Here is a 55,920-nt window from a genome sequence, read left to right as displayed (position 1 = left end):
CGAGGGCTGTGTGCAGGCCGGCTGCGCGCTGCTGGGCGGGGAGACCGCCGAGCATCCCGGACTGATGGAACCCGATCACTACGACATCTCCGCGACCGGTATCGGCGTGGTGGAGGCGGACGACGTGCTCGGCCCCGAACGGGTCCGTCCCGGCGACGTACTGATCGCCATGGGTTCCTCAGGCCTGCATTCCAACGGCTATTCACTGGCCCGTGCCGTGCTGCTGGACATCGACCGGATGAACCTGGCCGGCCATGTCGAGGAATTCGGCCGCACCCTGGGCGAGGAACTGCTGGAACCGACCCGCATCTACGCCAAGGACTGCCTGGCGCTGGCCGCCGAGACTCAGGTGCGGACCTTCTGCCACGTGACCGGCGGCGGATTGGCCGGCAACCTGGCCCGCGTCATCCCCGACGGGCTGATCGCCGAGGTGGACCGTGGCACTTGGACGCCGGCCCCGGTGTTCGCCATGATCGCCCAGCGTGGACGGGTGAGTCGCGCGGAGATGGAGAAGACGTTCAACCTGGGCGTCGGCATGGTTGCCGTCGTCGCGCCGGAGGACACCGACCGCGCGCTGGCAATCCTGACTGCCCGCCACGTCGACTGCTGGCCGCTCGGCACAGTGGCCAAGCCGGGGAAGAACGCGGAACCGGGAGACGGGGCGAGGCTGGTCGGGGAGCACCCGAGGTTCTAGGCCCTATCGGGTCTGCCGAGCCCCATCAGGTCCGGTCAGGACCGGCGTTACGCCTGGGCGCTCAACGGCGCCAGTCGTCGTCGCCGTTCCAGGAGTCGTCACCCTCGGAGTCGTTGACCTCAGACCCGGCCAGCTCACGCTGAAGCCGACTGAAATCGGTCGACGGTGAGCTGTACTTCAGATCCCGAGCAACCTTGGTCTGTTTCGCCTTAGCCCGGCCGCGGCCCATGGGGGACCCCCTCGCGCAATAACGGAGCGGCCCCACGTGCAGGCGGCTCCGATCTGAATGTGTTTATTGTCCTGCCGACAGCTTACCGTGCCGATCGCGGAGGTGCCGACCTGCCCTGCGCCGGTGTGACCACTATCAAAGCCGGCCCCGTAGCCGGTCGACGGCGAGCCGCCCCGCGCCCCGCTCATCCGGCGGCGGCATCGATTCCGGGTCGATCACGGCACTGACCTCGGAGTCGGCGCCGGTCAGCAGCGGGGTGTCGGCCGGGAGTCCGCGTTTGAGCAGCGCCAGCGCGATCGGACCCAGTTCGAAGTGGTCCACCACCGTGCCCAGCCGGCCCACCGAGCGCCCGCCCGAGGTGACCGGGTCTCCGGTCGAGGGCCTGTCCACCGATCCATCCAGGTGCAGCAGCACCAGCATCCGGGGAGGCTTACCCAGGTTGTGCACCCGGGCTACGGTCTCCTGCCCGCTGTAGCACCCCTTGTCCAGGTGCACTGCGCCGACGCCGGGCCCGCCGATCCAGTTCAGCTCGTGCGGGATGCTGCGCTCGTCGGTGTCCACACCCAGTCGCGGGCGTCGCGCCGCCACCCGGTCGGCTTCGTAGGCCCATATCCCGGCGGGGCGCACCCCGGCCTGGGTCAGCCGGCGCTGCCACGCGCTCTTGTCGGCGCGCGGCACCAGCAACTCCAGCGCGTCGTGGCCGGGGGTTCGTCGCAGGAGACCGTCGGAATCTCCCACCGGCACCGCGGTAGCCCCGGGCGCAGCGGCCAGTCCCAGTGCGTCGAGGACAGCCGGGGCATCCCGGTCGGGACCCAGCAGCGACAGCACCGCAAGATCCGCCGGCTCGATGCTCACGTCGGCCCAGAACACCATCTTGCGCAGGTGTTCGGTCAGGGGCTCGCCGCGCCATGGCTCGGTGTCGAGGTAGGTCCGCTCGGCGAGCTCGGTCTGGATCCAGTGATTCTGGATGTGGCCCTTGGCGTCCAAGGTCAGGTTCTCGGTGCTGGCGCCGTCGGGAAGATCGGCGACGTGCTGGGTGCACAGGGTGTGCAGCCACGTCTTGCGCTCCGCGCCGCCCAGCGCGAGCACCGCCCGGTGGGACCGATCCACCAACACCGCTGCGGTTTCCGCGCTGCGCTGTTCGCCGAACGGGTCGCCGTAATGCCAGATGGCGCCCACGTCGGGACCGGAATCGGGTGCGGGGACGGCGGACACGTGTCAACTCTACGGAGCCGCTACGCTCACGGTCCATGGCAGCGGAGGCCGATGTGCAAGACAGCGTCGTGACGATCGTCACCGTGGGCGGCGGACCCGCTGCGGCCGGCTCACCACTGCTGCACGCCGACGACCTGGCGGCGCTGCGCGGCGACGGGGTTTTCGAGACCCTGCTGGTGCGCGACGGCGCCGCCTGCCTGCTCGACGCCCACCTGCGACGGCTGGCGCGCTCCGCCGAACTGATGGACCTGCCGACCCCGGACCTGGACGCCTGGCGCCGTGCCGTCGAGCAGGCGGTGCAGCAGTGGGCCGGGACGGGCGAAGGCGCGCTGCGGATGATTTACAGCCGGGGCCGAGAAACCGGTTCGGCACCAACCGCATACGTGATGCTGACCCCGCTGCCGGAACGCATCGCGGCGGCCCGGCGTGAGGGCTTGACGGTGGTGACCCTGGACCGCGGTCTGTCGGCGCAGGGGCTGGAGCTGCCGTGGCTGCTGGCCGGCGCCAAGACGCTGTCCTACGCGGTGAACATGGCGGCGCTGCGGTATGCCGCGAAACAGGGCGCCGATGACGTCATCTTCATCAGCTCCGACGGCTACGTCTTGGAGGGTCCCCGCTCCACGGTGGTGCTGGTGGAACCAGGACGGCTCATCACCCCGCCGCTGTCGCACCCGATCCTGCGCGGCACCACCGCCGAGGCGCTGTTCGACGTGGCCCGCGGCGCGGGCTATGAATGCGAATACGCCCCGTTGCGGCCGGCGGATCTCGCTGCGGCGCAAGATGTCTGGCTGGTGTCCAGCATCACCCTGGCCGCGCGGGTGCACACCCTCGATGGCCGGGTGCTGCACCCGCGGGTGTCCGAGGAGGAATTCGCCGGACTGGTCGACACCGCAATCGGCCACTGAAGGCGCACCGAAGTCGTTGACTCTGCGGTCATGGCGCAGAAGTGCGAGAAGCCTGCGCCCTCAGCGCAGAGTCAACGCAAGGGGTCAGCCGATGAAGCGTGTCAGCCGCGCCGACAGGTGCGGCACCAGCTCGCCGTCGGCGTTCACCCGCTCCTCGACGTAGGCCAGGTCACCGTCCTCGACGATCCCGTAAAGCCGCTTGGCCCCGCCGATCAGCGCCCCCGATTTACTGCGCGCCAGCGCGTCGGTGACCAGCTCCCATGAGGCCGGCCCGTGTGGACGCCCGTAGAACAGCTCCACGTAGCCGGTGGAGTGTGCCAACAGCAGTTCGATGGCCTGCGTTTCGTCGGGGTCGTCCGGATCGTCCACGAACCGCCAGAAGCCGGTTTCGCGCAGGGCCGGTTGGTGCGACTCGTCGTCGGACAGCTGCCAGGACCGCGCTTCCCAGTTCAGGTAGTCGCCGCCGTCGTGAGACACCACGATCTGCTGGCCGAACCGGTAGTCACCGTGCGCGCCATGGCCCACGCCCTCACCACGCCACACCCCGACCAACGGGAGCAGTGCCAACAGGGCGTCGTGCAGGTTCGCACCCTCGCGCAGGTTGGCGGTATCGGTGAACGGCAGGTCGTCAAAGACCGGAATGTTGCGTGCCGCGGTCGCCTTGGCACGTTCTGCGGCGGCAGCTACCGCGCGGTCGCCGGAACCCCGATCGACCTGGCGCTCGCCGCCATCCGGCGTACCTCCGTCGGGGGCACTCACATCTCGTCGGTAATCAGCCGATACAGCGTGTACAGCGCGAACCAGGTGATCAGGCCAGTTGCCGCCACCAGCATCAACTCGAAGAACAAAACCACGGGGGGAGTCTATCGCGAGTCGTCAGGCGACTTTGATGTCGACCTCGTGGAGGCCCGCCCCGGAGGGCGTCACCACGGCGTCACCGTTACCGGCCGAGGACAGAGCACGCACCCTCCAGGCTCCTGGAGCGGCGAAGAACCGGAAGTCACCGGTCGCCGAGGTGACCACCTCAGCAGTGAACTCGTCCGAGGAGTCCAGCAGTCGGACGAACGCACCGCCGACGGACGCGCCGGAGCTGTCCACCACGCGCCCGGTGATGACGGTCTCCTTCTCCAGGTCGACGTTGGCAGGCAGGGCGAGCCCTTGCTTGGGTCCAGAGCACATATCAGCTTCCCAATTCGATCGGGGCGCCCACCAGGGAGCCGTATTCCATCCAACTACCGTCGTAGTTCTTCACGTTGTTATGTCCGAGCAGCTCATGCAGCACGAACCAGGTGTGCGACGAGCGCTCACCGATACGGCAATAGGCGATGGTCTCCTTGTGACCATCCAGGCCGGCGTCGGCGTATAGCTTGGCCAGCTCCTCGTCGGACTTGAAGGTGCCGTCCTCGTTGGCGGCACGGCTCCACGGCACGTTGATCGCACTCGGGACGTGGCCGCGCTGTTGGCTCTGCTCCTGAGGCAGGTGCGCCGGAGCCAGGATCTTGCCGGAGAACTCCTCGGGGGAGCGCACGTCGACGAGGTTCTTGGTGTTGATTGCTGCCACCACCTCGTCGCGGCGGGCCCGCAGTGATTCGTCCAGCGGCTTGGCGCTGTAGGAGGTGGCGGGCCGGCTGACGGCTTCACTCGACAACGGACGCCCGTCGAGCTCCCACTTCTTGCGGCCGCCGTCGAGCAGCTTGACGGACTCGTGTCCGTAGAGCTTGAAGTACCAGTAGGCGAAGGCGGCGAACCAGTTGTTGTTGCCGCCGTAGAGGATCACGGTGTCGTCGCCTGAGACGCCGCGCTCGGAGAGCAGCTTGGAAAACGCGGCCTCGTCGATGACATCGCGGCGTACCGGGTCCTGCAGGTCCTTGCGCCAGTCCAGCCGGATTGCGCCCGGGATGTGGTTGATGTCATAGACGCTGGTGTCTTCGTCGACTTCGATGAACACGGTGTTGGGCGCGTCGAGATTGCTCTGGGCCCAGTCGGTGGAGACCAGGACGTCCGAGCGTGCCATGTGGGAATCCTTCCAGTTGCTTCGGGGAGAATGCTGTGAGTTATGCCGTGGACGGCCGCAGGCGCACGACGAGCGGGTAGAGCTGGCAGCCCAGACAGATTCCGAAGGCGGCGTTGAGGAAGGCGGCGGCCAGCGCAAACGCCGTCGCGATCAGGCCGACCGCCGGGGCGAAGGCGAAGCCGGCGACCCCGATCAGGGCGAATACCAGGCCGACGAGCTGGGCGAAGCGCAGTGGCGCGACCGGCTCACGCTCGGTGACCGGCCCGAGCCGTGGCGCCACCAGTCGGGCGAACAGCAATCCGTAGGGGTGACGGCGGGGGCCCAATGCCGTGCCGACCGCGAACACGACGGCCTGGGCGGCCAGCAACGCGGCCGCGCCCAGGGGGCTGAACTGGGAGATCAGTAGGACGGCCACCAGTACGGCGGTGGTGATCCAGGCGGTGAACCGGGGACCCCGGACATCTACCTGTGTGGTGTCGGTGTTGGGCATGAATGCTCCTGGCTGTCGTGGCGAGTGGCTGGTGGAGACATGCCACGGCTTCCCGGGCGCTCCGATAGCGACGCGAAAACGCGCGTCTCAGCGACAACGACAACAACAGCAGCCCGCGGTGCGGCACAGGTCAACTGCGCGGCGCTTGGTGAGCACAAGCTCAAGGCGGGCGAACACGACGTACAGCCTACCCAACGCGGGGGTGGTCAAGCCAACAGAGGTTCCAGCGCAGAACGCAGGTCCGCCGACGTCGGGACACCGGCGGCACGGTAGCGCTGGCGCCCTTCGGTGTCGAAAATCACCGTGGTCGGCAGCGACAGCACCGAGAACCTGCGCGCGGCCTCGGGGTTGGCGTCGATGTCGATCTCGTGATGGGGGACGCCCCCGAGGTCATCGCAGACCTTTTCGACCACACGGCGTACGCCGGCGCACGGTCCGCACCACGGCGCGGAGAAGTGCACCACCGCCGGTCGCCCGGCTTCCACCCCCAGAAAGGCGGCATCGGAAGCGGCGTTGGCGTCATGGCCGGTGCCCGGGTCGGGCAGTTCCCGCAACACGCCGGCTCGTCGGTTCAGCCACCATCCGATCGCGCCGGCGAAAACCAGGGCGGCAACGATCGCAAGGATGCTCATCGCGGGCGGAACTCCGGCAGTGTGACGGTCAGGTCGTCGGCGATGCCCTCGATGATCACATCGGAGCCGCGGGCGCCTTGGCTGGTCGGTACCAACCCGAACGGCAGCCGCTGCTGGGGCAGGCTGCCGCGGAACGCGGTGAGCACCGCGGCGCGCTGCTCTTCGGGCACACTCTGGTCGGCGGTGTCCGGGCCGGTGAGGACGCCCGTCGGGGTGATGACCAACGTGGTGTGGTCGGGTCCGGCGATCGACAGGTCCACGGCAACGCTCACCCGCTTGCCGAAACCCGCTGGCGTGCCGGTGAATACCAGCCCGTGGTTGCTGGAGATTCCGGACTCGGTGGTGCCGCCGGTGTTGTCGTTGGTCTCCGCCGGTGGGGCTTCCACCATCAGGTCGCGGATGCCCAAGTAGCGGCCCAAATGCACAGAACCGATGATAATCCGGCTCTCCAGCCGGGCTACCGGGATCGGGGCGTCCGGCCGGAACCGCCAGGTGGCTTCGGTCAGGTCGACCGAGTGCATGGTGGCTTCCAGCATCGACTTGCCGATCATCGGCTGCTCGACCGCCGAGGCCTTGATCTCGACCTCGTCGTAGTGATCGCGTCGCGCCTGCGGCAGGAACGGGAAGCCCAGAATCGCCACGAACGGGTCCGCTTGGAGGCCTGTGGCCTTGCGTACCGACCGGGACAATTGGTACTCGGCGTAGACGCTGGCTCCGAAATCGACGCCGACAGCCAGCACAACCAGGGCCGCGATCGCGGCCGACATACCGATAAGCACCCTGCGCACTCGGTCATTCTGGCAGGTCGCACGCTATCGTTAGATCACCTGGGACGCTGGAGGGCCTCTATTGGAGCTACTGCTGTTGACCGCTGACCTGCACCCTGACGGGGTGCTGCCGTCGCTGTCCCTGCTGGCACACACCGTGCGGACAGCGGCGCCAGAGGTTTCTGCGCTGCTTGAGGCCGGTTCGGCCGAGGTGGTTCTGGTCGACGCACGCACCGATTTGGCTGCGGCACGCGGACTGTGCCGGCTGCTGAGCGCCACCGCGGGATCGGTCCCGGTGGTCGCGATCGTGACCGAGGGCGGACTGGTGGCGGTCAACGCCGAGTGGGGCATCGACGAGATCCTGCTTCCCGGTACCGGGCCCGCCGAGACAGATGCCCGATTGCGTCTGCTGACCGGACGTCACGGCGCACCGGCCGCCGAGCAGGCTTCGGGTCAGACCAAGCTCGGCGAGCTGGTGATCGACGAGGGCACCTACACCGCAAGGCTGCGGGGCCGTCCGCTGGACCTGACCTACAAGGAGTTCGAGCTGCTGAAGTACCTCACCCAACACGTCGGTCGGGTCTTCACCCGAGCGCAGTTGTTGCAGGAGGTCTGGGGCTACGACTTCTTCGGCGGTACGCGCACGGTCGACGTGCACGTCCGGCGGTTGCGCGCCAAGCTCGGTCCGGAATACGAGTCGCTGATCGGCACCGTCCGCAACGTCGGCTACAAGGCGGTCCGGCCGGTGCGTGGTCACGCCGCGGCCACCTCCGACGACGACGCGGACGACGACGTGGTCGAGGACCTCGACGGCGCTGACGGCGGCGCGCCCGAGCCGCTGACCAGGCAGTGACCGCCCCCCAGTGGCATGCCGCACTGACCGATGACGAGCAGCGCCAGATCCGCGAGCTGATCACTGCCGCCGGTGAACACGACGGAGTCGCCCCGGTGGGGGAGCAGGTACTGCGGGAACTCTCGGCAACCCGCACCCAGCATCTGGTCGTCGCTGACGGCGCATCGGTGCTGGGCTACCTGAACCTGGCCGCCGGCTCGGAGGACGCCGCGCCGATGGCGGAGCTGGTGGTGGCGCCGCGCGCCCGGCGGCGTGGGATCGGGGCGGCGATGGTCCGCGCTGCACTGGCCAGAACCGACGGCGGTGCCCGGTTCTGGGCGCACGGCACCCTGCCGGCCGCCCAGTCCACGGCCGAGGCGCTGGGCCTCGCCACGGTGCGCGAGCTGCTGCAGATGCGCCGATCGCTGCGTGGGGTGCCCGAGCCGACGGTTCAGCGAGGCTCGACGGAGGAATGCCGAAGCTGGGACCGCCGCATAGGCACAGCGGTTCCGTCTGGGGTAACGATTCGCACCTATGCGGGCCCGGACGACGACGCCGAACTGCTGCGCGTCAATAACGCCGCGTTCTCCTGGCATCCGGAACAGGGCGGCTGGACGGCGGAGGACCTGGCGCAGCGCCGCGCCGAGGCGTGGTTCGATCCGGCCGGTCTGTTTCTGGCGTTCGACGGACCCGTGCTGCTGGGGTTTCACTGGACCAAGATCCACGCCGGCAAACCGGGCGCCGAACGCGCCGGGGAGGTCTACGTGGTGGGAGTCGATCCGGCCGCCCAGGGCCGTGGTCTGGGCCGGGTGCTGACCGAGATCGGCCTGGTCTACCTGGCGGACCGGCTTGCTGATGTCAAGGAGCCGATTGTGCTGCTGTACGTCGAGGCGGACAACACCGCGGCATTGCGCACCTACCAGCAGTTGGGCTTTGACGTGCACAGTGTCGACACCGCTTACGCCGCTGTGGACCAGCTTTGAGACGGCACCGGAATCTATTCACCGCCCGTTCATCTGGCATGTGGTTGCCATCCATAAGTGCCGCATACGTTCCCGGAGAGATTTGAACCGGAAGCGAGAAAGCGAGAACTGATGAAACGCACAAAGGCGGGTCTTGCGCTGGTAGCGGCCGCGATGACCGGTCTGGCGCTCAGTGGCTGTGGCAGCGATGACAACAACGCAAGCCCGGCAGGCACTGGAACCACCTCGGGTAAAGCCGACTCCGCTGAGTGCCCCGGTAAGAGCACGCTGACCGCTGAGGGATCGACCGCTCAGCAGAACGCGATCGCCGTGTTCAACCAGGTGTGGGGCAAAGAGTGTTCGGGCAAGAACCTGTCCTACAACCCGACCGGGTCGGGCGCGGGCCGCGAGCAGTTCATCGCCGGGCACGTCGACTTCGCCGGTTCGGACTCGCCGCTGAGCGAAGCGCAGGTCGCCGAGGCGGCCGACCGGTGCGGCCAGAACCCGGCATGGCATCTGCCGCTGGTGTTCGGCCCGGTCAGCATCGCCTACCACCTCGACGGGGCGGAGAACCTGGTCCTCAACGGTGACGTGCTGGCCCGGATCTTCAGCGGGGCCATCACCAGCTGGAACGATCCCGCGCTGGTGGCCCTCAACCCGGGCCAGGAACTGCCGGCGATCGCCATCACCCCGATCTACCGGTCGGACTCGTCGGGCACCACCGACAACTTCCAGAAGTACCTCAGCGCCGCAGCGCCGCAGGCCTGGACCAAGGGTGAAGGCAGCGAATTCCAGGGCGGCGTCGGTGAGGGCGCGCAGAAGTCGGCCGGGGTCGTGCAGGCGGTGCAGAGCACTCCTGGTGCCATCGGCTACGTCGAGAAGGGCTTCGCCGACCAGGCCAACCTGCGGTCGGCGATGATCGACTCGGGCTCCGGGGTGGTCGCCGCAACCGACGAATCGGCCGGTGTGGCGATCCAGTCGGCCGGATTCGTCTCCGAAGACAGCAACGACATGCGGCTGGACCTCAGGTCGCTTTACGGCACCAAGCAGGCCGCTGCCTACCCGCTAGTCTTGGTGACCTATGAGATCGTCTGCTCCAAGGGCTATGACCCCGACACGTCGGCGGCCGTGAAGTCCTTCTTGAAGACGGCCTCCACCAGCGGCCAGGACGAATTGTCGTCCGCCGGTTACGTTCGGCTGCCGGACCAGTTGAAACGGCGCTTGAGTGCCGCCATCGACGCGATCCAGTAGCCGCCATGCCGCAAGCGATGAGGGGGTGTCAGGCATCGCCGACTCGTCTGTGTCCGCGCCTGCGTCGACGCCGTCGGTGACCCCGACGGCGGTGCGTTCCACCGGGAGCCGCCTGCAAGATCGGCTGTTCCGCCTGGTCGCCGAAGGCTCCGGGGTGCTGATCATCGTCTTGATCAGCGCCGTCGGGGGCTTCCTCTTGTTGCGGGCGATACCGGCGCTGGAGCGCAACCGAGAGAACTTCTTCACCTACGGCGGCAGTTGGATCACCACCAACACCTCCGCCATGCATTTCGGCATCGCGGAGATGCTGCAGGTGACGGTGCTCGTCTCGGTGTTTGCCCTGCTGCTGGCCATGCCGGTCGCCCTGGGCGTCGCGGTCTATCTCGCCGAATACGCGCCCCGGCGGCTGGTGGGGGTCCTGGGCTACCTGGTCGAACTCCTTGCCGCCGTGCCGTCGATCATCTACGGAGCTTGGGGCCTGTATGTGCTGGCCCCGCAGTTGCGCGGCACGGCGCTATGGCTCAACGAGCATCTCGGTGGATTCTTCCTGTTCGCCGACGGCAACGCGTCGGTGGCGGGCGGCGGCACCATCTTCACCGGGGGAATCGTGCTGGCGGTGATGATCCTGCCGATCATCACCGCGGTCACCCGCGAGGTGCTGGCACAGACCCCCCGGGGCCAGGTCGAGGCCGCCCTGGCGCTGGGCGCGACGCGCTGGGAGGTGGTCAAGATGGTGATGCTGCCGTTCGGCCGCTCCGGCTACATCAGCGCGGCGATGCTGGGCTTGGGACGCGCGCTCGGCGAGACAGTGGCATTGCTGATCATCCTGCGCTCCACCCAGAAGGCGTTCAACTGGTCGCTGTTCGACGGCGGTTCCACCTTCGCCACCAAGATCGCGGCCACCGCATCGGAATTCAACGATCAGTACAAGGCGGGTGCCTACATCGCTGCCGGGTTGGTGCTGTTCGTGCTGACGCTTATCGTCAACGCGCTGGCGCGCGTCGCGATCACCCAGAAGGTGCATTCATGACCGCGTTGCTGGACCGGCCCGTCAAGCTGCGCACTTTTGCGGGGGTAGGCCTGCGCCGCCGGGTGGCCAATTCCATTGCGACGGTGTTGGTCACCTCCGCGATGGCGTTGGCGTTGGTGCCGTTGGTATGGGTGATGTACTCGGTCTTCGACTTCGGTTTCGGTGCGGTCAGTACCAGTTCCTGGTGGACCCACTCGCAGGCCGGCATGACGGCGTTCGTGGCCGGCGGCGGTGCCTACCACGCGATCATCGGGACGCTGCTGCAAGGACTGCTGTGCGCGGCCATCTCGATCCCGATCGGGATCTTCGTCGCGATCTATCTGGTCGAATACGGTGCCGGTACCCGACTGGGCAAGCTCGCGACCTTCATGGTCGACATCCTGACCGGCGTGCCGTCGATCGTCGCAGCGCTGTTCGTCTACGCGCTGTGGGTGGCCACCTTGGGATTTCACCGCTCGGGCTTCGCGGTGTCACTGTCGTTGGTGCTGCTGATGGTGCCGGTGATCGTGCGAGCGACCGAGGAGATGCTGCGGATCATTCCGATGGACCTGCGCGAAGCCAGCTACGCGTTGGGCGCACCGAAGTGGAAGACCATCACCAGCATCGTGATTCCGACCGCGTTGTCCGGCATCGTCACCGGGATTCTGTTGGCGCTGGCCCGGGTGATGGGCGAGACCGCGCCGCTGCTGATCCTGGTCGGCTATTCCCAGGCCATCAACTTCGACATGTTCCACGGCTTCATGGGGTCGCTGCCGGGAATGATGTATGACCAGACGTCGGCCGGGGCGGGTGCCAGCGCGGTTCCCACGGATCGTCTCTGGGGCGCTGCGCTGACGCTCATCCTGCTGATCGCGATACTCAATGTCGCGGCCAGGTTCGGGGCGCGCATCTTCGCCCCCAAGAAGTTCTAGACCAGTCTCGACAACCAGCGCGTAGCGGTGGGCGAACAAGGAGAGCTGCACGGTGGCTAAAAGGTTGGATCTCACCGACCTCAACATCTATTACGGGTCGTTTCACGCTGTGGCGGACGTGTCGCTGTCGGTCGCGCCGCGAAGTGTCACCGCGTTTATCGGTCCCTCCGGATGCGGCAAGTCGACCGTGCTGCGCACGCTCAACCGGATGCACGAGACCACCCCTGGTGCCCGAATCGAGGGTTCGGTGCTGCTGGACGGCGAGAACATCTACCGCCCCGGAATCGACCCGGTGGGGGTTCGCCAAGCCGTCGGAATGGTGTTTCAGCGCCCGAATCCTTTCCCCACCATGTCTATTCGCGACAACGTGGTAGCAGGTCTCAAGCTGCAGGGAATCCGTAACCGCCGCACACTCGACGAAACCGCGGAGTTTTCCCTGCGCGGGGCGAACTTGTGGAACGAGGTCAAGGACCGGCTGGACAAGCCCGGTGGTGGGCTCTCGGGGGGTCAGCAGCAGCGATTGTGCATCGCGCGAGCCATCGCGGTGCAACCGGACGTGCTGCTGATGGACGAGCCCTGCTCGGCGTTGGACCCGATCTCGACGATGGCCATCGAAGAGCTGATCTCCCAGCTCAAGCAGGACTACACCATCGTCATCGTCACCCACAACATGCAGCAGGCGGCGCGGGTGAGTGACCAGACGGCGTTCTTCAACCTGGCCGATGTCGGCAAACCCGGCCGGCTGATCGAGATCGACGGGACCGAGAAGATCTTCTCCAACCCGAGCTTCAAGGAAACCGAGGACTACATCTCCGGCCGATTCGGTTAGGCGAGCCACACTCGGCGGCTAACCAGCTGGGGCGCAGCGCATTTCAGGCAGCGGCTGAAGGATCCGCATGGCGCGAGTTGCCGGCGCGCAACCCGGATCTGAAGGTGATCATCACCCTCGGCCGCCATCGAACCCCGGCGCTTCGCGGCCTACCTCGGCCGACCCGGTGCTTTTCTCCACATTGCAGGACTTCAGATCGTGGCTAGGCTGGCGCGCAGATCGTTGCTCCAAGAAGGTCCAGGCCGTCGGACATTGCGGCCGGGACGGGTTGAGTCGAGTAAGGAGAAGGCTGCCAGTGGCCAAACGGTTGGACCTGAGCGACGTCAACATCTATTACGGGTCGTTTCACGCGGTCGCCGAGGTGACACTGTCGGTGCCGCCACGCAGCGTCACCGCGTTCATCGGCCCATCGGGCTGCGGCAAGTCGACGGTGCTGCGCACGCTCAACCGGATGCACGAGGTTATCCAGGGCGCGCGGGTTGAGGGTTCGGTGCTGCTGGACGGCGAGGACATCTACCAACCCGGCATCGACCCGGTGGGGGTTCGCAAGGCCATCGGGATGGTGTTTCAGCGTCCAAACCCGTTTCCCACCATGTCGATCCGCGACAACGTGGTTGCCGGGTTGACGCTGCAGGGGGTGCGCAATCGCAAATTGCTTGACGAGACCGTCGAACAGTCCCTGCGCGGGGCGAACTTGTGGAACGAGGTCAAGGACCGGCTGGACAAGCCCGGTGGTGGGCTCTCGGGGGGTCAGCAGCAGCGATTGTGCATCGCGCGAGCCATCGCGGTGCAACCGGACGTGCTGCTGATGGACGAGCCCTGCTCGGCGTTGGACCCGATCTCGACGATGGCCATCGAAGAGCTGATCTCCCAGCTCAAGCAGGACTACACCATCGTCATCGTCACCCACAACATGCAGCAGGCGGCGCGGGTGAGCGATCAGACGGCGTTCTTCAACCTGGAGGCCGTCGGTAAACCCGGCCGATTGGTCGAGATCGACGGGACCGAGAAAATTTTCTCTAATCCGAGACTTAAGGAAACCGAGGACTACATCTCGGGCCGTTTTGGCTGACCTATTACCGGGTCCGGCTACCGTGTGGTTTCCACGCTGACCGCCGAAGGAGCGCCGTTGAGGATCAACCGATTCGGTATCGTCTCGAGTCTGCTGGCAGCCGTACTGCTGATGGTAGCGGCCTGCGGTGGTGGCGAATCGTCGTCGGCCTCAGGTTCGGGCTCCTCAGCGGTGCAGTGCGGTGGCAAGCAGAAGCTGACCGCGAGCGGTTCGACGGCCCAGGCGCACGCGATCGAACAGTTCGTCTATGCCTACATCCGGGCCTGCCCGGACTACACCCTGGACTACCGGGCCAACGGATCCGGCAACGGCATCGCCGAATTCGCCAGTGGGCAAACCGAATTGGCCGGGTCGGACTCGCCGCTCGATCCGTCGAACGGTGAGCCGCAGCGGGTGGCGGCGCGGTGCGGCTCGACGCCCTGGCACCTGCCGACGGTCTTCGGTCCGATTGCCGTGACCTACAACATCGGTGGCGTCAACGAACTCGATCTGGACGGGCCCACGGTGGCCAAGATCTTCAACGGCACCATCACCAAGTGGGACGACCCCGCGCTGAAAGCTCTCAACAAGGACGCGGCACTGCCCGCCGAGCCCATTCACGTGGTGTTCCGCAGCGACGCCTCCGGAACCACCGACAATTTCCAGAAGTACCTCGACGTCGCCTCGGACGGCTCCTGGGGGCGCGGCGTGGGCAAGACCTTCAACGGTGGTACCGGTGTCGGAGCGGCCGGCAACGACGGTACGTCGGCGCTGTTGCGAAGCACCGAGGGGTCGATCACCTACAACGAGTGGTCCTATGCGGTGGGGCGCGAGCTCAACATGGCCCAGATCGTCACGTCGGCGGGCCCGCAACCGGTGACCATCTCTGTCGACTCGGTGGATAAGACCATCGCCGGAGCCAAGTTCAGCGGTGCCGGCAACGATCTGGTGGTGGATACCTCCTCGTTCTACAAACCGACCGTGGCGGGCGCCTACCCGATCGTGCTGGTGACCTACGAGATCGTCTGCTCCCAATACCCGGACCCGGCGACGGCGCAAGCGGTCAAGGCGTTCATGCAGGCGGCGATCGGCGACGGACAGCAGGATCTGGACCAGTACGGCTATATTCCCCTGCCCCCGGAATTCACGTCGAAATTGAAGACCGCGGTCGACGCTATTTCCTGATCGTCGAGATCTGCGGCGATCCATTTTCGCTGGTAATCTTTGGTTAATCTTCTGTTCACGCAACAGTTGATCGAATGATGCCAATCGTGACCGGTGGATGGAGCGTCGTGAACAATAGCGGGCTGGCTTCGCAGGTGGGTTCCCAATTCGGTCCTTACCGGTTGCTTCGGCTGCTGGGGCGAGGTGGGATGGGTGAGGTCTATGAGGCCGAGGACACCCGCAAGCACCGATCGGTTGCACTGAAGCTGATCGCCCCCGTGCTGTCGGGCAATCCCGCATTCCGAACCCGGATGCAGCGCGAGGCCGACGCGGCCGGCCGACTCACCGAGCCGCATGTGGTGCCCATCCACGACTACGGCGAGATCGACGGACAGATGTTCGTCGAGATGCGGCTGATCGACGGCAACGACCTCGGCATGGAGTTGCAGCGCCTGGGCCCGCTGACCCCGGCGCGAGCGGTGGCGGTGATCGAACAGGTGGCCGCCGCCTTGGACGCCGCACACGCCGGCGGAATCACTCACCGCGACATCAAGCCGGCGAACATCCTGCTCACCCGGGACAATTTCGCCTACCTGGTCGATTTCGGGATCGCCCGCGCCGCAGCAGATCCCGGCCTCACCCAGACCGGGATGGCGCTGGGCACCTACAACTACATGGCGCCAGAGCGGTTCAGTGGTGGCGAGGTCGACTACCGTGCCGATATCTATTCGCTGGCCTGTGTGCTGAGCGAGTGCCTCAGCGGTCAGCCGCCGTACCGGAGCGAGACCATTGAACGCCTGATTGCCTCACATCTGATGGAGCCCGCCCCGCGGCCCAGTCAGCTGCGGCCGGGCCAGGTGCCGATCGGATTGGACCAGGTGATCGCCAGGGGGATGGCGAAGAATCCGCGGGAGCGATACAGCAGCGCCGGCGATCTGGCGCGTGCCGCACACGATGCGCTGACCACCGCCGAGCAGCATCAGGCCGCGATGATCGTGCAGCAGGGCGATGTGGCGACCCGAATGGCCAGCGCCGTCTCCAACAGCAGCGGCGGCGCCGTCTCTCCCGCCACCGGGTATCGGCAACAGCCGGTCAACTACGAACAGCGCGGCTACGAACCGAACTCCTACGACCAGCCGCCGGAGCAGACTCAGATGCGGCCCGCCCTCACCGGTTGGCGGGACCGGCCGGCGCAGCAGTCCTCGGCTGCCACGCCGGAATTCGCCGCCGAGGCAAAAAACCGCGGCGATCGCCGATGGCTGGTGCCGGCTGCGGTAGCCGCGGCGCTGCTGGTGGCGGTCGGCGTGGGCGGCTACGCGGTCACCCACCGATCGGACACGTCCCACGGGTCGACGGCGACGGCGTCGGCGAACGGGCAGAGCGTGTTGCCCTTGGACGGCCTGAGCTTCCGGCTCTCCCCGGGCGGGTTGGCGTTGGACAGTAGCGGAAACGTCTATGTCACCAACCAGAGCATGTACGGCCGGGTGGTGAAGCTGGCACCGGGCTCGAACAAACCGGAAATGCTGCCGTTCACGGGGCTCTACGAACCGCAAGGCGTCGCCGTCGATCGGGCCGGCGCGGTGTATGTCACCGACTTCAACAATCGGGTGCTGAAGCTGGACCCGGATTCCCACGTCCAGTCCGAGCTGCCCTTCACCGGGCTGAACTATCCGGAAGGGTTGGTGGTGGACAACGACGGCAGCGTCTACGTCGCCGACCGGGGTAACAACCGGGTGGTCAAGCTGCCGGCCGGGACCGACGCCCAGGTGGTGCTGCCGTTCGCCGGGCTGCACAACCCCGACGACGTGGCTGTCGACTCCTCCGGCAACGTCTACGTCACCGACACCGACAACGATCGGGTGGTGCGACTCGCCGCCGGATCCAATACCCAGAGCGTGCTCCCGTTCACCGGTCTCGATGCCCCGTGGGGCGTCACCGTCGACGGGGCCGGCAATGTCTTCGTCACCAACCACGACAGCCACACTGTGGTGAAGCTGACCGCCGGGGCCAATACCCAGACGAAGCTGCCGTTCACCGGCCTGAACACCCCACTACAGGTCGTGGTCGGTTCGGACGGCGCCCTTTACGTCGCCGACCGGGGCAACAACCGAGTGGTGAAACTGGTCGGCGGCACGGAACCGCGGGGTTGATGCGGCGGTTCCAGCTTCGGCTCTCCTGCGTCGAGCCTCGCTGAACCGCCGGGGTTGATGCGGCGGTTCCAGCTTCGGCTCTCCTGCGTCGAGCCTCGCTGAACCGCCGGTCAGCGGTCGTGGACCGAGGTGATCCGGGTCGCCACGGCTGCCACGATTGCGCTGACCGCGACCAGGATGATCAGCGTCAGCGCCGCACCCCAGACTCGGGCAGCCCCGGCCGCCTGTGGGTTCCCCAGCTCGGAATAGATCAGCAGCGGCAGCGACGCCATGTTGTCGTGAAAGACGTCGTAGTTGATCGAACGGCTGTAGCCCACCAGCACCAGCACGGGGGCGGTCTCACCCATGATCCGGGCGATCGACAAGAAGATTCCCGACAGTATTCCCGAGAGCGCGGTGGGAATGACGATGCGCAGGATCGTCTTCCATCGCGGCACCCCCAGTGCGTAGCTGGCTTCCCGCAGTTCGTCGGGGACCAGGCGCAGCATCTCCTCGGTGGAGCGCACCACGATCGGCAACATCAGCAGTGCCAGCGCCAGCGACACCGCGAATGCGCTCTGCTCGAATCGAAGGGTGGCGATCCACAGGCTGAAGACGAACAGCGACGCCACGATCGAGGGCACCCCGGCAAGCACGTCGACCATGAAGGTGGTCAGTCGCGCCCAGCGGCCGCCGCCGTATTCGATCAGGTAGATCGCCGTCATCAGGCCCAGCGGTACCGCTAGCGCGGCGGCCATCCCGGTCTGCACCAGGGTGCCGTACAGCGCGTGGTAGACGCCGCCGGCGAATTCTTCGGGCAGTACGCCGCGGAGTGAGTGCGTCCACCAGTCAAGGTTGGTGATCGCGTGCCAACCGCGGGCCAGCACGACCCAGAGCACCCAGACCAACGGAATCGCTGCCACGGCGAACGAGCTCACGAACGCCGCCGTGGCGATCTTGTCCGTCAGCCGCCGCCGCAGGCTGAGGTGGTGGTGATGTGGCACCGGCGACGGTTTGACCGGTGCGTCGAGCAGTTGGGCGGTCATCCGTTGACCTTGCCGCCGGCCACCGCGCGAGCGGCGGCGTTGACGAAGAACGTGAGTGCGAACAATGCGAACCCCGCGGCGATGTAGGCGCCGGTCGGCAGCGGGGCGCTGAACTCCGCGGCCGCCGAGGCGATTTTGGAGGCGAATGTGTACCCGCCATCGAACAGCGACCAATTCCCAGGCTTTGCCGCGGCCCGCAGGATGATCAGCATCGCGACCGTCTCGCCCAGTGCCCGCCCCAGGCCCAGCATCGCCGCGGCGATCACGCCGCTGCGGCCGTAGGGCAGCACCGCCATGCGGACCACCTCCCATCGCGTGGCTCCCAGGGCCTGGGCGGCTTCGATGTGAGCGAACGGGGTCTGCCGGAACACCTCCCGCGAGACCGAGGTGATGATCGGCAAGATCATCACGGCCAGCACGATTCCCGCGGTGAAGATCGTGCCGCCGCCGGCCAGCGACACGTTGCCCTTATGGAACAGGAACAGCCAACCCAAGTGACTTCTGAGGAATCTCATCAACGGCACCAGCATCGGCGCCAGCACGAAGATCCCCCAGAGACCGAAGATGATGGACGGCACCGCGGCCAGCAGGTCGATCACCACGGCAAACGGGCGGGTCAGCCGCCGGGGCGCGTACTGGGTGAGGAAGACCGCGATACCGACCGAAATCGGCACCGCCAGCGTCAACGCGAATACCGAGCTCAACACCGTGACCATCAGCAGGTCTCGGATGCCGAACGACAGGTGGTCGGGATCGTTGGTGCTGAACTCCGGGCTGGTGAAGAAGTTCCCGTCGTTGGCGAGCAACGACGGGAAAGCGCGCACCAGCAGGAAGATCGCGATCAGCGCGATCGCCACCACCACTGTCGATCCGGCCGAGACCGCGGCCGCCCGGAACAGCCGCTCGCCTCGCGGCGAGCGGCTGTTCGCCAGCGGCGTCGATGGATCCCCGGGGGTCACGAGATGGCGTCGACCGCGGACGCCAGGCGGGCCTTGAAGGCCTCGGGGATCGGCACGTAACCGTTGTCGGCCAGACCGCTCTGGCCTGCGCCGATGGTGGACTTCAGGAACAGCCGGACCGCCGTGCCGACCTCAGCGTCCGGGTACTTCGAGCACACCACCTCGTAGGTGGCGAGCACGATCGGATACGAGCCCGTCTGAGTCGGCTGGTAGAACGACGCCGTGTCGAGCACCAGGTCGTTGCCTTGGCCCTTGATGGTGGCCCCGGCGATGGTCTTGCCGACCGACTCGGTGCTGATCGCGACCGGGTCGGGGCCGGCGGAGGTGACGATCTGGGCGGTCGCCAGGTTCTTGGCCTGGGCGAATGACCACTCGTTGTAGGTGATCGCCCCCTCGGTGGACGCGATGGCTCCGGCCGTGCCGTCGTTGCCCTTGGCGCCTTCGCCGACACCACCGTTGAACGTCTTTCCGGCGCCCTTGCCCCAGGCCCCACCGGAGGCGGCATCCAGGTACTGCTGGAAGTTGTCGGTGGTCCCGGACTCGTCACTGCGGAACACCACGTGGATCGTCTGGGCGGGCAGTGTGGCCGTCGGGTTGAGGGCCTTGATCGCCGCGTCGTCCCAGCTGGTGATGGTTCCGTTGAAGATCTTGGCGGCGGTCGGGCCGTCGAGGATCAGCGTGTTGACGCCGGGGAGGTTGTAGGTGATCGCGATCGGGCCGAACACCACCGGCAGGTTCCATGCCGGGGACTCGCAGCGTTGTTGCGCCTGTGCGTAGTCGTCGGCGCTCAGCGGGACGTCAGAACCGGCGAAGTCGGTCTGGCCGCCGACGAACTCGCGGATACCGGCGCCCGATCCGTTGGCGGTGTAGTTGACGTTGTGGTCCGCGCATTCGTCGATGAAGACCTTGACGAACCGGGCCATCGCGTTCTGCTGGGCGGTCGATCCGCTGGCCTTCAGCGTGTCCGTGCCGCCGCAGTTCCCGCCGGCGGCTGCCGAGCTCGAGGTTGCCCGCTCACCGGTGTCGGCGTTCTTGTCGCTGCCACACCCGGACAACACCAACGCGCCGGTCGCCATAATGCCCAGCGTCGTACCAATTCCATTCAGTTTCACATTGCCCTTTCGCAGACAAATTAGGGTGATGACAGTTAGTGCGACATCACCGAGCCAACCCGACCGCTAATTCGCAACAATCACGTGCGGGCCGGATCACTTCTCAATTTAATGCGGTGAACAGAGGTGACGGTACGGTGAACGGCCATGATCTCACGGTGGAATTCTGGTGGAATTCTGATGACGCCGATATGGACTGGCTAAATGCCAGATGACAGGCAAGTCGACCGGGCCCGTATGCTTCGCGAAGTGGTCGAACCGTCCGTCGCGCAGTTGCGCACCCTCCTCGACGAGCTGACCTTCCGGGACGCGGCCTACTTCGGACGGCGCCTGAAGGACCTGCGCGGCGGAAAGCCGGAGCAGTTGCACAAGCTGGCCGAGCGGATGGGCGAGGCACAGGCACTGGTTGCCGCGCGGCGCGCCGCGGTGCCCGATGTCCGCTATCCCGACCTGCCGGTCAGCGACCGCCGTGACGAGATCGCCGCGGCGATCAGGGACCACCAGGTCGTGGTGGTGGCCGGCGAGACCGGCTCGGGCAAGACCACCCAGCTGCCCAAGATCTGCCTGGAGCTCGGCCGCGGCATTCGCGGCACCATCGGGCACACCCAGCCGCGGCGGCTGGCCGCCCGCACCGTTGCTCAGCGGATCGCCGACGAATTGGCCAGCCCGCTCGGCGACGTGGTCGGCTATGCGGTCCGGTTCACCGACCGGGTATCCGATCGCACCCTGATAAAACTGATGACCGACGGCATCCTGCTGGCCGAGCTCGAGCGGGACCGCCGGCTGCTGCGCTACGACACGCTGATCATCGACGAGGCCCACGAACGCAGCCTCAACATCGACTTCCTGCTCGGCTACCTGCGGGAGTTGTTGCCGCGCAGGCCGGACCTGAAGGTGATCATCACCTCGGCCACCATCGAACCCCAGCGCTTCGCAGCGCACTTCGGCGGAGCCGAATATGGGCGCGGTGCTGGCGAAACTGGTGCGCCGATCGTCGAGGTGTCCGGCCGCAGCTACCCGGTCGAGATCCGGTATCGCCCGCTGGAGCTGCCGGTCAGCTCGGAGGCCGGGGATGACCCGGATGACCCGGATCGGGAGATCATCCGGACCGAGACCCGCGACGAGATCGAGGCGATCGTCGATGCGGTGCACGAACTGTCCACCGAACCGCCCGGCGACATTTTGGTGTTCCTATCCGGCGAGCGCGAGATCCGCGACACCGCAGAGGCTCTCGGCCGGCTGCCTAACACCGAGATTCTGCCGCTGTATGCGCGGCTGTCCACTGCCGAACAGCAGAAGGTATTCGCCCCGGCGCGCGCCGGCCGGCGGATTGTGCTGGCCACCAACGTGGCTGAGACATCGCTGACGGTGCCGGGCATCCGCTACGTGATCGACCCGGGCAACGCGCGCATCTCCCGCTACAGTCGCCGACTGAAGGTGCAGCGGCTGCCGATCGAACCCATCTCGCAGGCCTCGGCCGCGCAGCGCAGCGGCCGGTGCGGCCGCACCGCGCCCGGGGTATGCATCCGGCTCTACAGCGAAGTCGACTTCGACACGCGGCCGCGCTACACCGACCCCGAGGTGCTGCGCACGAATCTGGCTGCGGTGCTGCTGCGGATGGCGTCGCTGCGGCTGGGTGCAGTGGAAGACTTCGGCTTCCTCGACCCGCCCGATTCGCGCAGCATCCGTGACGGGGTTGCGCTGCTGGTCGAGCTCGGCGCGTTCACCGCGCAGGGCGCCATCACCGATGTGGGGCGCCGGCTGGCGCGGCTGCCGGTCGATCCGCGATTGGGACGGATGATCCTGGCCGCCGAGACCGAGGGTTGTGTGCGCGAGATGCTGGTGCTCGCTGCCGCCCTGACCATTCCCGACCCCAGGGAGCGGCCAGTCGATCGGGAGGAGGCGGCCCGGGCCAAGCATGCCCGGTTCGTCGACGACGATTCCGACTTCACTGCCTACCTCAACTTGTGGTCGTATCTGTCAGCGCAGCGGAAATCGCTGAGCGGCAGTGCATTTCGCCGGATGTGTCGCAATGAGTTCCTGCACTACCTACGAATCCGGGAATGGCAGGATCTGGTGGGGCAGCTGCGGAGCATTGCCGGCGACATCGGCATCCGTGAATCCGGCGAGCCGGCCCAGCCGGCAGCCATCCACGCCGCGCTGCTGGCCGGGTTGTTGTCGCACGTCGGGATGCGACGCGACGACGGCCGCGAGTTCGCAGGCGCACGCAACTCGAAATTCGTGCTGGCGCCCGGTTCGGTACTGGCCAAACGACCGCCACGCTGGACGATGGTGGCCGAGCTGGTCGAGACCAGCCGGCTGTTCGGGCGCACCGCCGCACGCATCCAACCCGAAACCGTCGAGCGGGTCGCGGGAGATCTGGCGCAGCGCAGCTACAGCGAACCGCACTGGGACGCCAAGCGCGGCGAAGTGATGGCGTTCGAAAAGGTGGCGCTGTACGGACTTCCCTTGGTGGCGCGCCGTAGGGTCGGCTACGCCCGGGTGGAACCGGCGGTGGCCCGCGACCTGTTCATCCGGCATGCGCTGGTAGAGGGCGATTGGGCGAGCCGGCACCGGTTCCTTGCCGACAACGCCGCACTGCGCGCCCAACTGCAGGAGCTGGAGGACAGGGTCCGGCGTCGCGATCTGATCGTCGACGAGGACACCGTCTATGACCTCTACGACACAAGGATTCCCGCCGAGGTGGTCTCGGCGCGGCACTTCGACGGATGGTGGAAAAAGCAGCAGAAGGTCACGCCCGACCTGCTGACCTTCACCCGCGACGAGTTGCTGCGGACCGACGAGACACTCGGTGCCGATCGGCCGGACAGTTGGGCGACCGCCGACCTCGCATTGCCGCTGAGCTATCGCTTCGAGCCGGGCGCCGCCGACGACGGCGTCACCGTGCACGTGCCGATCGATGTGCTGGCACGCCTCGGCGGCGACGAGTTCGCTTGGCAGGTTCCGGCGCTGCGCGAAGAGCTGATCACCGCGCTGATCCGGTCCCTGCCCAAAGATCTGCGACGCAACTTCGTCCCGGCTCCCGACACCGCCCGCGCGGTGCTGTGCGCCATCGGGCCGGCAGGTGAGCCGCTGCTGGAGACACTGGCCGGTGAGCTGCGTCGCCGCACGGGTGTGCTGGTCCCGCTCGATGCCTTCGACCTGTCCAAGTTGCCGGCGCATCTGCGGGTCACCTTTGCCGTGGAGGCCGCAGACGGCACCGAGGTGGCACGCGGCAAAGACCTTGGTGCCTTGCAGGATCGACTGGCGGCGTCGGCCCGCGATGCGGTCGCAGACGCAGTCGGCGCGGAGCTGGAACGCAGCGAAATGCGCACCTGGCCGGATGACTTGGACACGCTGCCGCGGGCTGTGCAGCGGATGGTGGCCGGGCGCGCCGTTCGCGGCTTCCCGGCCTTCGTCGATGCCGGCGCCACCGCGCAGCTGCGGGTGTTCTCCACCGAGGCGCAGCAGCGCTCGGCGCTTGGCCCCGGCATCCGGCGGTTATTGCGCTGCGATATCCCTTCACCGGTCAAAGCGGTGGAACGGCAGATGGATTCCCAGACCCGGCTGATGCTCAAGGCGAACCCGAACGGGACCTTGGCGGCGCTCATCGACGACTGTGCCGACGCCGCGACCGACGCGTTGACACCGGCGCCGGTGTGGACCCGAGACGAGTACGGCGCGCTGCGGGGCCGGGTGGCCGCCGCGCTGGTCCCGACCACCGCTGACGTGGTGACGCGGGTCGCGCAGGTGCTGGCCGCGGCCCGGGACACCCAAGTGGCGCTGCCGGCGCAGCCGACGGCCGGGCAGGCCGAGGCGATCGCCGACATGACCGGCCAGCTGGATGCGTTGTTGGCGCCCGGGTTCGTCACCGCCACCGGGCGTGCGCACCTGGGGGACCTCACCCGCTATCTCACCGCGATCCGTCGCCGCTTGGAGCAGCTGCCCCGCGCGGTGCAGGCCGACCGCGAACGGATGGCCCGGGTGCACGCGGTGCAGGAGGCTTACCAGGATCTCTTGGCAGCCCTGCCTACGGCACGCAGCCACGACAACGACGTGCGCGACATCGCCCGCCAGATTCAAGAGCTACGGGTGAGCCTGTGGGCTCAGCAACTCGGCACCCCGCGCCCGGTCAGCGAACAGCGCATCTACCGGGCGATCGACGCACTACTCGCTTGACGGCAGGGTGTGCTCGTCGGGGAACTTGCCGGTGGCCTGGAAGATCACCCGACGAGCGACCTCGACGGCATGGTCGGCGAACCGCTCGTAGAACCGGCCCAGCAGCGTCACGTCCACGGCGGCGGCTACCCCGTGCCGCCATTCCTTGTCCATCAACACCGAGAACAGATGCCGGTGCAGGTCGTCCATCGCGTCGTCTTCTTCGCGGATCCGGGCGGCCTTCTCCGGGTCGCGTGACAACAGCACCTCTTGCGCGCTGTTGCCCAACTCGACTGCAAGCCTGCCCATCTCGGCGAAGTAACCGTTGACCTCTTCGGGCAGTGCGTGCTGCGGGTGGCGGCGACGGGTGATCTTGGCGACGTGCAGGGCCAACGCGCCCATTCGGTCGATGTCGGCGACCATCTGAATGGAGCTGACGATCGCTCGCAGATCCCCGGCGACCGGGGCCTGCAACGCCAACAGCACGAAGGAGCTCTCCTCGGCGCGGGTGCTCATCGCGGCGATCTTCTCGTGATCGGTGATCACCTGCTCGGCCAGCATCAGGTCGGCTTGTAGCAGGGCCTGAGTGGCGCGTTCCATTGCTGCCCCGGCCAAGCCGCACATCGTGCCGAGCTGTTCAGCCAGATCCGAGAGTTGCTCGTGGTACGCGGTTCGCATGCCCTCAAGACTAACCGTGGACCGCGATCCGCGCGGGTTGGGCGGGAGTGGGCGCTACTCGCAGGTGGTATCGGCGGCGTTGGTGACAGTCAAATCGTCGGGCAGTTCGGTCGGCTCGACGCTGGCGCCGCGGTTGAGTTGCACGCTGACCTGCGAGCCGCTGGCCGCGGGTTTGGTCACGGCACGGAAGTCCGACCCCAGGACAACTCGGACGATGCTGCCCAGTCCGCTGACCCGTTCGACCGGTGCGCCCGACAGTGCCGAGGACACCGTGGCGGCGGCCTGCTCGTTTCCGGGGGAGTACAGCACTTTGGTGGACTTGACGGTGCCGGGGTAGTCGTCGGCGTTGTCGACGTTGAAGCCCCACTGTTGCAGGCCTTCGGAGGTGGCGCCAGCCAGGCCGGACTGCTCGGTGGCGTTGGACACCCGCACCGTGACATCGGCGGGTGAGGTCGTGACCGCGTGTACCTGCTCGCTGAGCGGCTTGGCCGCCGGGCTGGCCGGTGATCCGGGCAGGGCGCTGGACTGGGTGGTGGGGCTGGCCGTCGCCGTGGTGGGTACCGCCGTGGCGTTGTGGTCGTTCTCGCCGGGCAGGGGGTCGTCGTTGATGATGGCGTCGAACAGCGCCCGCACGTCGTCCATCCTGGGGACCTCGTCGCCGTTCTCATCGGTCTCACTGGTCGGCACCGTGACGAAGGTGATGTGCCCAGCGGCGACCTTCTGCAACGACTGGCCGAGGTTCACCAGGTCCTTGGTGGTGACGTTGTCCACCGAGCTGTCGCCGATGAACATGTTGACCACATTGTTGAGCTTGGTCGGCGAGAAGAACGTGTTGGTGGAGATCAATGAACGCAGCAGCGACGACAAGAACAGCTGCTGGCGTTTGATGCGGCCGTAGTCGCCGTTGTCCTCGGTGGTGACGTGACGGGCCCGCACGTAGTTCAGCGCGGTCCCGCCGTTGACTCGCTGGCGTCCGGAGTCCTCCAGGACGCTGCCCAGCACAAGGTCGTACAGCGGGCTGGGGGTGCACACCTCGACGCCGCCCAGCGCGTCGACCATCTTGCCGAACCCGACGAAGTCGACGGCCATGAACCGGTTGATCGCCAGTCCGGACAGTTTCTGGATCTCCTTGACCAGACACTTCGGGCCGCCGAAGGCGTAGGTCGAGTTCAGCTTCGTCTCGGTGTAGACGATGTCGTCGCTGTAGGTGCCGGTTTCCTCGTCGTAGATCGGTCCGTAGGCGCCGGTCACGGAGTTCCAGACCTCGCACTGGATCGGGGTGATCGCCAGGTCCCGCGGGAACGACACCACCACCACGCGTTTACGGTTCGCCGGGATATTGACCAGCATGATGGTGTCGGAACGGGCGCCCTCGGCGTCCTCGGTGCTCCCGGCTCCGATGTCGCTGTTGGCGCCGGCGCGGGTGTCCGCGCCGACGATCAGAAAGTTCTCGTCGCCGTACTGGCCGGCCGCATCGAGAATGTCGTGCGAGTCGGGGTCCAGCGCGCTGACGTGGTTGAGGCTGCGGTTCTTCGACGAACTCCACTGCCAGGCCGATCCGGTCAGCACCAGCGCCAGGATCGCCATCATGGCGGCGACCGCACGGCCCGCGAGCTTCGCCCGGTGGTGAGGCCCGTGCGGGATCGGATCGGCGTCCGCTGGGCCGGTGTGGCGAGGCGGGTCGATCCGCGCCGGCGGCATCTCGGGGGCGGCGTCCGGCGGTTCAGCGAGGCTCGACGGGGCCGAGAGGAAGTTGGGACCGCCGAATGAACCCGGCGGTTCAGCGAGGCTCGACGGAGCGGAGAGGAAGCTGGGACCGCCGAATGATTGCTCGGTAGGCGGCGCCCACTCGTCTCCGTCGGGGGCGTCGGCCGGCAGGAGTGACGTGCCGTGAATACGGTCCAGGTCGGGTACCTCCGACGGGTAGGCCACGTCGGCGATGTCGGGTATCGGGGCCGATGCATCGGCCAGGTCGAGCGCCGGCGCGTAGGGGGCTTCCGGCTCGGATACCGAGACGGGCTCGGGTGCTTCTGGAGGTAATGGAGTCTGCGGGGTGGCCCGGCGCTGGCTGCGCCCGCCGGACGGCGGCGCATCGGCATTGACCCTGGCGATCAGTTCGGCAACGCTCACCGAGCCGTTGCCGCCATTGCGGCGTCGCGACCCGCTTCGCCGACGGGGGGCGGGGTCCTCCGACGACGGGTTCTGCCAGCGTTCCCAGGGTGCGGGGCCGGGCGGCGGCATCGTCATCAGCTGATGGTCGCCGTCGTCGTCATTGCCCTCCGGCGCCCAGCGGCCAGGAGTGGCGTTATCGCCGTCACTCATGTCCTCAGGGGCCTCCGAGTCCTTGGTACCGGCGCACGTCGATCGCACGTCGGCGCGGTGTGGATGATCGGCATTGGTCTCCACACCTGCGTCCGCCCCCGCAGGGGCAATCCCTGCCTCGGGCAATAAGGTACTTATTCTACTGAGAACTTGCCAGACACGCGATGTCGACAAAGTCTCATTTCAGCCACCTGAGTGCATAATGTCCGCCCCGGTTGGCACCGCACAGTCATCGGGGTCCTCCAGCCACCCTTCGGGCAGGGTGACCTTGGCCGGCGATCCCTGACGTCCGCGAGGGCCGGTGGCGGCTGCGGGGAAGGGGATCGATCCGTCCAGCTGCTTCAGCAATTCGTCGAGCTCGGCCAGCGTGGTCACCATGGCCAGCTCGCGCCGCAGGTCGGAACCGGCAGGGAACCCGTGCAAGTACCAGGCGACATGCTTGCGGATCTCCCGCATGCCCTTGTCCTCGCCGAAATGCTGCGCCAGCAGCTCGCCGTGGCGGCGGATGATGTCGGCGACTTCGCCCAGGGTGGGAGGGGTGGGGGCGGGCCGACCCGCAAAGGCCGCCGAGAGCTCGCCGAACAACCAGGGGCGCCCCAGGCAGCCGCGGCCGATCACCACGCCGTCGCAACCGGTGGCCGCCATCATGGCCAGGGCGTCGCCGGCCTCGAAGATGTCGCCGTTGCCCAGCACCGGGACCGAACGGACCTGCGCCTTGAGCGCCGCGATCTGCTCCCAGTCGGCGGTGCCGGAGTAGCGCTGCGATGCGGTGCGAGCGTGCAGGGCCACCGCGGCAGCACCCTCGGCCTCGGCGATGCGCCCGGCGTCCAGGTGGGTGTGGTGGGCGTCGTCGATGCCGATGCGGAACTTCACGGTCACCGGAATGTCGGTGCCGGCCGTTCCACGCACCGCTGCGGCGACGATATTGCCGAATAGCCGGCGCTTGTAGGGCAGCGCCGACCCGCCGCCCAGGCGGGTCACCTTGGGCACCGGGCAGCCGAAATTCATGTCGATGTGGTCGGCCAGTCCTTCATCGGCGATCATTTTCGCCGCGGCGTAGGTGGTGTCGGGGTCGACGGTGTAGAGCTGTAGCGAGCGCGGTGACTCCTGCGGCCCGAATGTCGTCATATGCAGGGTGGCGGGGTGCCGCTCGACGAGCGCGCGTGCGGTCACCATCTCGCAGACATAGAGCCCGCTGACCGTTCCGGCCCGGGACTGTTCCAGTTCGCGGCAGAGCGTGCGGAATGCGACGTTGGTCACGCCGGCCATCGGGGCCAGCACCACGGGGCTGGCAAGCTCGATCGACCCGATCTTCAGCGGCGACTGCAAGCGCGGCGAAGCCGGGCGCGGCAGGTCGCCGTCATGGTTCAGCGGCGACTGCAAGCGCGGCGAAGCCGGGCGCGGCAGGTCGCCGTCATCATCCAGCGTCGGCTGCTCGTCAGTTAGGACGCTGATGGCTCCAGCACCTTCTTGGCGGCGCGCTTCTCGGCCACCTTGGCCTCCCGCTCGAGCCGGCGCTGCTTGGCCAGCTCGAACTTCTCGCACGTCTCGTCCAGCTCGGCGACGATCTTGGCGATCCCCTCCTGGTAGCGGGCGGCCTCGCCGCTGAAACTCCGCTCGAGGATGCCCCACTTCTTCAGCACCGGCATCACCACGTCGTCGCGGTGGATCATCGGGTCATAGACACCGCCGACCGCGATGATCACGGCCTTGCGGCGGAACTCCGGCACGACGAACCCGGGCATCTGGAAGTTGGCCAGCACCCGGTGCAGCGAGGCCATCGCCTGTTCCGGCGCGATATCGAAGCCGACGGCGCTGATGTCGCGGTAGAAGATCATGTGCAGGTTCTCGTCGTGCGAGATCCGCGCCAGCAATTGGTCGGCGATCGGGTCGTTGCAGGCCTGGCCGGTGTTGCGGTGCGAGATCCGGGTCGCCAGCTCCTGGAAGCTGACGTAGATGACGGAGTCGAACAGGCTCTCGGCGAACAGGTCGCCGGAGACCTGGTGGTTCTGGCCCGGGCTGAAGCCGCGGTTGACGGTCTCCATCCGCAGCGTTTCCAGCTCGATCGGGTCGCAGTTACGGGTGACGACGAGGTAGTCGCGCAGGGCGATGCCGTGCCGGTTCTCCTCGGCGGTCCACCGGTTGACCCAGGTGCCCCACGGGCCGTCCATGGTGAAGTTCATCGCGATCTCGCGGTGGTATGACGGCAGGTTGTCCTCGGTCAGCAGGTTCTGCACCATCGCGGTGCGGGCGACCTCGGATAGCTTCGACTGCTCAGGATGCCAATCCTGCCCGCCGAGCGCGTAGTAGTTCTTGCCGTCCGACCAGGGGATGTAGTCGTGGGGGTTCCAGTCCTTGGCCATGGAGAAGTGTCGGTTGATGAACTTCTCTACGACGGGCTCGAGCTCGTGCAGCAACTCCAGATCGGTCCACTCCCGTGCCATGCCAGCTCCCCAGATATCTGTGTCGACTAGTTGCAGGCAATATATCTGTGTCTGTCGGTAGCATCAAGTTTTGGCCGTGCGTGTTTGGCTGTGAACTTGTGGCCCCGACTTAGCGCGCGATTTGCGCAGTGAGCAGCATGTCGACGCAGAAGTCGATGAATTGGTCGCGGCCGGCCTTGAGCTGCCCGTTGAGATAGGCGGCGAAAAGGGTGGTCAGGGCGCCGATCAATCCGGTCGCCACCATCTGTCGAAGCGCCGAGTCGCCGATAGCGGTGAGGGTGCGCTGCAGCATCACGATGAAGTCCGGCATCCATTTGGCGCCGGCGCGATACAGGATCGGTTCGCTCTCCGGTGCCAGCAGCAGCACCCGGCCGCGTGCCGGGTCGTCGACCACCATGGTGACGAAACGTTCCACCGCGTCCCGGGGGCCGCTGGCCGACAGCAGTGTCGCCAACGCCCGGGTGCACACGTCGTCGTACACCTCGCGCACAAACTCGTCGCGGTCGGCGAAGCTCTCGTAGAAATAGCGTTCGGTCAGCCCGGCCGCGCGGCAGGCTGACCGGATGGTCAGCGTGGGCCCGCCCGCATCGCCAAGCAGCTGCACGCCGACCGCGAGAAATTCGTCTCGGCGCAGGGCTTGACGCTCTGCCAGTGGGACACCGGACCAGCGGCCCCGACGTTGGCTGGAAGACACTCCGCATCTCCTCAAGCTCGTTCTGACAACGCGTGTAGTCAAATTTGGCGACGTTCGACGTGGGTCCCATCATGACGCAAGGCGTTTCGGGTAAGTGAACGCCCCGCCGGTGTGTGCCGTCCGGCGGCGCCGAGCGGGGACGGCTGCGCTACATCGCATTGGTCCAGACAATAAGGCTGGCAGGCCTCCGGGTTCTGCCCTTGACTCTGCGCTTGCCGCTGCGGAATAGTGTTCTTCAGAACGAAGAATGACATATGTTGTCCGGACAAATTCGCGATCTCGGGGACCGCCGGGTGTGCGAATTACGGTCGGTGCCAGGTGAAAGCGGGTCATGGCGGATCACTGCACTCCTCCCAGCCTGTTGAGCGATTTCAATCCCCTGGACCTGCACGGCCGGATCGTGGTGGTGTCGGGCGCCGGCGGCGGCGGGATCGGCACGACGATCACCGCGATGGCCGCGCAGGCAGGGGCCACCGTGATCGCGGTGAGCCGCTCGCAGCAGAACCTCCGTGAGCACATCGCGCCCATGGCCGACCGAGGCCTGTCGGTGATACCGGTGGCGGCTGACGCGTCCACCGACGAGGGTGTTGCCACGGTGCTCGATGCGGCCCAAGGTGCCGACGGGCGGCTCTACGGACTGGTCAATGTCGCCGGTGGCGCGGATCCGGCGACCTGGATGCCCTCGACCAGGGTGGCGCGCGCCGATTGGCGAAAGATCTTCACGCACAACCTGGAGACCTCCTTCTTCATGAGCCGCGCGGTGGCCGCCGCTCTGGTGGCGCAGCAGCTTCCGGGCTCGATCGTGTCGATCTCCTCCATCAGCGGGATGAACACCGCGCCGTTCCACATCGCCTACGGCACGGCAAAGGCCGCGATCGTCGCGATGACCCGCACTATGGCAGTTGAATTGGCAGCGGCTGGGATTCGCGTCAACGCGGTGGCTCCGGGAGTCACCAACACCGCCGCCTCGGCCACCTACACCGACGATAATCCCGATCGTGATCTGCAGGCGATCGCCATGGGGCGCCGCGGGCGGCCCGAGGAACAGGCCGGGCCGATCCTGTTTCTGCTGTCGGACCTGGCCAGTTACATCACCGGGCAGACCTTGCTGGTCGACGGCGGACTCAACCTCAGATGGACACACCTTGACGCCGACAACACCTCACTGTTCCTCAAGGACGACACCTTCCGTGCTGCGATAAGGAGGATGTGATGACCGATCCGGTCCAGGGTTCAAACGAAGAACTCGCCAGCCCGGTCACGATCGGTGTCGAGGCCTACACGTGTCCGAACTACGCCCGTGCCGAGCGAGACAAGTTGTGGCGCAAGGTGTGGCAGCAGGTCGGGCGGGTCGAAGATCTGCCGGAGGTGGGCAGCTACCTCACCTACGACATCCTCGAGGACTCGGTCATCGTCGTCCGCAGCGGGCCGGACGAGTTTCGGGCCCACCACAACGTCTGCATGCACCGAGGCCGCCGGTTGGTCGACACCCCGGCCGGGGCGAAGAACGCCTGCGCGCGTACCCGTAAGTCGTTCGTCTGTGGATTCCACGGCTGGACCTACGGACTCGATGGAACCTGCACCCACATACGCGAACAGGAAGACTGGCAAGGCACGTTGACGCCCGCGAACACCCATCTGGGGTCGGTGCGCGTCGACACCTGGGGCGGCTGGCTCTGGATCAACATGGATCCCGACTGCGAATCGCTGGCCGACTACCTGTTCCCGGCCGCCAAGATTCTCGAACCGTTCGGCCTGGAGAACATGCGCTACAAGTGGCGCAAATGGCTGGAGTTCGACTGCAATTGGAAGGTCGCGATGGAGGCCTTCAACGAGACGTACCACGTCTACACAACCCACCCGGAGTTCAACAGGTTCGGTGAATTCAAGGGCTGGGCGCGGGTGCAGGGCAAGCACAGCAACCTCGGCTACGACGCTCCCGACGATCTGGAGGCGACCAAATCCAAGATCCGGCTGGGGACCGGCGCCGATCCGCGGGTGTCGACGGCGGAGATGCAGATCTACACCATGGAGGAGACCAACGCCACCACCACCGCAACCCTGGTGAACGCCGCCAAGCGACTGGTCGACGAGCTGCCCGAGGGCACTCCGGCCGACAAGGTCCTCGAACACTGGCTGGCCTCGGCGCGCCGCGACGACGAAGCCCGCGGGGTCATCTGGCCGACGATTCCCGCCGACGTGCTCGGGCAGGCCGGCACCGCATGGCAGATCTTCCCGAACTTCCAGATCGGCCAAGGACTCACCAGTGCCCTGTGCTACAGCGCACGGCCGCACCCCAGCTACAACCCCGACAAGTGCATCTTCGAAGTCTCGGTGTTCGAACTCTTTCCCAAAGGTGAAGAGCCGCAGACGCAATGGGAGTACACCCCGGTGGGCGACCCGGGCTGGCGCTCGGTTCTTCCGCAGGACTTCTCGAACATGGCAGCGGTGCAGCAGGGCATGAAATCCCTCGGCTATACCGGCGCCAAGCCCAACCCGTACCGGGAGCGCGCCATCGTCAACCTGCACCACCAGTTGTCGAAGTACATGGGCGCCGGTGCGCCTCAAGAGATCCCGACAGGAAACGATCGATGACGGACTGTCCGCCGACCCAGACTCCCGATGACTTCGACATCGAAGCGCTCCGGCGCAAATACGCCGTTGAGCGGGCCAAACGCATTCGCACCGACGGTTCCAGCCAGTACCTTGAAGTCAAGGATGATTTCGTGGAGTTCGCCGAGGTGGATCCGCACACCGTGGTGACGCCGCGTGAACCCATCGATGCCGACATCGAGGTCGTGGTCCTCGGCGGTGGCATCGCCGGACTGCTCGCCGGCGCCTACCTGAAGAAGGCCGGCGTGCCGGACGTGCGTGTGATCGAGATGGGCGGCGACTTCGGCGGTGTCTGGTACTGGAACCGTTTCCCCGGAATCCAGTGCGACAACGACGCGTACTGCTACGTCCCGATGCTCGAAGAGCTGGACTTCATCCCGTCCAAGAAGTTCGCCGACGGCGCAGAGATTTTCGCGCATTGCCAGAACCTCGGTAAGCACTTCGGCCTCTATGACGGGGCGATCTTCTCGACCCAGGTGCGCGCCGTCCGCTGGGACGAGCAGATCAAGCGCTGGCGGCTGACGACGAACCGGGGAGACGACCTGCGGGCGCGTTTCGTGGTCATGGCGCAGGGCTCCTACAACCGGCCCAAGTTGCCCGGCGTGGCGGGCATCAAGGAGTTCATCAACGCGGGCGGCCACGTCTTCCACTCGGCTCGCTGGGACTACGACTACACCGGCGGCGACGCGAACGGTGGCCTGAACAAGCTGGCCGACAAGCGGGTAGCTCTGGTTGGCACCGGCGCAACTGGTGTGCAACTGGTCCCGCACTTGGGTCGGGATGCCAAGCAGCTCTATGTTTTTCAGCGCACGCCGTCGTCGGTGGACTTCCGGGGAAACGAGCCTACCGATCCCCAGTGGGTCGCGTCGTTACAGCCGGGGTGGCAGGCCGAACGCAAGCGCAACTTCCACCGCTGGTCGCCGTTCGAGGGCGTGGTGTTCGACGCCCCCGACATGGTGTGCGACTTCTGGACCGAGTTGGGTCGCAACCTGACCGCTCGGATCGGCGCCAGCCCCGACCCGATGGCTCTCGGCGTCGAGGAGATCATGGCGATGCGGGAGGAAGAGGACTACAAGATCATGGAGCGGCTACGCCGCCGGATCGACGATATCGTCGAGGATCCGCAGACTGCTGAGGCGCTCAAGCCGTACTACCGGTTCATGTGCAAGCGCCCGACCTCCAGCGACACGTACCTGCCTGCGTTCAATCGGCCCAACGTCACCCTGGTCGACGTGGCCGAATCCAAGGGGGTCGAAAAGCTTACGGAGAAGGGCGTTGTCGCGGAAGGCGTCGAGTACGAGGTCGACTGCGTCATCTTCGCCAGTGGTTTCGAGATCTCTACGGAGATCAGCCGTCGGTACGCGATCGACGTGATCGAGGGACGCGACGGGATATCGCTGTTCGACCACTGGCGCGACGGGCACAAGACGCTGCACGGGATGACCAGTCGCGGGTTCCCCAACCAGTTTCACACCGGCTTCATCCAGGGTGGCGTGTCGGCCAACACCACCGCGATGTTCGAGCAGCAGGCCGAGCACATCGCCTACATCATCGCCGAGGCTCTGAAGCGGGGGGCGACGGTCGTCGAGCCCAATCAGGAGGGTCAGGACGCCTGGGTCAACACCATCCGGGAGTTGGCTTTCGACAACTCGGCGTTCGACTTATCTTGCACGCCGGGCTATTACAACAACGAGGGCCGTGGATTCGGCGACGCGAGCCGCTCGTTCCTGGGCGAGGTGTACTCACCGGGCTTCTACGCCTTCGACGATCTGCTGAAGCGGTGGCGCGAGGCGGGCGACCTGAAAGGCCTGGACCTGCAGTGACATCGAAGACGACGGCTACAACACTGCAGACGCGCGATCTCACCGAGGAACCCTCCGCTTGAGTCGGCGCCAGGCTGCGGATCTGAACTTCGATGGCCGTGTCGCCGTCGTGACCGGCGCCGGGCGGGGACTGGGCCGCGCCTACGCACACCTGCTGGCGCAGCGGGGAGCCACCGTCATCGTCAATGACACCGGTGCCGACCTTACCGGTGACGGCATGCAGGAAGGCCTGGCCGAGCGGGTCGCCGCCGAGATCCGCGACGCGGGCGGCGCCGCGGTGGCCTGCACCGCCTCGGTCGCCACACCCGGGGGCGGCGAGGCGATTGTCGGCGCCGCACTGGGGCGCTACGGACGGGTCGACATCCTGATCCACAATGCCGGAAACGTCCGCCGGGCCCCGCTACGGGAGATGAGTTCGGACGACTTCGACGCGGTCCTGGACGTCCATCTGCGTGGCGCGTTCCATGTGGTACGGGCGGCCTTCGGCGCGATGTGTGACGCAGGCTACGGTCGCATGGTGTTGACCTCGTCGATCGGCGGTATCTACGGCAACGCCGACGTGGCCAACTATGCGGCCGCGAAGGCGGGCGTGATCGGGCTGAGCAACGTCGCGGCGCTGGAGGGCGCAGCGCACGGCGTCCGGTGCAACGTGGTGGTCCCGGCGGCGGTGACCCGGATGGCCGAGGGGATCGACACCTCGGCGTACCCGCCGATGGAACCCGAGCTGGTGGCGCCGGTGGTCGGCTGGCTGGCACACGAAACCTGTTCGGTCACCGGTGAAGTGCTGATCGCGCTGGCCGGGCGGGTAGCCCGGGCCGCGCTGGTCGAGAGCCCCGGCGTGTATCAACCGTCCTGGACGGTCGAGGACGTCGACGCCCGGATCGAGGCCATCCGGGACGTCACCGGACCCGTGATCTTCCCGGTCGTGCCCGACGGGCACGCCGCACATATCCGATACAGCTTCGGGATGGCCCAGGCAGGCCAAGCCGAGAAACCCCAGTAGTCGAAGGAGTGTTGTGATGCGCGAATACACCCAGTTCTACGTCGACGGCCGGTGGGTGGACCCGGCCGAAGCGAAGACGCTCGACGTCGACAACCCGGCCACCGAAAAGGTCTGCGGGAAGATCGCACTCGGCACGGCGGCTGACGTCGACCTCGCGGTCGCCGCGGCCCGGCGGGCCTTTGACAGCTGGTCGCAGAGCAGCCGCGCGGAGCGGCTGGATCTGCTGCAGGCGATCCTCGCCGAATACCAACGGCGCAGCGGCGACCTGGCCGACGCGGTGAGCGAGGAGATGGGGGCGCCGCCCAGCCTCGCGGCCGGGGTCCAGGTCAATCTCGGGGCCGGTCACCTCGTCACGGCGATCGACGCGCTGAAGAACTTCTCGTTCAGCGAGCAGCGCGGCGACACCCTGGTGGAGCGCGACCCGATCGGCGTCTGCGGCCTGATCACGCCGTGGAACTGGCCGCTGAACCAGATCGCGGTGAAGGTCTACCCGGCGTTGTCCACCGGCTGCACCATGGTGCTGAAGCCCTCTGAGGTCGCGCCGTTCTCGGCCTACATCTTCACCGAGATCATGGACGCCGCCGGCGTCCCGGCCGGCGTGTACAACATGGTCAACGGCGACGGCCCCGGCGTCGGCGTGGCGCTGTCTCGCCACCCGGACGTCGACATGGTGTCGTTCACCGGCTCCACCCGCGCCGGCGTCGCGGTGGCGGAGAACGCCGCGCCCACGGTGAAGCGAGTGACCCAGGAGCTGGGCGGCAAGAGCGCCAACATCGTGCTTGACGACGACGCCTTCGTCGACAGCGTCACCGCCGGGGTGTCGACCATGATGGTCAACTCCGGGCAGAGCTGTAACGCGCCGTCACGGATGCTGGTGCCGAACTCGCGGATGGACGAGGCCATCGCGATCGCCCATGCGGTCGCCGGCCAGGTGAAGGTCGGCGACCCCGCCGATGCGAAGGCGATCGGACCGGTGGCGTCGGCGGCGCAGTTCGCCAAGGTGCAGGGCCTGATCGAGCAGGGCATCGCCGAGGGTGCGACGGTCGCGGCCGGCGGCGCCGGCCGGCCGGACGGGCTCGACACCGGTTACTTCGTCCGACCGACGGTCTTCGCGCGTGTGACGAACCAGATGACGATCGCGCGCGAAGAGATCTTCGGGCCGGTGCTGTGCATCCTCGGCTATGACGATCTCGACGAGGCCGTCGAGATCGCCAACGACACCGAGTACGGTCTGGCCGGCTACGTCTCGGGTGCCGACATCGACGCCGCGCGGGGAATCGCCCGCCGGATCCGGGCCGGTTGGGTGGCGATCAACCACGCCTTCGACCTGAACGCACCGTTCGGCGGCTACAAGCGCAGCGGCAACGGCCGCGAGTGGAGCGACGCGGGATTCCACGAATACCTAGAGACCAAGAGCACTTTGGGCTACGGGGCGGCTGGCTGAGGGCGGCCGCGCGTGCACTACTCGTAGTGCACGGTGATCGAGCCGCCCTCGGGCAGGCCCTGGCAGGTCAGGATGTAGCCGTCCGCGACCTCGTCGTCGTCGAGCACCGTGTTGTTGAGCATGGTCGCGCTGCCCTCGGTGATGTGCGCGATGCAGGTGCCGCAGTTGCCCGCCTCGCAGGAGAACGGGGGTGCCAGTCCGGCGCGCCGGGCGCTCTCGAGCAGGGTCTCGCGAGCGACCCGCGGCACCGTTTCCTTCTGGCGCCCGAGGTGGATCGTCACAGTTCCGGTCACCTCGGCGTCGTTGCTGGGCGCTGGGGCCGCCGCCGAAGACGGGGCCGGGGTCGGGGCGGTCGCCAAGTCGAAGTCCTCGATGAGCAGGCGGCCCGGACCCGGCCAGGCCGCGCGCACCACATCCATGAATCCCGCCGGTCCGCACACGTAGCAGTCCGCGTCGGCATCGGCGCCGATGAATGTCGTCACCGCGGCGGCGTCGAGTAGGCCGTCGTCGGCGTCGCAATGCCGCTGCACGGTCAGTCGGCCGGGGTAGCGGGCGGCGAGTTCGTCCAACGCGCTCCCGAAGATCGCCGCGGACGCCTCCCGGTCGGCGCAGAGCAGCCGTACGACGCGTTCAGTGGTCGCCAGCGCGCTCTTGGCCAGCGACAGGATCGGCGTGATCCCGCTCCCGCCGGCGAACGCCAGCAGCGGAGCCGTCGACTCCTGCAGGCAGAAGATCCCCGCCGCGCGGGTCATCACCAGCTCATCGCCTTCGGCGACGTTGTCCAACAACCAGTTCGACACCTTGCCGCCGGGAACACGCTTGACCGTGGTCATCAGCTCGGTGTCGGTCTCCGGAGCGCTCGACATCGAGTAGGACCGGTACAGCTCCTCACCGTCGACCCGCACCTGGAACGTCGAGTACTGACCGGCCCGGTAGGAAAACGGCGGTTCCTGTGGCGCCAGCACGAATGTGTAGGCGTCGGCCGTCTCCTTGACGATGCGCGTCACGGTCGCTCGCTGGAATACATGAGTGACCGCCATGCCCACCCCTTCCGGTTTGCGTTCTTCGCTTTAGAGAATACTATTCTCTCAAACCGATAGGATCTTCTCAAATGTCGCCAGGATCGTCCACCGCAGTGCTCGCATTCGAGGATCGGCAGTGGTGCCTGCCCGAGCTCGACGCGCTGGCCGGCGACCTGGCAGCCGCCCTGGTGGCCGAAGGCGTGCGTGCCGGGGACCGGGTGGCGCTGATGTCGTCGAACCGGCCGGAGTTCGTCATCGCGGTGCGTGCCATCTGGCGCCTGGGGGCCGTCGTCGCGCTGATCAGCCCCGCCTGGAAGCGCGACGAGGTGGCGCACGCCCTGGCGCTGGTGCAACCCCGGTGCGCCCTCGGTGACCATCCGGTGTTGGCCGAGCTGATGCCGATGCGGCACCTGGACGACGAGATTCCCGCCGGTACCTGGGAGGGTGATCCACCGCCGGCAGGTTCCGACGCGCTGCTGGTGTTCAGCTCCGGCACCACCGGGCTGCCCAAAGCCGTCCGGCACACCCACGCCTCGCTGGCCGTGGCAGTAGATCACTGGCGGGATGCGTTGGGGCTGACCGCCGCCGACCGGATCCAAGTGGCGACGCCGCCATCGCACATCCTCGGGCTGCTCAACATCCTGACTGCGCTGAGCGTCGGGGCGTGGGTGCGGTTGCACCGGCGCTTCGACATCGACGCGATGCTGCAATCGATCGGCGCGGACCGGATCACTGTGGAGATGGCGGTGGCGCCGATCGCCCTGGCCATCGCCGCGCATCCGGAACTGGAATCGTTCGACCTGTCTTCACTGCGTTTCATCATGTGGGGCGCCACCCCGGTCACCGCGGCCGTCGCGGACACCGTCACCCGGCGCACCGGCGTGCCGTTCGTGCCCGCCTACGGCACCAGCGAGTTTCCGGTGATCGCGTGCAGTCCCGCCGGCGCCGGGCGCCTGGACACCGTGGGCCGGCCGGTACCCGGCGTGCAGCTGCGGGTAGTCGATGTCGAAACCGGTGAGCAGCTCTCGGCCGGTATTCCCGGCGAGATCCTGGTCCGGTCCGCTTCCTTGATGGCCGGCTACCTTCCCGCGTCGGCCACCAAAGAAGCCGTGCGCGACGGATGGTTTCACACCGGTGATGTGGGATATCTCGACGCCGGCGGCTGGTTGCGGATCACCGACCGCTGCAAGGAGATGATCAAGGTGCGCGGCTTTCAGGTCGCTCCCGCCGAGATCGAGGCGGTGCTGCACGAGCACCCCGCGGTCGCGGACTGCGGCGTGTTCGGCGTGCCCGACGAGCGTGACGGTGAGGCCGTTGTCGCGGCTGTCGCGCTGCACGCCCCGGTCAGCGACGTCGAGCTGTGCGCGCTGGTCAGTGACCGTCTGGCGTCCTACAAGCGTCTGCGCCGGGTGGTGTTCGTCCCCGAGATCCCCCGGTTGCCCTCCGGAAAGCTGTTGCGCCGACTACTGAAGGAGCGCCTATGGATGTCCGGCTGAATGCCGAGCAGCGCCAACTGCGAGATGCCGCGGCCAAGCTCGCCGACGACCTCGGACCGGGCTCGGTGGCCGAGCTCGGTGACGTGGGTCGGATAGAGCGGCTGGAACGCGCCGTCGATCAGACCGGTTGGCGCGCTTTACGTTCCGACGGCGCATCGGGAGTTGAGGTGGCGATCGTCGCCGAGGAGTTCGGTCGCGGCCTCGTCGACGTGCCGTTCCTCGGCCCGGTGCTTGCCGACGACCTGCACCGCCAGGTGGCACTGGGCGAGGGCCCGGCCACCGTCGCGGTCGGTGACACCGCCATCGACGCGCGCGGCGCCGCCCAAGCGGTGATGGTGCGCGAGCGTTCGGTGCTGACCGCCCCGATCGGGGGCTTGCGAACCGGAGCCGACCTCACCCGGCCCGTCGCCGACCGTGCCGGCGCGGTGCAGCAGGTCGGCGAGCTCGGCGCCGAGGACGCACTGCGTTGGCAGGCACTGGCACTGGTGGCGACGTGCGCCGATCTGGTCGGCACCGCACGCGGCGCGCATGGCCTGGCGTGCGACTACGCCCAGATCCGTGAGCAGTACGGCAAACCCATCGGCTCCTATCAGGCCATCGCCCACCTGCTCGCCGAGGGACTGGCGCTGATCGAGGGCTCGGTGAGTGTGTTGCGGCACGCAGCTTGGGCGGTCGACGAGGCACCCGCGGCCGACGCGGTCCGTGCCGCCCGGATCGCCAAGATCTATTCCGCGCGCGCCGCCCGGACTGTCTGCGAAACCGCGATCCAGGTGCACGGCGGAATCGGCAACACCTGGGAATGTGCGGCGCATGTCTATTTGCGGCGAGCGCTGACTTCCACCGGCCTGTGGCCCGTGACGATAAGGGAGATCGCAGATGGACTTTCGTGATTCGCCCGCCGAAGCCGACTTCCGCAGCAAGCTCAGGGCCTGGCTGAGCGAGCAAGCCGGCAGCTTCCCCGCCGCCGGCGACGACGAGTACTGGGCGCGCCAGGGTGAATGGCATCAGGCACTGCATGCGGGCGGATTCTTCGGGGCGTCCTGGCCGCGCGAGTACGGCGGCCAGGAGCTGCCGCCGGTCTATGACGTCATCGTCGACGAGGAACTGGCCGCCGCCGGCGCACCCCCGCGGCCGAGTCTGGGCTATCTGGTCGTCGGGCTGGGCCGCCACGCCAGTGAAGAACTGCAACAACGGTTCTTGCCCGGCATGATCGACGGCACGCAGCGCTGGTGCCAGGGATTCTCCGAACCCGGTGCCGGCTCGGACCTGGCGTCGCTGACCACCACCGCGACCCGTGAAGGCGACGACTACGTCATTGCTGGTCACAAGATCTGGACCAGCTACTCCGACGTCGCCGACTGGTGTCTGCTGTTGGCCCGCACCGACAAGGACGCGCCCCGGCACCGCGGCATCTCGGCGTTCATCATCTCGATGCACCAGCCCGGAATCGAACAGCGGCCACTTCAGATGATCAACGGTGTCACCACGGAATTCGGTCAGGTGCTCTTCGACGGCGCGCGGGTGCCGGCGAGTCAGATGATCGGTGCGCCGGGGGAGGGCTGGGCGCTGGCGATGACGGTGGTCGGCCACGAGCGCGAACCGTCGACCCTGGGTTATTCGGCCCGCTACGGCAAGCTGGTGCGCCAGATGGCAAAGCGCGTAGCCGGTGACGTCCCGGAGGAATTGGCTTGGGCGGCCGTGGAAACCGAGATGCTGCGGTTGCATGTGCGGCGGCGGCTTTCCGAACAGCTCGACGGGCTCAGCCACGGCCCGGAAGGCTCGCTGGACAAGCTGCTGATGACCTGGGTGGAGCAGTCCGTCGGCCACGCCGCGCTGGCGGTCGGCGGGGTGGACGACCCCGATCTGCTCAGCGCCTACCTGTACAGCCGCGCCCAGAGCGTGATGGGCGGAACCTCGCAGATTCAGAAGAACATCATTGCCGGCCGAATCCTGGGATTGACGCAGTGATCGCGAACGCGGGCGAAGCCCGGGTGAAGCGGGTCACGACCACTGAAGGAGTCTGAGACATGTACGACATGCCTGCTGAAATCGACGTGCGTGCCGACGGCCCGCTGCGGATCGTCACCCTCAATCGCCCCGACGCGCTCAACGCCGTCAACGACGCACTGCACACCGGCCTGGCGAGATTGTGGCCGCGGTTGGAGGAGGACGACGGGGCGCGCGCGGCGGTGCTGACCGGCAGCGGGCGGGCGTTCTCCGCCGGGGGCGATTTCGCCTACCTCGACGAACTGCGGCGCGATGAGAAATTGCGTGCCAAGACGATTGCGCACGGCCGCGATATCGTGCTGGGCATGGCACGCTGCCGTACCCCGGTCATCGCCGCGGTGAACGGGCCCGCCGTTGGTCTGGGCTGCAGTCTGGTGGCGCTGAGCGACATCGTCTACATCGCGGAGTCGGCTTACCTGGCCGATCCGCATGTGCAGGTGGGTCTGGTCGCCGCCGACGGCGGACCGCTGACCTGGCCGTTGCAGATGAGCCTGCTGCTGGCCAAGGAGTACGCCCTGACCGGAGCCCGTATTCCGGCAGCTCGGGCAGTGGAGTTGGGACTGGCCAATCACGTGGCGGAAGACCCGCTCGCGGAGGCTATTTCGTGTGCCAGGCGAATCGCCGAGTTGCCCCGCCAAGCGGTGGAGAGCACTAAGCGGCTGCTCAACATCCACCTGGAGCGTGCGGTACTGGCCACGTTGGATTTCGCCAACATGGCCGAAGATCAGTCTTTCAAGACCGACGACTTCGCGGCCATCATCGATCGGCTCACCGCGAACAAGAACTGACGGTGTCGATGACCATTGCCGAGTTGCTTGCCGCGGCGCGCGGGGGCTCCGTCCGTGCCACCGGCCGCTTGCTCAGCCTGGTCGAAAGCGGCCGGCGCGCCGAAGTCCTGGCCGCCGTAGGCCCGGCCGCCACGCGAGTCATCGGGGTGACCGGACCGCCGGGGGCGGGCAAGTCCACCACGATCGCTGCTCTGGTGGGGGCATACCGACAGCGGGGCCTGAGGGTGGCGGTGCTTGCCGTCGACCCGTCCTCGCCGTTCAGCGGTGGCGCCCTGCTGGGCGACCGCATCCGGATGGCGGCCCACATCAACGATCCGGAAGTGCTCATCCGGTCGGTGGCGGCCCGCGGTCACCTGGGCGGACTCGCCGAGGCGGTGCCCGCGGCCATTCAGTTGCTCGCCGCGCTCGGCTTCGATGTGCTGCTGTTGGAGACGGTCGGGGTGGGCCAATCCGAGATCGAGATCGCCGCGATCGCCGACCCAACAATCGTGGTGCTCAATCCCGGCGCCGGCGACGCAGTCCAGGCCGCCAAAGCCGGATTGCTGGAAGTGGGCGACATCGTGGTGGTCAACAAGGCCGACCGCGAGGGTGCCGAGCAGACCGTGCGTGACCTGCGGGTCGAGCTGATGCACACCGGCGCACCGATTCTCACGTTGATCGCCGCGCGCGGTGACGGTCTCGACGAGCTGGTGGACACCATCGAAGCCCATCACCGCACCGACAGTCGGGAGCGCCGGCTGGCCCGGGCGCGCGCACAGATCCTGTCGCTGGCTCAGACCCGGCTGCGCGCCCACCCCGCACTGGACCGGCTCACCGAACGGGTGGTCGACGGGACCGACGATCCCTACTCCGCGGCGGAGCGACTGTTGTCTGACTAGCCGACTGGCTACTCTCGTCGGATGGCTTCCACTCCGGCCGCTACCCAGTTCCGCTTCATCCCCCGCAGCGCGGCGCAGACGCGCATCCTTGATGCCGCGCTGCAGTTGATCGGTGAGAACGGCGTCGGCGGAACGTCGCTGCAGATGATCGCCGACATGATCGGGGTGACCAAGGCCGCGGTCTACCACCAGTTCAAGACCAAGGAAGAGATCGTCGTCGCGCTCACCGAACGGGAGCTGGGGGCATTGGAGGAGGCGCTGGAGGTCGCCGAAGCCGAGCAGAGTCGGCCTCGGGCTCGAGAAGTGTTGCTCGACGGCGTCATCGACATGGCGGTACGCCGACGGGGCGCGGCGAGCACCCTGCAGTTCGATCCGGTGATCGTCCGGCTGTTGGCTGAACATCAGCCCTTTCAACAGTTCATCGCGCGGTTGTACGGCGTGCTGGTCGGCGACGCCGGCGACGACGCCGTGGTGTCGGCGGCGATGTTGTCCGGTGCCATCGCTGTTGGGGTAATGCATCCGCTGGTGGGCCACGTCGACGATGACACGTTGCGTGCCCAATTGCTGCGGCTCACGAAGCGATTCATCGAGGCTCCCGCGGGGCATTGACCGTTGGATAGCCGTTCGGCTATCTTCGGGTAGTCGATCGGCTAGGGGGGCGTTCCGGTGCACGTGGTCGCCCGACGGGTCGCCGGGCGAGCAGCGAAGGGATCACGGGAATGCAGATGATCGCCGAGGCGGAGGAGACGCCCCAGGCCACCGCGTTGCGGGCGCAGCTGGTGCTGCTCTGGTCGGGTCCGGTCATCGCCGCGGTATTACTCGTCCTGTTCGCGACCTTCCCGGGGTTCTTCCCGCCGATGTCACCGACCATGTCTGCCGAGCAGGTGGCGCAGTTCTACGACCAGCACCGGTCGTGGATCCGGTTCAGCATGGTCGGGTTCAACCTGTGCGGCATCATGATCGTGCCGTTCCTGGTGCTGATCGTGGGCCAGATGAAGCGGATGTCCACCCAGAGTCACGTGTTCGCCTACGGATATCTGGCCGCGGTGGTCAGTGGCGCAACACTTTTCGCGCTGTCCAACATCTTCTTTGGGGTGGCGGCATTTCGTTCCGACCGCAGCCCCGAAGTGATCGAGGCGCTCAACGACTTGGCCTGGATGTCATTCATCGCACCGGTCGGCATGATCGTCGGGCAGTTCGCGATGCTGGCATGTGCCGTCTACGCCGACCGTGGACCCGACCCGGTCTTTCCGCGTTGGGTTGCTCACCTGTCCGTGGTCACCGCCCTGGCGATGCTGCCCTCGGTCACCGCGACCGTGTTCAAAACCGGGCCGCTGGCCTGGGACGGTCTCATCTCGTTCTGGGTGCGCAACGGGGCGTTCGCGGTATTCGTGTTCGCGATGTTCTTCGCACTGCGAGATGCGCTGTACCGGCAGGGCGTTGCCGAGGGTGTGCTGCGGTGAACATCGCTACCCTGCTCTACGGCGACGACGTCGATGCGGTCCCGTCGCCCGATGCCGGCAAACCCGATGTGCGGGTGGTGTGGTGGATCTTCGTGGTGTTCTACGGGCTGATGGGCCTGGGGGTGTGCCTGCTGGGCCGGGTGACACCGCCGCCCCGGCCCGACGTGGGCCCGGAGCAGATGCAGGCCTGGTTCGCCCAGCACGCGACGACCATGCACTTCGGCTTCGTGCTGCTGCTGGCGATCACCGGCGGGGCTGCGATCTCCAACGGCCTGGTCGGCTATCACATGATGCGGATGACATCGGGTTCGGTGCTGGCCTACGCCTACATCGGCGGGATGGCGGTCGGGGCCGTCCCCGGCTTTCAGATGGTGATCCTGTGCTATTCGCTCGGGGCGTTCCGGCCCGACCGTGACCCGGAGTTGGTGCGGTTCTTCTACGACCTGGGGATGCTGTCCTACAACGGCTCGCTGGGCTGCTTCACCGCCGCCTACTTCAGCCTGGCGATCGCGATCTTCTACGACAAGAACAACATCTTCCCCAAATGGTTTGCCTACGTGAGTATCTGGCAGATCGTCACCGAGGTGATCGCGAGTCAGATGTGGCTGTTCGACTCCGGTGCATTCGCCTGGAACGGGGTCATCACGTTCTACATCGCGGTCGTGGTGTTCTGCGTTTGGCTGGGGGCGCTGATCGCATTCCTGCAGGTGACGGGTGCGCGCGAGCCCATCGACTCACCACCGATCGTCTGACCGTCTGACTGGGGGCGCATGTGATGACTGACCAGAAGACGCCGACCGTGCGGCGAGCGCAGACCGGCGTTGGACGCGCAGCGCCCCACCTGCCCGGCGACGGACACATGTGGTTCATGGTGCTGGGCGATCTGGTCATCTTCGGCGGCTATTTCGTGGCGTACATGGTGTTCCGCGCGAAGGCGCCCGTGGAGTTTCTGGCTGATCAACAGCACCTCAACATCACCCTCGGCGTCGTCAACACCATTGTGCTGATCACCAGCTCATGGCTCGTCGTCGAGGGTGTACACGCCGCCCGTGCGGGCAACCGGGCAGGCGCCGTCGGCCTGGTCCGTGGGGGAATGGTCTGCGGTGTGCTGTTCGCGGTCATCAAGGTCTATGAATGGACCGCTGAAATCCAGGCCGGATACACCAATTCCAGCACCTTCTTCAGCTTCTACTACGTGCTGACCGGGGTGCATCTGTTCCATGTGGCCCTGGGCCTGATCATTCTCGGCGTGGTGGTCCGCGACCTGCGCAATCCTCGTCGGGCCCGGGTCGGCATGGTCGAACAGGGAGCGACCTATTGGCACATGGTCGATCTGCTCTGGGTCGTGATATTCGCACTGCTCTACGTGATGAGGTGAATCGGCGTGACCGCACAGCCACAATCGCTGCTTACCCATCGGCCGGAGCGTCTGACCACCGGAACCTGGCTTGTCCTGGTGGCCATCACCGTGCTGGCCTGGTGGCTGGCTCCGGGGCACAACGCCGGGCCGGTCGAGCCCAGCATCCCCATCACCGTCGCGGTGATCGCCCTCTCGGCCATCAAGGCTCGGTTGATCATCCGCAACTTCATGGAGGTGCGCGCCGCACCGATCTGGTTGCGCCGCGCCACCGATGCCTGGCTCGCCGTGCTGTGGACGGCGGTGCTGGTGATCTACCTGTTCTGAGCGGGGAATCGGGGCAGGTTCAGCGGCAGATCGTTATAGGTGGCGATCCCGGGTTCGGCGGCGACGACGGCCGGGATGGCGTTGATCGGCGGCATCGCGGTCATGATGTGGCCGAGCTCGAAGAAGTCGTCGAGAGACTTCGCCGTGGCGATCAGGTCCGGCGGTGGAGTGAAGCCGACCTGCATGTTGACCGTCGGCCGGCCGTCGATGGTGATCTTCCAGCCATCGCCGTCGAGCTGCCAATCCGGCTCCAGCGTTTGACCCTTGCGCCACCGCACGTTGATGTCGATGACGCATTGGCCGTTGACGATTCCCTGCCAGCTGGCGAACACCCCGGCCACATGCCCGGCCGGGATCGTCCACGATGCCATCGATAGATCCGCGGTGGTCTGGGCGTATTCGCACGAGCAGGTGATCTCATCGAGTTCGACGCCCATCGCGTCGGCGACCAGCCGGACCGCCTCGGCGAAGACAGCCGTGCCGCGGGCGGCCATCGGCTCCAGATCGGGATCGTCGATCGCAGCGCCGAAACCCACCGGCCGTTCGGTGTCGGGCGAGTCGTAGAGGGTGGTGTCCGCCGTCTCGGTGATGGTGATCTTGTCGACCCGGTCGCATGCCGTCGCCGCCACGATCGCCAACAGTTCGGCGAAGCCCGGGCTGACTCCGGATCCGAACAGGGTGGAGCCACCCTTGCGGCACGCCTCATCGAGCCGGACTCGGTCGTCGCCGAGGTTATGACCGGTGATGAAAGATGCTGATGTCACGACGTTTACGCCCGCCGACAGGATCTGCACCAGTTCGTCGACGTTGATCCACATCGGGTTGTAGACGACGCAGTCTGGCTTGAGCGCCAGCAGCGCCGCGGCGTCGTTGGTCGCGGTGACGCCGAGCGGGTCGATGCCGGCCAGCTCGCCGGCATCGCGGCCGACCTTGTCGTCCGACCATGCGAAAAGGCCGACAAGGTCGTAGTTCGGGTTGCCGGCGATCGCCCGAACGGAGCTCTTGCCGACGTTGCCGGTCGTCCACTGGACGACCCGGTAGGAGGAGGCGGGGGAGTCAACCATGTCGTTATCGCGTTCTGCGGCTACATCTGCGCCCAGACGATCTTCGTCTGGAGATAGGTTTCGATGCCCGCCTTGCCGGATTCGTATCCCCACCCGGACTGCTTGTAGCCGCCGAACGGCATCGAGTGGTCGAACTGCATCTGACAGTTCAGCCCGACCGTTCCGGCCTTGAGCCGCTTGGCCAGTCGGTGCGCGCGGCCCAGGTTGGACGTCCAGGCGGTCGCGGCCAGCCCGTAGCTGCTGTTGTTGGCCAGGGCTATCGCCTCGTCTTCGTCGTCGAACGGCAGCACCGTGACCACCGGCCCGAAGATCTCCTCCTGGAACAGCCGGCTGGAATCGGGGTCGACGCCTGTGACCACGGTGGGATGCACGAAGTAGCCCTTGCGGTCCAGCCGGTGGCCGCCGGTGACGAACTCATTGCCGTCGGCCTTGCCCTGTTCCAAGTAGCCGAGCACCCGGGTCAGCTGCTTCTGGCTGATCAGCGGACCTGCCATGGCGCCCTCTTCCTTGGGGCCACCGAGCTTCATCATGTTGGCCATGTTCGCCAGGCCCTCGACCACGCGCTCGTAGACACCGCGCTGGACGAACACGCGCGAGCCGCATACGCAGGCCTGCCCGGAGTGCACGAAGGTTCCGAACGCGGCCATGGTGATGGCCATGTCGAGGTCGGCGTCGTCGAAGATCATCACCGGCGACTTGCCGCCGAGTTCCAGGGTGATCTTGTTGAGATTGCTTGCGGCAGAGGAGCGCACGATCTCGCGACCGACTTCGGTGGACCCGGTGAACGCGACCTTGTCCACGTCGGGGTGCGCGGTGATCGCCGCACCGGCGGTGTGGCCGTAGCCGAGCACCATGTTGACCACGCCGTCGGGAACGCCGGCCTCGCTCAGGATCCGGTCGAGGACCAGCGCCGACAGCGGGGTCTCCTCGGCCGGCTTGACGACACTGCTGCAGCCCGCGGCCAGTGACGGTGCCAGCTTGGCGCAGAAGTTGAAGACCGGTCCGTTCCACGGGAAGATCAGGCCCACCACGTCATAGGGCTCGCGCAGCGTATAGACATGCTGATGCGACTCGATGCCGGTCAGGCCACCGGTGTTCACATCCCGTGCGATGCCGTCGATCTTGGTACACCAACCGGCGTAGTAGCGGAACCACTCCGAGCCCACCTTGGTGATGATCGCGGCCTGGGAGGCTGGAATGCCGGCGTTGACCGACTCGAGTTCGGCCAGGATCTCGGCGTTCTCGTCGATGAGGTCGGCGACCTTCCACAGCACCTTGGCCCGGTCGTAATCGGCCATCTGCGACCACACCCCGGACTCGGCGGTGGCTTTGGCCCGGGCGACGGCGTCGTTGACCGCTTCGGGTCCGCAGTCGGTGAACTCGGTCAGCTGCTCCTCAGTGGCCGGATCGATGATCGGAATCACGTCTCCGGTGCCGGGGACCTTACGAATGTCGTCCAACACCGTCTGCACCGACATGGATAATCCCCTTCTCGCATTCGGATAATTGCGTTTGCACGAGGGTATGTGGTTCCCCAGCCGATGTCTAGGGTTCGCGGTGGTCTCTGGCTCAGCCGGCATCGTGCTGTTCACGCACCCCGGCGCTGATCGCCCGCATCAGCCGGTCGATCTGTTCGGCACCGCGATCGGCACCTTGGCCCTGGCGGGACTGCGCCATCACGCCGTTGACGAAGCGCAGGACCGGGTCGGGCTTCCTGCGCGTGGCAAATGGCCGCAGTCTGATTCTGCTCAGCGCAGTTCGTCGACGTGTTTTGCGGGGTTAGTCGACCGGCTCAGCTGCGCCCGAAGCCGTGCGCGCAGAAGTCCCAGACTTCCTCGGCGGTCAGCGGGTTGACTGCCGGATCGGCTGAGGCCGGGCTGGATTGGGCGTTGAACATGACCGTCTGCATGATCATGGCCGCCACCCGCCGGGGGTTGGCGCCGGTGCGTAGCCGGCCGGCGTCGGCGGCTTGTTCGGTCAGCTCGGCGAGCAACTCCAACAGTGGAGTGTGGGCGACCCGGACCTCGACGGGGTGGGTCAGTAACAGGGTCGGGGCGAAGTCGGTGAAGAGCGGCCGTTTGGCGGCCGGGTCCGGGCGGGACGACTCGAACAACAACTCGACGGCGACCTTGAGCCGTTCCAGCGGATCGGACTGATTGGCGGTGGCGGCGCGGATCTGATCGGCGGCGCGGCTCAGGGCGTCTTCGAAGAGAGCCAGCAGCAGCTCGTGCTTGCCGTCGAACTGGAGGTAGAAGCTGCGCAGGGACTGGCGCGAGCGGTCCACGACCTCCTGGACGGTGAAGTCAGTGCTGCCCTTTTCGATGATGATCGACTGGGCGGCATCCAGAAAGCGCTGGACGCGTTGCGCCGCGCGGATCTTCGCCGTCTTGATTGAGCGTTCGACCGCGCGCTGCTTCCAGGCGGGTTCTTCGCTCGGATTGGTCACCGGCGTTCCGGACGCTGCGGTGGCCGAGACATGGCGCAACTGTACTGGACATAAAGGCACCGGTGGTGCGGCACACCGGCGTGGGGGCGACGATTCAGAGATCGTAACTTCTCCATTCGAGAATGATATTCTCATCTCCGCGTCTAGGGAAGCGGACGAGCAAGATCGCCAGCCGCGTTCGAATCGGGTATCCCGAGGGCGCCCGAGCCGAGGAGTTCGCCCATGCAGCTGACCTTTGATCCTGAAGTCGAGAACTTCCGGGCCGAGTTCTCGGCGTTCCTCGACGAGCATCTGCCCACCGACGCCGAGGCGTTGGAACGGTCACATTCGTGCTCGGACGTGCCGGACTGGGCCCGCCGCTGGCAGCGACTGTTGTTTGACAACGGCTGGCTGCTGCCCGCGAATCCGCCCGAATTCGGCGGCCGCAACGCGACGATTCTGCAGCAGTACGTGCACTCCGAAGAACTGTCCCGCCGGCGCATCTACCCCAGTTTCAACCCGCAAGGGGTCGGCATCATCGCCGCGTCGCTGCTGTCGTTCGGCACCGAGGAGCAGAAACATCGGTGGGCGGTACCGATTCTGCGGGCTGAGATCACCGCGTCGCTGGGGATGAGCGAGCCTGGTGCCGGATCGGACTTGGCCGGCCTGCAGACCCGGGCGGTGCTCGATGGCGACCATTTCGTGGTCAACGGACAGAAGGTCTGGACCTCCGGCGCCCACGATGCCGATGTGCTGCTGACGTTCGTGCGCACCGACCCGGATGCTCCTAAACACAAGGGCATCAGTGTGCTGCTGATCCCCACCGACACCGAAGGCGTTGTGCGACGGCCCTTTGCGTCGGCCTGTGCGCACGACGACATCGACTTCAACGAGGTGTTCTTCACCGACGTCCAGGTGCCCGCCGAGAACTTGGTGGGGCCGCTCAACGGCGGTTGGGGAGTGGCCAACGGCTCACTTGGGCACGAACGCACGCTGCTGTGGATGAGCTTCGCCGAACGGCTGCGCGATCTGATCCATGACTTCCGTCCCGCCGGTGCGCTGGACCGCGACCGGTTCGCCACGTTGCTGATGGACAACGAGGCGCTGCGGCTGCTTGGCTCGGTAGCGCTGGCGCAGGCCGCGCGCGGCGAGCAGGATGTGCCCGCCTTGTCGGTGCTCAAGCTGCTGGGTTCAGAAGCCGTGCAGAACGCCGCGGAACACGCACTCGACAACGCAGGTGCGGCCGGCCTGACCCACCCCGCCAGCTCCGGTACTTACATGCCGCTCAACGAGGATCACGCTTCCGGAAGTTGGTTCGACCGCTACCTGCGCAGTTTCTCGGGAACTATCGCCGGCGGCACCTCGGAGATCCAGCGCAACATCATCGCGCAACGGGTGCTCGGCCTACCGCGGGGGTAGCCCAACTGCCTCGCTACCTCGCGAGTGGGAATTCAGCGACGCCGCAACGGCATGTCGCGTCGTGTGACTCCCACTCGCCGACGGTCAGAGCTCGACCATGCGGGGCGCCGAGCCGCGGGCCCGCAGGCCGCCGCCGACCTGGCGGGTCAATTCACGGGCATTGCCGAGCAACCCGTCGAGCACCAGGACCCGCTCGATATGGCGGTGCAGATCGTGTTCCTCGGTGAAACCGACGCCGGCAAGCACCTGCTGGCAGTGCTTGGCTGCGGTCAGTGCGGCCTTGCCCGCGGCGGCTTTGGCCAGCATGGCGGTCAGATCAGGGCTGTCGATGACAGGCACGGTCAGGGTGGCCTCGGCGCCCTCGATGGCGACAAGGGTTTCGGCGAGCCGATGCCGAATGGCCTGGAAGGAGGAGATCGGTTTGCCGAACTGCATCCGGTCCAGGGCATGCCGGCGGGCCAGAGCCAGCATTGCCCGCGCCGAGCCCACCAGCCACCATCCCAACGCGCGGCGAGCCTCGCCGACGCGCATCAGTTCCCCGCTGGGTACTTCCAGCAACGGCAGCCCGCCGAGAACGGGATTGCCGTCGCGTTCGCTGCGCTCCCAGATCACCCAGCTGCCACCGGCATAGGGCATCGGGGGAGTACCGCCGGGCAGGCCGCCGATGGTCTCCAGGATCACGTCGTTGATCACCGAGGCGTGCGACCCGGTCTCGCCGAGCAACCGGAACACCAGTGGGATCGCCAGATCCGGCTCTTCGGAAAGCATTTCCGCCCAACCGAGTTCGGCCAGGGATCGGTCCAGCGCAGCGCCGGACGAAGACGCCATGGTTTTGCGCAGTGCGTCTTCGAGCAGGACAAGCGAGGCGGCGTCCATTCCGGTGGTCATCGTCACTCCTTCGGCAGATCGAGCAGTCGACGGGCGATGATGTTGCGCTGAACCTCGGCGGTGCCGCCGTAGATGGTGGCCGCCCGGGAGTACAGGTACTCGGCGCGCCACTCGCCCTCGTTCCGTTCGATGACGCCCGGCAGCAGGTCGCGTGCGGTGTCGTAGAGCAACTGTTCGGCGCCGGCCAGCAGCACCTTGTCGATGGAGGTGTCCGGGCCCAGCCGATGACCGTCGGCCAGCCGGTGCTGGGTGGCACGGGAACGGCAACGCAGGGTATGCAACGCCAGATACACCGCCCCCAGGTCGTTGTCGACCGCGGCGCCCTGGCGCTTCACCTCGGCGATCAGCGCATCGAAGCGCGAGTACAGGTAGGCGATGCGCTGCCAGAAACAGGTGGAGCGCTCATAGGGCAGCAGATCCATGGCCAGCTGCCAGCCGTCGCCGGGCTTGCCCAGCATGCGCGAGCCGTCGACGACGACATCATCGAAGTACACCTCGCAGAACTCGTCGACACCGTGCATGGTGCGCAGCGGGCGCACCTCGACGCCGGGGGTGTCCATGTCGACGAAGAACGCGGTGATCGCCTGGTGATTGGGCGTATCGGCGTTCCCGGTACGAGTGAGCAGGATGCAGCGCTGCGAATACTGGGCGAAGCTGGTCCAGACCTTCTGGCCGTTGATCACCCACTGGTCACCGCGCGAGATGGCGCGGGTGCTCAGTGATGCCAGATCGCTTCCGGAACCTGGTTCGGAAAAGCCTTGGCACCACTGTTCTTTGCCGCTGAGCAGCTTGGGGACCATCTCAGCGGCCAGCTCGGGGGTGGCGTAGTCGATCATCGTCGGTGCCAGCACCTCGAGCATGGAATAGGGCCCCGGCTCCACCAGGCGCCGCCCGACCACCTCTTCGCCCACGATGGCACGCAGCATGGCCGGGCCGCCGAGGCCGCCGGCGTGCTCGGGCCAGCCGTAGCGGCTCCACCCGCCTGCGTAGAGAGCCTGCTGTACCCGGGCGAACTGATGCAGGTGTGCCTTCAGGCAATGATCGGCAGGCGGAGTCAGATCGTTGGATGCGAGCCAGGCGCGTAGTTGGGCGCGGAACTCGGCGGGATCGTGCAGTGCACTCATCCGGCTTCGGGCCTGCCTACGGCGTGCGGGCGCCCGGCGTCATGGGCACCACTGCGCCGGATGAATGTCATCTTGCGGGTCCGCAGCCGCCAGCCTTCGGTGGTGCGCACGTAGGTGTCGTTGTAGTACCCGATCCGCATGTCGTGGCTGGCGTGGTCGATGAAGCACAGCGGCTGTGTAGCGGTGGCGGTGTCGCCGTCCAACTCGATCGCCGGGGTGCCAGTCATGAACAGGCCCTTGGGCGCGGCATCGACCAGCACCGGAAACCGGTCCAGCGAATAGGTTTCGCCGAACGCACTGTAGGTACCGTCCGGGGTGAACACGGCCACCAGCCCGTCGATGTCGCCCTGGGTGATGGTCACCGCGTAGCGGGCCAGTGTCTGTTGGATCTCGACCAGGTCGTCAGTTCTTGTGGACATAAACCTTGCCGCCTTTCATGACGAAGTTCACGTTCCGGGTGACGGTGATGTCGGCCAGCGGGTCACCGGGAACGGCAATGACATCGGCCAAGAGCCCCTCGGCCAGGCGGCCCCGGTCGGCGGCGTTGATGAGCTCGGCGGCAGTCACCGTCGCTGCCCGCAGCACGGCGGCCGGGGGCATCCCCCAATCCACCAGAGTGACCAGCTCATCGGCATTGCGGCCGTGCGGGATCGCCGGCGCGTCGGTGCCGACGGCGATCTTCACCCCGGCCTCATAGGCCGCCTTGATCGAGGTACGGGCCTTGGGGAACATCTCGGCGGCCTTGGCCTGCAGTTCGGCGGGGGCCTTGGATACGTCCATGGCCTCGGCTAGCCGCCGCGTGGTGACCAAGAAGCGGTCGTTCTCGACGAGCATCGAGATGGCCTCGTCGTCCATCAGGAAACCATGCTCGATGCAGTCGATCCCGCACGCCACCGCGTGTTTGACGGCCTCTGCGCCGTGGGTGTGGGCGGCCACCCGCAGCCCCCGCCGATGTGCCTCGTCGACGATAACGCGCAGTTCTTCATCCGAATAGTGTTGTGCTCCCGCCTCTCCGGTCAATGACATGACACCGCCGGAACAGCACACCTTGATCAGCTGAGCGCCGTGCTTGATCTGGTAGCGAACCGCCTTGCGGATCTCGTCGACACCGTTGGCGATGCCTTCCTCGACGGTCAGCTCCAGCACGCCAGGCATGAACGCCGCGAACATCGTCGGATCCAGGTGTCCGCCGGTGGGGGTGATCGCGTGCCCGGCCGGCACCACGCGCGGCCCCTCGATCCACCCGCCGTCGATCGCTTTGGCCAGCGCCACGTCGAGCAGATATCCACCGGTCTTGACGAACAGACCCAGGTTGCGCACGGTGGTGAACCCGGCGCGCAGCGTGCGCCGGGCATTGCCCACCGCACGTAGCACCCGGGTCGGCGGATCATCCTGTACCTGTGACAGGCCGGGGTTCTCGCCACGGCCCCCCATCAGCAGGTTTACTTCCATGTCCATCAACCCGGGCAGCAGGATCGAGTCGCCGAGGTCGATGACCTCATCGGCTTCAGTGCCGCTCGCTGGGCGCTCGCCGACTCCGACGATCCGGTCCCCGTCGATATGCAGCACACCAGGCCGGATGATCTCACCGGTGTCGACATCGAGAAGGCCGGCCGCCTTGAGCGTCAGCACCCCTAGATCACCGGCTCGCTCAGCAGTTCCACCCACGCCGCGCCGCTGTCCGGGACGCGCGGCTGTTTCCATGCCTCGATCGGGAACGAAACCATGACGAGGGATTGCATGATGTGCATGAGAGTCTTTGCTTCATCAGGCAAGTCGTCCAGCGGGAACTTGTCGCAGTAAGTCACGACGTCGTCCAGCATCGGGAACGCGACGTCGTAGAACTCCTGCATCTCCGCCATGGATGATCCCAGCCGCTTGGCATAGCGGTCGGGCTCATGAGCCAGAGCCCAGCCCAAATGGGGTTCCAGGGCGGCGAATTCAGACGGTAGCGGCACTTTGGTACTCCTTCACGAAGTCGCGGTTCACCTTGTGCAGGTGGCGGATAAGGATCTCTTGGTCGCACAGGAGGAAGTCCTTGACGGCCTTGGTGCCGATCATGGTCTGGGTGGCTTCCAGGGTGTTGGCGTCCTGTAGCGCGTACTCCTTGAACGTGACGGCGGCCAGCTCCTGGGCCAGGCGTTCGCGCGCATTCTTCGGCGGCACGAAGTACAGGTTCGCCTCGAAGGTGTGCTTGTCGACGGCGGTCGGCCAGTACTGGTAGGTCAGATACCAGCCTGGCTCCCAGATCAGCAGCATGA

General features: G+C 66.8%; 55 protein-coding genes (2 of these 55 cut by a window edge). 28 read left to right on the top strand and 27 right to left on the bottom strand.

Annotated features, from left to right (window positions below; translation table 11 throughout):
• On the top strand, positions 1–694 hold the 3' portion of the coding sequence (gene purM / locus ACKY0W_RS18660; RefSeq protein WP_409435291.1) for a phosphoribosylformylglycinamidine cyclo-ligase. The gene continues 392 nt to the left of window position 1, outside the view; 694 of the gene's 1,086 nt are visible here — the last part of the coding sequence; the start codon falls outside the window, past its left edge; the stop codon is at positions 692–694.
• A 61-nt stretch (positions 695–755) separates the two neighbouring features.
• Here the strand turns inward: purM and ACKY0W_RS18655 are convergent, their stop codons facing one another.
• Together ACKY0W_RS18655 and ACKY0W_RS18650 are read right to left on the bottom strand one after the other, a co-directional pair.
• Positions 756–923 carry a DUF3073 domain-containing protein gene (locus ACKY0W_RS18655; RefSeq protein ID WP_081654520.1) on the bottom strand — a complete coding sequence of 56 codons (168 nt, stop codon included), beginning with the start codon at positions 921–923 and terminating at the stop codon, positions 756–758.
• Positions 924–1,058: 135 nt separating this feature from the next.
• The gene (locus tag ACKY0W_RS18650) at positions 1,059–2,138 is read right to left on the bottom strand and encodes a YgfZ/GcvT domain-containing protein (RefSeq protein WP_409435290.1); all 1,080 of its coding nucleotides are present in this window, start codon (positions 2,136–2,138) and stop codon (positions 1,059–1,061) included.
• Positions 2,139–2,173: 35 nt separating this feature from the next.
• On the opposite strand from ACKY0W_RS18650, the gene ACKY0W_RS18645 reads away from it, so the two are divergent.
• Positions 2,174–3,043, top strand: coding sequence for an aminodeoxychorismate lyase (locus ACKY0W_RS18645; protein WP_409435289.1), 870 nt, complete (start codon positions 2,174–2,176; stop codon positions 3,041–3,043).
• A gap of 84 nt (positions 3,044–3,127) precedes the next feature.
• Here ACKY0W_RS18645 and ACKY0W_RS18640 read toward each other — a convergent pair whose 3' ends face one another.
• The 7 genes from ACKY0W_RS18640 to lmeA all read right to left on the bottom strand — a co-directional run bounded on the left by ACKY0W_RS18640 (position 3,128) and on the right by lmeA (position 6,967).
• Complete coding sequence (locus ACKY0W_RS18640; protein ID WP_409435288.1) at positions 3,128–3,802, bottom strand: FABP family protein; 675 nt, start codon at positions 3,800–3,802, stop codon at positions 3,128–3,130.
• Positions 3,803–3,919: 117 nt separating this feature from the next.
• Positions 3,920–4,222, bottom strand: a complete 303-nt coding sequence (locus ACKY0W_RS18635) for a DUF1416 domain-containing protein (protein ID WP_409435287.1) — start codon at positions 4,220–4,222, stop codon at positions 3,920–3,922.
• Between the two features lies 1 nt (position 4,223).
• Positions 4,224–5,057, bottom strand: a complete 834-nt coding sequence (locus tag ACKY0W_RS18630; RefSeq protein ID WP_409435286.1) for a sulfurtransferase — start codon at positions 5,055–5,057, stop codon at positions 4,224–4,226.
• Between the two features lie 40 nt (positions 5,058–5,097).
• Positions 5,098–5,547: a DUF4395 domain-containing protein gene (locus ACKY0W_RS18625; RefSeq protein ID WP_409435285.1), complete on the bottom strand. Its 450-nt coding sequence runs from the start codon at positions 5,545–5,547 to the stop codon at positions 5,098–5,100.
• Between the two features lie 87 nt (positions 5,548–5,634).
• Positions 5,635–5,703: a putative leader peptide gene (locus ACKY0W_RS18620; protein WP_353617130.1), complete on the bottom strand. Its 69-nt coding sequence runs from the start codon at positions 5,701–5,703 to the stop codon at positions 5,635–5,637.
• Positions 5,704–5,753: 50 nt separating this feature from the next.
• Positions 5,754–6,179, bottom strand: coding sequence for a thioredoxin family protein (locus ACKY0W_RS18615; RefSeq protein WP_409435284.1), 426 nt, complete (start codon positions 6,177–6,179; stop codon positions 5,754–5,756).
• Positions 6,176–6,967, bottom strand: a complete 792-nt coding sequence (gene lmeA / locus ACKY0W_RS18610) for a mannan chain length control protein LmeA (RefSeq protein ID WP_409435283.1) — start codon at positions 6,965–6,967, stop codon at positions 6,176–6,178. The genes ACKY0W_RS18615 and lmeA overlap by 4 nt, the downstream gene beginning before the upstream one ends.
• 61 nt (positions 6,968–7,028) lie before the next feature.
• Between lmeA and ACKY0W_RS18605 the strand changes: the two genes are divergently transcribed.
• The 9 genes from ACKY0W_RS18605 (at position 7,029) to ACKY0W_RS18565 (ending at position 17,126) form a co-directional block, all read left to right on the top strand.
• Entirely contained in the window at positions 7,029–7,799 is a 771-nt protein-coding gene (locus tag ACKY0W_RS18605) for a winged-helix domain-containing protein (RefSeq protein ID WP_409435282.1), read from the top strand.
• Positions 7,796–8,761 (top strand): mycothiol synthase, encoded by a 966-nt coding sequence (gene mshD, locus ACKY0W_RS18600; RefSeq protein ID WP_409435281.1) that lies wholly within the window; start codon positions 7,796–7,798, stop codon positions 8,759–8,761. Before ACKY0W_RS18605 ends, mshD begins: the two co-directional genes overlap by 4 nt.
• Positions 8,762–8,872: 111 nt before the next feature.
• Positions 8,873–9,991 carry a phosphate ABC transporter substrate-binding protein PstS gene (pstS, locus tag ACKY0W_RS18595; protein WP_409435280.1) on the top strand — a complete coding sequence of 373 codons (1,119 nt, stop codon included), beginning with the start codon at positions 8,873–8,875 and terminating at the stop codon, positions 9,989–9,991.
• Between the two features lie 49 nt (positions 9,992–10,040).
• Entirely contained in the window at positions 10,041–11,021 is a 981-nt protein-coding gene (pstC, locus tag ACKY0W_RS18590) for a phosphate ABC transporter permease subunit PstC (RefSeq protein ID WP_409435279.1), read from the top strand.
• The gene (pstA, locus tag ACKY0W_RS18585; RefSeq protein ID WP_406760017.1) at positions 11,018–11,932 is read left to right on the top strand and encodes a phosphate ABC transporter permease PstA; all 915 of its coding nucleotides are present in this window, start codon (positions 11,018–11,020) and stop codon (positions 11,930–11,932) included. Before pstC (ACKY0W_RS18590) ends, pstA (ACKY0W_RS18585) begins: the two co-directional genes overlap by 4 nt.
• Before the next feature lie 52 nt (positions 11,933–11,984).
• Positions 11,985–12,761: a phosphate ABC transporter ATP-binding protein PstB gene (pstB, locus tag ACKY0W_RS18580; RefSeq protein ID WP_067969692.1), complete on the top strand. Its 777-nt coding sequence runs from the start codon at positions 11,985–11,987 to the stop codon at positions 12,759–12,761.
• A gap of 295 nt (positions 12,762–13,056) precedes the next feature.
• Positions 13,057–13,833 (top strand): phosphate ABC transporter ATP-binding protein PstB, encoded by a 777-nt coding sequence (pstB, locus tag ACKY0W_RS18575; RefSeq protein ID WP_406760015.1) that lies wholly within the window; start codon positions 13,057–13,059, stop codon positions 13,831–13,833.
• A gap of 57 nt (positions 13,834–13,890) precedes the next feature.
• Positions 13,891–14,997 carry a phosphate ABC transporter substrate-binding protein PstS gene (gene pstS, locus ACKY0W_RS18570; protein WP_409435278.1) on the top strand — a complete coding sequence of 369 codons (1,107 nt, stop codon included), beginning with the start codon at positions 13,891–13,893 and terminating at the stop codon, positions 14,995–14,997.
• Between the two features lie 77 nt (positions 14,998–15,074).
• The gene (locus ACKY0W_RS18565) at positions 15,075–17,126 is read left to right on the top strand and encodes a serine/threonine-protein kinase PknD (protein ID WP_409437847.1); all 2,052 of its coding nucleotides are present in this window, start codon (positions 15,075–15,077) and stop codon (positions 17,124–17,126) included.
• A gap of 110 nt (positions 17,127–17,236) precedes the next feature.
• Here the strand turns inward: ACKY0W_RS18565 and pstA (ACKY0W_RS18560) are convergent, their stop codons facing one another.
• From pstA (ACKY0W_RS18560) to pstS (ACKY0W_RS18550), 3 genes are read right to left on the bottom strand one after another with little or no spacing between them, the layout of a single operon-like run.
• The gene (gene pstA, locus ACKY0W_RS18560) at positions 17,237–18,151 is read right to left on the bottom strand and encodes a phosphate ABC transporter permease PstA (RefSeq protein WP_409435277.1); all 915 of its coding nucleotides are present in this window, start codon (positions 18,149–18,151) and stop codon (positions 17,237–17,239) included.
• The gene (gene pstC, locus ACKY0W_RS18555) at positions 18,148–19,110 is read right to left on the bottom strand and encodes a phosphate ABC transporter permease subunit PstC (protein WP_406760012.1); all 963 of its coding nucleotides are present in this window, start codon (positions 19,108–19,110) and stop codon (positions 18,148–18,150) included. Before pstC (ACKY0W_RS18555) ends, pstA (ACKY0W_RS18560) begins: the two co-directional genes overlap by 4 nt.
• Positions 19,107–20,222, bottom strand: a complete 1,116-nt coding sequence (gene pstS, locus ACKY0W_RS18550) for a phosphate ABC transporter substrate-binding protein PstS (protein ID WP_409435276.1) — start codon at positions 20,220–20,222, stop codon at positions 19,107–19,109. Before pstS (ACKY0W_RS18550) ends, pstC (ACKY0W_RS18555) begins: the two co-directional genes overlap by 4 nt.
• Positions 20,223–20,471: 249 nt before the next feature.
• Here pstS (ACKY0W_RS18550) and hrpA point away from each other — a divergent pair, with 249 nt between their 5' ends.
• A complete protein-coding gene (hrpA, locus tag ACKY0W_RS18545; RefSeq protein ID WP_409435275.1) occupies positions 20,472–24,401 on the top strand; it encodes an ATP-dependent RNA helicase HrpA in 3,930 nt (1,309 codons plus the stop codon).
• Here hrpA and phoU read toward each other — a convergent pair.
• The 5 genes from phoU to ACKY0W_RS18520 all read right to left on the bottom strand — a co-directional run bounded on the left by phoU (position 24,390) and on the right by ACKY0W_RS18520 (position 30,518).
• Positions 24,390–25,058 (bottom strand): phosphate signaling complex protein PhoU, encoded by a 669-nt coding sequence (gene phoU / locus ACKY0W_RS18540; RefSeq protein ID WP_047318210.1) that lies wholly within the window; start codon positions 25,056–25,058, stop codon positions 24,390–24,392. The two genes, hrpA and phoU, sit on opposite strands and share 12 nt — an antisense overlap.
• 54 nt (positions 25,059–25,112) lie before the next feature.
• Positions 25,113–27,380 (bottom strand): LCP family protein, encoded by a 2,268-nt coding sequence (locus ACKY0W_RS18535; protein WP_409435274.1) that lies wholly within the window; start codon positions 27,378–27,380, stop codon positions 25,113–25,115.
• Between the two features lie 183 nt (positions 27,381–27,563).
• Positions 27,564–28,697 carry a tRNA dihydrouridine synthase DusB gene (gene dusB / locus ACKY0W_RS18530; protein ID WP_409437846.1) on the bottom strand — a complete coding sequence of 378 codons (1,134 nt, stop codon included), beginning with the start codon at positions 28,695–28,697 and terminating at the stop codon, positions 27,564–27,566.
• Between the two features lie 125 nt (positions 28,698–28,822).
• On the bottom strand, positions 28,823–29,824 hold the full coding sequence (locus tag ACKY0W_RS18525; protein WP_409435273.1) for an acyl-ACP desaturase: 1,002 nt from the start codon (positions 29,822–29,824) through the stop codon (positions 28,823–28,825).
• Positions 29,825–29,933: 109 nt separating this feature from the next.
• Positions 29,934–30,518, bottom strand: coding sequence for a TetR/AcrR family transcriptional regulator (locus tag ACKY0W_RS18520; RefSeq protein WP_409435272.1), 585 nt, complete (start codon positions 30,516–30,518; stop codon positions 29,934–29,936).
• Between the two features lie 331 nt (positions 30,519–30,849).
• Here ACKY0W_RS18520 and ACKY0W_RS18515 point away from each other — a divergent pair, with 331 nt between their 5' ends.
• From ACKY0W_RS18515 to ACKY0W_RS18495, 5 genes are read left to right on the top strand one after another with little or no spacing between them, the layout of a single operon-like run.
• The gene (locus ACKY0W_RS18515) at positions 30,850–31,731 is read left to right on the top strand and encodes an SDR family NAD(P)-dependent oxidoreductase (RefSeq protein ID WP_409435271.1); all 882 of its coding nucleotides are present in this window, start codon (positions 30,850–30,852) and stop codon (positions 31,729–31,731) included.
• Positions 31,731–33,113, top strand: coding sequence for an aromatic ring-hydroxylating oxygenase subunit alpha (locus ACKY0W_RS18510; RefSeq protein WP_409435270.1), 1,383 nt, complete (start codon positions 31,731–31,733; stop codon positions 33,111–33,113). The genes ACKY0W_RS18515 and ACKY0W_RS18510 overlap by 1 nt, the downstream gene beginning before the upstream one ends.
• The gene (locus ACKY0W_RS18505) at positions 33,110–34,954 is read left to right on the top strand and encodes a flavin-containing monooxygenase (RefSeq protein ID WP_409435269.1); all 1,845 of its coding nucleotides are present in this window, start codon (positions 33,110–33,112) and stop codon (positions 34,952–34,954) included. Before ACKY0W_RS18510 ends, ACKY0W_RS18505 begins: the two co-directional genes overlap by 4 nt.
• A gap of 58 nt (positions 34,955–35,012) precedes the next feature.
• On the top strand, positions 35,013–35,957 hold the full coding sequence (locus ACKY0W_RS18500; RefSeq protein WP_409435268.1) for an SDR family NAD(P)-dependent oxidoreductase: 945 nt from the start codon (positions 35,013–35,015) through the stop codon (positions 35,955–35,957).
• 16 nt (positions 35,958–35,973) lie between these two features.
• The gene (locus tag ACKY0W_RS18495; protein ID WP_409435267.1) at positions 35,974–37,401 is read left to right on the top strand and encodes an aldehyde dehydrogenase family protein; all 1,428 of its coding nucleotides are present in this window, start codon (positions 35,974–35,976) and stop codon (positions 37,399–37,401) included.
• Between the two features lie 17 nt (positions 37,402–37,418).
• On the opposite strand, the gene ACKY0W_RS18490 is transcribed toward ACKY0W_RS18495, so the two are convergent.
• Positions 37,419–38,441 carry a 2Fe-2S iron-sulfur cluster-binding protein gene (locus tag ACKY0W_RS18490; protein WP_409435266.1) on the bottom strand — a complete coding sequence of 341 codons (1,023 nt, stop codon included), beginning with the start codon at positions 38,439–38,441 and terminating at the stop codon, positions 37,419–37,421.
• Between the two features lie 71 nt (positions 38,442–38,512).
• Here ACKY0W_RS18490 and ACKY0W_RS18485 point away from each other — a divergent pair, with 71 nt between their 5' ends.
• The 10 genes from ACKY0W_RS18485 to ACKY0W_RS18440 all read left to right on the top strand — a co-directional run bounded on the left by ACKY0W_RS18485 (position 38,513) and on the right by ACKY0W_RS18440 (position 46,739).
• Positions 38,513–39,919 (top strand): class I adenylate-forming enzyme family protein, encoded by a 1,407-nt coding sequence (locus ACKY0W_RS18485; RefSeq protein WP_409435265.1) that lies wholly within the window; start codon positions 38,513–38,515, stop codon positions 39,917–39,919.
• Positions 39,904–40,809 (top strand): acyl-CoA dehydrogenase family protein, encoded by a 906-nt coding sequence (locus ACKY0W_RS18480; RefSeq protein WP_409435264.1) that lies wholly within the window; start codon positions 39,904–39,906, stop codon positions 40,807–40,809. Before ACKY0W_RS18485 ends, ACKY0W_RS18480 begins: the two co-directional genes overlap by 16 nt.
• Positions 40,796–41,887, top strand: a complete 1,092-nt coding sequence (locus ACKY0W_RS18475; RefSeq protein WP_409435263.1) for an acyl-CoA dehydrogenase family protein — start codon at positions 40,796–40,798, stop codon at positions 41,885–41,887. Before ACKY0W_RS18480 ends, ACKY0W_RS18475 begins: the two co-directional genes overlap by 14 nt.
• A 59-nt stretch (positions 41,888–41,946) precedes the next feature.
• Complete coding sequence (locus ACKY0W_RS18470; RefSeq protein ID WP_409435262.1) at positions 41,947–42,714, top strand: enoyl-CoA hydratase/isomerase family protein; 768 nt, start codon at positions 41,947–41,949, stop codon at positions 42,712–42,714.
• A gap of 8 nt (positions 42,715–42,722) precedes the next feature.
• A complete protein-coding gene (meaB, locus tag ACKY0W_RS18465; RefSeq protein ID WP_409435261.1) occupies positions 42,723–43,592 on the top strand; it encodes a methylmalonyl Co-A mutase-associated GTPase MeaB in 870 nt (289 codons plus the stop codon).
• Positions 43,593–43,613: 21 nt separating this feature from the next.
• Positions 43,614–44,201 (top strand): TetR/AcrR family transcriptional regulator, encoded by a 588-nt coding sequence (locus ACKY0W_RS18460; RefSeq protein ID WP_409435260.1) that lies wholly within the window; start codon positions 43,614–43,616, stop codon positions 44,199–44,201.
• A 110-nt stretch (positions 44,202–44,311) separates the two neighbouring features.
• Entirely contained in the window at positions 44,312–45,055 is a 744-nt protein-coding gene (locus ACKY0W_RS18455; protein WP_409435259.1) for a hypothetical protein, read from the top strand.
• 2 nt (positions 45,056–45,057) lie between these two features.
• Positions 45,058–45,807, top strand: coding sequence for a hypothetical protein (locus ACKY0W_RS18450; protein WP_409437845.1), 750 nt, complete (start codon positions 45,058–45,060; stop codon positions 45,805–45,807).
• Positions 45,808–45,830: 23 nt separating this feature from the next.
• Positions 45,831–46,433 carry a cytochrome c oxidase subunit 3 gene (locus ACKY0W_RS18445; RefSeq protein WP_409435258.1) on the top strand — a complete coding sequence of 201 codons (603 nt, stop codon included), beginning with the start codon at positions 45,831–45,833 and terminating at the stop codon, positions 46,431–46,433.
• 6 nt (positions 46,434–46,439) lie between these two features.
• Positions 46,440–46,739 carry a cytochrome C oxidase subunit IV family protein gene (locus ACKY0W_RS18440; RefSeq protein WP_409435257.1) on the top strand — a complete coding sequence of 100 codons (300 nt, stop codon included), beginning with the start codon at positions 46,440–46,442 and terminating at the stop codon, positions 46,737–46,739.
• On the opposite strand, the gene ACKY0W_RS18435 is transcribed toward ACKY0W_RS18440, so the two are convergent.
• The 3 genes from ACKY0W_RS18435 to ACKY0W_RS18425 all read right to left on the bottom strand — a co-directional run bounded on the left by ACKY0W_RS18435 (position 46,727) and on the right by ACKY0W_RS18425 (position 50,249).
• Positions 46,727–47,803 (bottom strand): dihydrodipicolinate reductase, encoded by a 1,077-nt coding sequence (locus ACKY0W_RS18435; protein ID WP_409435256.1) that lies wholly within the window; start codon positions 47,801–47,803, stop codon positions 46,727–46,729. The genes ACKY0W_RS18440 and ACKY0W_RS18435 overlap by 13 nt on opposite strands.
• 20 nt (positions 47,804–47,823) lie before the next feature.
• Positions 47,824–49,281 (bottom strand): aldehyde dehydrogenase family protein, encoded by a 1,458-nt coding sequence (locus ACKY0W_RS18430; protein ID WP_406757897.1) that lies wholly within the window; start codon positions 49,279–49,281, stop codon positions 47,824–47,826.
• A gap of 314 nt (positions 49,282–49,595) precedes the next feature.
• The gene (locus tag ACKY0W_RS18425; RefSeq protein WP_409435255.1) at positions 49,596–50,249 is read right to left on the bottom strand and encodes a TetR/AcrR family transcriptional regulator; all 654 of its coding nucleotides are present in this window, start codon (positions 50,247–50,249) and stop codon (positions 49,596–49,598) included.
• A 222-nt stretch (positions 50,250–50,471) separates the two neighbouring features.
• Between ACKY0W_RS18425 and ACKY0W_RS18420 the strand changes: the two genes are divergently transcribed.
• Positions 50,472–51,647, top strand: coding sequence for an acyl-CoA dehydrogenase family protein (locus ACKY0W_RS18420; protein ID WP_409435254.1), 1,176 nt, complete (start codon positions 50,472–50,474; stop codon positions 51,645–51,647).
• Positions 51,648–51,731: 84 nt separating this feature from the next.
• Here the strand turns inward: ACKY0W_RS18420 and ACKY0W_RS18415 are convergent, their stop codons facing one another.
• The 6 genes in view from ACKY0W_RS18415 to ACKY0W_RS18390 are tightly spaced (at most 2 nt apart) and all read right to left on the bottom strand, a layout consistent with a single transcriptional unit that may run on beyond the window.
• Positions 51,732–52,535, bottom strand: coding sequence for an acyl-CoA dehydrogenase family protein (locus ACKY0W_RS18415; protein ID WP_409435253.1), 804 nt, complete (start codon positions 52,533–52,535; stop codon positions 51,732–51,734).
• Positions 52,536–52,537: 2 nt separating this feature from the next.
• On the bottom strand, positions 52,538–53,659 hold the full coding sequence (locus ACKY0W_RS18410; protein WP_409435252.1) for an acyl-CoA dehydrogenase family protein: 1,122 nt from the start codon (positions 53,657–53,659) through the stop codon (positions 52,538–52,540).
• Positions 53,656–54,078, bottom strand: coding sequence for a nuclear transport factor 2 family protein (locus tag ACKY0W_RS18405; RefSeq protein ID WP_409435251.1), 423 nt, complete (start codon positions 54,076–54,078; stop codon positions 53,656–53,658). Before ACKY0W_RS18405 ends, ACKY0W_RS18410 begins: the two co-directional genes overlap by 4 nt.
• Positions 54,062–55,291, bottom strand: coding sequence for an amidohydrolase family protein (locus tag ACKY0W_RS18400; protein WP_409437844.1), 1,230 nt, complete (start codon positions 55,289–55,291; stop codon positions 54,062–54,064). The genes ACKY0W_RS18405 and ACKY0W_RS18400 overlap by 17 nt, the downstream gene beginning before the upstream one ends.
• A gap of 2 nt (positions 55,292–55,293) precedes the next feature.
• Positions 55,294–55,617: a hypothetical protein gene (locus ACKY0W_RS18395; protein WP_409435250.1), complete on the bottom strand. Its 324-nt coding sequence runs from the start codon at positions 55,615–55,617 to the stop codon at positions 55,294–55,296.
• Positions 55,601–55,920, bottom strand: partial view of an SRPBCC family protein gene (locus ACKY0W_RS18390; RefSeq protein ID WP_406757888.1) — the final stretch only. 958 nt of this gene lie beyond the right edge of the window; only the last 320 of its 1,278 coding nucleotides appear in the window; the start codon falls outside the window, past its right edge — the gene reads right to left on this strand; the stop codon is at positions 55,601–55,603. Before ACKY0W_RS18390 ends, ACKY0W_RS18395 begins: the two co-directional genes overlap by 17 nt.

The sequence above is a fragment of the Mycobacterium sp. SMC-14 genome (assembly GCF_046250075.1).
In the GTDB taxonomy this organism is placed as follows: Bacteria; Actinomycetota; Actinomycetes; order Mycobacteriales; family Mycobacteriaceae; genus Mycobacterium.
This window is presented reverse-complemented; position numbering and strand designations above follow the sequence as displayed.

What these genes read in the sequence shown, in the direction of transcription:
- ACKY0W_RS18470 (WP_409435262.1), top strand. Translation starts at nt 41,947, where the DNA reads ATGTACGACATGCCTGCTGAAATCGACGTGCGTGCCGACGGCCCGCTG.
- ACKY0W_RS18435 (WP_409435256.1), bottom strand. Translation starts at nt 47,803, where the DNA reads ATGGTTGACTCCCCCGCCTCCTCCTACCGGGTCGTCCAGTGGACGACC.
- ACKY0W_RS18510 (WP_409435270.1), top strand. Translation starts at nt 31,731, where the DNA reads ATGACCGATCCGGTCCAGGGTTCAAACGAAGAACTCGCCAGCCCGGTC.
- ACKY0W_RS18485 (WP_409435265.1), top strand. Translation starts at nt 38,513, where the DNA reads ATGTCGCCAGGATCGTCCACCGCAGTGCTCGCATTCGAGGATCGGCAG.
- ACKY0W_RS18515 (WP_409435271.1), top strand. Translation starts at nt 30,850, where the DNA reads ATGGCGGATCACTGCACTCCTCCCAGCCTGTTGAGCGATTTCAATCCC.
- meaB (WP_409435261.1), top strand. Translation starts at nt 42,723, where the DNA reads ATGACCATTGCCGAGTTGCTTGCCGCGGCGCGCGGGGGCTCCGTCCGT.
- pstA (WP_409435277.1), bottom strand. Translation starts at nt 18,151, where the DNA reads ATGACCGCCCAACTGCTCGACGCACCGGTCAAACCGTCGCCGGTGCCA.
- ACKY0W_RS18475 (WP_409435263.1), top strand. Translation starts at nt 40,796, where the DNA reads ATGGACTTTCGTGATTCGCCCGCCGAAGCCGACTTCCGCAGCAAGCTC.
- pstA (WP_406760017.1), top strand. Translation starts at nt 11,018, where the DNA reads ATGACCGCGTTGCTGGACCGGCCCGTCAAGCTGCGCACTTTTGCGGGG.
- ACKY0W_RS18445 (WP_409435258.1), top strand. Translation starts at nt 45,831, where the DNA reads ATGACTGACCAGAAGACGCCGACCGTGCGGCGAGCGCAGACCGGCGTT.
- ACKY0W_RS18405 (WP_409435251.1), bottom strand. Translation starts at nt 54,078, where the DNA reads ATGTCCACAAGAACTGACGACCTGGTCGAGATCCAACAGACACTGGCC.
- ACKY0W_RS18625 (WP_409435285.1), bottom strand. Translation starts at nt 5,547, where the DNA reads ATGCCCAACACCGACACCACACAGGTAGATGTCCGGGGTCCCCGGTTC.
- ACKY0W_RS18565 (WP_409437847.1), top strand. Translation starts at nt 15,075, where the DNA reads ATGCCAATCGTGACCGGTGGATGGAGCGTCGTGAACAATAGCGGGCTG.
- ACKY0W_RS18505 (WP_409435269.1), top strand. Translation starts at nt 33,110, where the DNA reads ATGACGGACTGTCCGCCGACCCAGACTCCCGATGACTTCGACATCGAA.
- ACKY0W_RS18490 (WP_409435266.1), bottom strand. Translation starts at nt 38,441, where the DNA reads ATGGCGGTCACTCATGTATTCCAGCGAGCGACCGTGACGCGCATCGTC.
- ACKY0W_RS18645 (WP_409435289.1), top strand. Translation starts at nt 2,174, where the DNA reads ATGGCAGCGGAGGCCGATGTGCAAGACAGCGTCGTGACGATCGTCACC.
- ACKY0W_RS18420 (WP_409435254.1), top strand. Translation starts at nt 50,472, where the DNA reads ATGCAGCTGACCTTTGATCCTGAAGTCGAGAACTTCCGGGCCGAGTTC.
- ACKY0W_RS18535 (WP_409435274.1), bottom strand. Translation starts at nt 27,380, where the DNA reads ATGAGTGACGGCGATAACGCCACTCCTGGCCGCTGGGCGCCGGAGGGC.
- ACKY0W_RS18410 (WP_409435252.1), bottom strand. Translation starts at nt 53,659, where the DNA reads ATGAGTGCACTGCACGATCCCGCCGAGTTCCGCGCCCAACTACGCGCC.
- ACKY0W_RS18635 (WP_409435287.1), bottom strand. Translation starts at nt 4,222, where the DNA reads ATGTGCTCTGGACCCAAGCAAGGGCTCGCCCTGCCTGCCAACGTCGAC.
- ACKY0W_RS18655 (WP_081654520.1), bottom strand. Translation starts at nt 923, where the DNA reads ATGGGCCGCGGCCGGGCTAAGGCGAAACAGACCAAGGTTGCTCGGGAT.
- ACKY0W_RS18460 (WP_409435260.1), top strand. Translation starts at nt 43,614, where the DNA reads ATGGCTTCCACTCCGGCCGCTACCCAGTTCCGCTTCATCCCCCGCAGC.
- ACKY0W_RS18480 (WP_409435264.1), top strand. Translation starts at nt 39,904, where the DNA reads ATGGATGTCCGGCTGAATGCCGAGCAGCGCCAACTGCGAGATGCCGCG.
- ACKY0W_RS18630 (WP_409435286.1), bottom strand. Translation starts at nt 5,057, where the DNA reads ATGGCACGCTCGGACGTCCTGGTCTCCACCGACTGGGCCCAGAGCAAT.
- ACKY0W_RS18495 (WP_409435267.1), top strand. Translation starts at nt 35,974, where the DNA reads ATGCGCGAATACACCCAGTTCTACGTCGACGGCCGGTGGGTGGACCCG.
- pstS (WP_409435280.1), top strand. Translation starts at nt 8,873, where the DNA reads ATGAAACGCACAAAGGCGGGTCTTGCGCTGGTAGCGGCCGCGATGACC.
- ACKY0W_RS18615 (WP_409435284.1), bottom strand. Translation starts at nt 6,179, where the DNA reads ATGAGCATCCTTGCGATCGTTGCCGCCCTGGTTTTCGCCGGCGCGATC.
- ACKY0W_RS18430 (WP_406757897.1), bottom strand. Translation starts at nt 49,281, where the DNA reads ATGTCGGTGCAGACGGTGTTGGACGACATTCGTAAGGTCCCCGGCACC.
- ACKY0W_RS18415 (WP_409435253.1), bottom strand. Translation starts at nt 52,535, where the DNA reads ATGACCACCGGAATGGACGCCGCCTCGCTTGTCCTGCTCGAAGACGCA.
- phoU (WP_047318210.1), bottom strand. Translation starts at nt 25,058, where the DNA reads ATGCGAACCGCGTACCACGAGCAACTCTCGGATCTGGCTGAACAGCTC.
- ACKY0W_RS18525 (WP_409435273.1), bottom strand. Translation starts at nt 29,824, where the DNA reads ATGGCACGGGAGTGGACCGATCTGGAGTTGCTGCACGAGCTCGAGCCC.
- ACKY0W_RS18455 (WP_409435259.1), top strand. Translation starts at nt 44,312, where the DNA reads ATGCAGATGATCGCCGAGGCGGAGGAGACGCCCCAGGCCACCGCGTTG.